This window comes from Acidisphaera sp. L21 (genome assembly GCF_009765685.1).
Taxonomy (GTDB): Bacteria; Pseudomonadota; Alphaproteobacteria; order Acetobacterales; family Acetobacteraceae; genus LMUY01.
Genome location: NZ_LMUY01000151.1, coordinates 56,835 through 111,464 on the forward strand (window position 1 = coordinate 56,835; position 54,630 = coordinate 111,464).

The following is a 54,630-nucleotide window of genomic DNA, read 5'->3' on the forward strand; positions in this document are numbered from 1 at the left end:
GCAGCAATAGGGCGACGCCGCGCGGGAAGGAGGCTGCGGCCTGTTGCAACGCCGCCGGGTCGGCGGCCAGGCGCACGCCGGCGCCGTTGCAGCCGATGTCGGGCTTCAACACCACGGGCCAGCCGAAGCCGGCTCGTTCGGCCAGCGCCGCGACGTCGTCGATCCCGGCGCGGAGGGTGACGTAGGGGGCGATCCAGCCCTGTGCATCCGGCTCGGCCATGTCCAGGATGGCGGATTTGCTTTCGCCGCACAGGCCGCCGGTTTCGATCGTGGGATTGGCGGCGGTGGGCAGGCTCATGTCGCCGTAGCGCAGGCCCAGCCAGATCCATTGTGCGACGACGGGTGCGTAGAACAGCCAGCTTGGCCAGAATTCGAAGGGGGAGACGATGCGCTCGCGCGCCTGGGCGGTGCGACCGACGGAAAGGGTGGTGTCGATCATACCGAAGGCTCCGATGATTGCAGTCGGGCAGCGATCCGGCCTGCCAGCACCACCGTCAACGCGAAGCCTGCCATGCCCGCCCAACGCCAGGCACCTAAATACGCGGTCATGTATTGGCCGAGCTGCAGCGACACGCCGAACAGCAGCGTGGTCCAAATCAGCGTGGCGCCGACAGCGGCGAGGGCGAAGCGGCGGATGTCCACATGGAAATACCCGCACGCGGTGTATGTTGGCAGCCGGGCGCCAGGCAGGAACCGGCTGACGAAGACGACGGAGACGACGTGGCCGCGCAGCCAGTCACCGCTACGGGTAAACCGGTCGGGTGGGGCCCAGCGCCGGGCCCAGGGCGTGGCGGCGGCCAGCCGGCCGAGGCCGTATAGCCCAAGATCCCCGAGCACGATGCCGAGATAGAGCGAGATCAGCGCCACCGTGGGGGACACCTGGCCGACCTGCACGTCCATGGCAGCCAGGATGGTGGCCGCGTCCTCCAGCACGAAGGTGCCGAGCAGGATCAGGATTCCCTGTAGCAGCGGACCATGCCCGTTGAGGCTCAACCAGTCGGGCAGGCTGTGAAGCAGGATCGGCTCCTACGGCAAGGCGCAGTGTGCGGCGGTTGGCACAACGCGATGTGCGTGATGTGGGTTCGCCGTCAAAGGTTTGGCAGGGCGGGCTGTCGCGCGAAACCGATTGGTTGGTGTCGAAACGTAACCGCCGGTGATTGGCCCGGTCGCTTGCCAGCCCGGGTGGATCGTGGCGGTATCACCCCAACGACGAAGTGTAGAAAAGAGGGAGCTTCCATGGATTTCGAATTCTCGGAAAAGGTGCAGGGCCTGCGCACCCGCGTGAAGGCGTTCATGGACGCGCACGTGCATCCGAACGAAGCCACCTACATCGAGCAGATGGCCAACGCGACCGATCGCTGGCAGCCGGTGCCGATCGTGGAAAAGCTGAAGAAGACGGCGAAGGCGGAGGGGCTGTGGAACCTGTTTCTGGCCCACAGCAAGAAGGGCTTCGGGCTTAGCAACCTGGAATACGCCCCGCTGTCGGAGATCATGGGCCGCACGCAATGGGCGAGCGAGGTGTTCAACTGCTCCGCCCCCGATACTGGCAACATGGAGACGCTGGAGCTGTATGGGACGGAGGAGCAGAAGAAGCAGTGGATGCTGCCGCTGCTGGAGGGCGAAATCCGCTCGGCGTTTTGTATGACCGAGCCGTCGGTGGCGTCGTCGGACGCGACGAACATCGAGACGTCGATCGTGCGCGATGGCGACGAATACGTGATCAATGGGCGGAAATGGTGGTCGTCTGGCGCCGGGGATCCGCGCTGCGCCGTGTTCATCGTGATGGGCAAGTCGGACCCGACGAATATGGACAAGTATCGCCAGCAATCGATGATCCTGGTGCCGCGTGGCACGCCGGGCATGACCATCCATCGCATGCTGCCGGTGTTCGGGTATGACGACGCGCCGCATGGGCATGCCGAGATCAGCTTCGAGAACGTGCGGGTGCCGGCGACCAATATCCTGCTGGGCGAGGGCCGCGGGTTCGAAATCGCGCAGGGGCGGCTTGGGCCGGGACGCATCCATCACTGCATGCGCACCATCGGGCTGATGGAGCGGGCGTTGGAGATGATGTGCACGCGTTCGCTGGCGCGGAGCCCGTTCGGCAAGCCGTTGGCGGACCAGGGCGTGACGATCGAGCGGATCGCGAACAGCCGCATCATGATCGACCAGGGGCGCCTGCTGGTGCTGCACGCCGCGTGGAAGATGGACACGGTGGGCAACAAGGCGGCCAAGCGGGAAATTGCGGAGATCAAGGTCTCCATTCCCAACATGGCGTGCCAGATCATGGATTGGGCGATCCAGATGCATGGCGGCGGCGGCGTGACCAGCGATTTCGGACTGGCGCGGATGTACGCGACCGCGCGCACCATGCGCATCGTGGACGGGCCGGACGAGGTGCATCGTCACCAATTGGGGCGGCTGGAGTTGGCGAAGTACAAGCCGGCCCGGCCCAATGTGGCGGCGGAGTAAGTGGCGATGAGCAACCTGTTCGATCTGACCGGCAAGGTCGCGCTGATTACCGGCAGTTCCAAAGGGATCGGCCGCGCCATTGCCGAGCGGATGGCGGAGCATGGGGCCAAGGTCGTCATCTCCAGCCGGAAGGCGCCGGCGTGCGAGGAGGTGGCGGCGGGCATCCGGGCCAAAGGGGGTGAGGCGATCGTCCTGCCGGCCAATATCGCGCACAAGGACCAGCTTCAGGGTCTGGTCAACGACACCATTGCGAAGTGGGGCGGGATCGACATCCTGGTCTGCAATGCGGCGGTGAACCCGTATTTCGGCCCGGCGATCGACTGCCCGGACGAGGCGTTCGACCGCATCATGGGGTCGAACGTGCGGTCCAATTTCTGGTTGTGCAACATGGTGTTGCCGCAGATGGCAGAGCGTGGGGGCGGGGCGGTCGTCGTCATTTCCTCGATCGCGGGCATTCGCGGCACGCCGACGCTGGGCGCGTACGGGATATCCAAGGCGGCGGACACGGCGATCGTGCGCAACATCGCGGTGGAGTGGGGACGGAAGAACATCCGAGCCAACTGCATCGCGCCGGGTCTGGTGAAGACCGATTTTGCACGGGCGCTGTGGGAGGATCCGCCGACGCTGGCCAAGCGGGTGAAGGACAGCCCCCTGCCCCGCATCGGCGAGCCGGACGAGATCGCCGGCGCCGCGATCTTCCTGGCGAGCCCGGCGGGCAGTTTCACCACCGGGCAGGTCTTCGTCATCGACGGGGGCGTTACGATCGGGGGCGCGGCGCTGGAATGAACAGTGTGAGCAACGCGCCGGGCATCATCGGCGCGCCGGTGCTGGTGCCGCCGCTGGCCAACCACATGTTCGACGAGGCGGCGTTGGCGGCGTATTTGGCGGCGGAGTTGCCGGGCTTTGCCGGGCCGATGACGGTGCGGCAGTTCCAGGGGGGGCAGTCGAACCCAACATTCCATCTGCACACGCCGGGTGCGGAATACGTGCTGCGGAAGAAGCCGCCAGGCACGCTGCTGCCGTCCGCGCATGCGGTGGACCGGGAGTATACGGTGCAGTCGGCCCTGGCCGGGTCGGCCGTGCCGGTGGCGCCGATGCGGCTGCTGTGCCGGGACGACAGCGTGATCGGCACGATGTTCTACGTGATGGACAACGTGCCCGGCCGCATCTTCGCCGACCGCACGCTGACGGGCGTGCCGGCTGCCGACCAGGCGGCGATGTATGACGACATGAACCGCGTGATGGCGGCGTTGCATGGGGTGGATTGGCAGGCAGCCGGGTTGGGCAGCTTCGGCCGCCCGCAAGCCTATGTCGCCCGGCAGATCGACCGATGGAGCAAGCAATATGTCGGCTCCAACGTCGGGGACGTGCCGGAGATGGATCGGCTGATGGCGTGGCTGCCGACGCACACGCCGAAGGAGGACGAAACCTCCATCGCACATGGGGATTTCCGGCTGGGCAACCTGATCTTTCACATGACGGAGCCACGGGTCGTCGCGGTGCTGGATTGGGAGTTGTCGACGCTGGGCCATCCGCTGGCGGATTTGGCGTATAACTGCATCCCGTGGCGGCTGCCGGTGACGATGGAGGGGCTGATTGGCGCCGACATGACCGGCATTCCGTCGGAGGCAGAGTATGTCGCCGCCTATTGCCGCCGCACCGGGCGCGCGGGCGTGCCGGAATTGGATTTCTTCATCGTGTTCTCGTTGTTCCGCTGGGCGGCCATTGCGGCGGGTGTGTATCGCCGGGCACTGGATGGCAATGCGGCGGATGCCAGGGCGCTGAACATCGGCACGAAGTTTCGCAAGCTGGCGGAGGCCGCGTGGGCGTTGGCGGAGCGAACGGGCTAGACGCCCCCGCTAGCCCGGCATGGTGAGGATCAACGGTCCGTTGCGGGTGGCGATTACGGTGTGTTCGTATTGGACGGTGAGCGCCCTGGGCTGGCTGTAGAGGGTCCAGGGATCCTCGCGGGTGTCGGCGAATTCTGCGCCGAAGGAGAGGAACGGTTCCACGGTGAACACCAGGCCGTCCTGCATGATCCGGCGATCGGAGGCGTCGGGCCAGGTGGCGATCTCGGTCGGCGCCTCGTGCAGGGAGCGGCCGACGCCGTGGCTGGCGAGGTTGCGGACCAGCGTGTAGCCGTTCTGGCGCGCGAAGGCGCCGACGGCATGGCCGATGCCCGCCAGCTTTTTGCCGCTGCCGACCTGGCGCAGGCCTGTCCACATCGCACGGCGGCCGTCCCGGCACAGACGCTCCACCGCGCTCGTTACAGGCGGGACGGCGAATGAGGCACCGGTATCGGCAAAGTAGCCGTCCATTTCGGCGGACACGTCGATGTTGACCAGGTCGCCGGGGCGGATCCGCCGGTCGCCGGGGATGCCGTGGGCGATCTGCTCGTTGACGCTGATGCAGGTGGCGCCGGGAAAGGCGTAAACCTGCTCGGGCGCGGAGCGGGCGCCGGCTCCCTCCATGAAGTCCCGCCCGATCTGGTCGAGTTCGCGGGTGGTGATGCCGGGCTCGATGGCTTGGCCCATCGCCGCCAGCGTGTTGGCGACGATGCGGCCGATCCGCTTCAACCCTGCCAACTCGTCGTCGTTCGACACCGTCATGGCGCGTCCTTTCGGTTCTAGGCCCAGGCCGCGACCGCGGCACCGACATCGGCGAGCGCGGCTTCCCGCACGGCATCGTCGGCCGAGCCCTCGGTGAGGTAGGCGGCGACGATGATCGGCGGGGCGCCGTTGGGCGGGAATAGCAGCCCGGCGTCGTTGCTGGTGCGGAAGTCGCCGGTGCCGGTCTTGTCCGCCACCTGCCAGCCGGGGGGCAAGCGGGCACGCAGGCGGGCGTCGCCGACCTGGTTGCCGCGCAGCCAGCCCAGCAGGGACGCCTTGGCCGGTGCGGGGAGCGCGTGGCCGAGTGTGAGCGCCTGGATGTCGGCGAGCATCGCGGCGGGGGTGGTGGTGTCTCTGACGTCGCCGGGTTTTGCCTCGTTCAATGCGGTTTCCCAGCGATCCAGCCGGGTCATTTCGTCGCCGAGCGTGCGGAGATACCTCGTGAGCCCGGCGGGGCCGCCGATGATGTGCAGCATGAGGTTGCCGGCGGTGTTGTCGCTCTGGCTCAGGGCGGCGGCGCAGATGGCGTCCAGCGTCATGCCGTCCGTGTCGGCATGGGGCGCGGTCAAAGGGGAGTGGACGACCAGATCGTGCTTCGGGAAATGGATGCGGCGCTGCAAGCCGGCGACGCCGACATGCGCCAGGACTGCGCCGGCCGTCGGCAGCTTGGCGGTGCTGCACATCGGGAAGCGCTCGTCCTGCCGGTAGCCAGCGGTGCGGCCGGTCGCGGTGTCCAGCACGGCGACGCCCAGGCGTCCGCCACGACGCGCCTCGATTGCGGCAAAGACCTGGGGCAACCCGTCCGGGGCGGCCGCTGCCAGCAACCCTGCCCCGGCCGCCAGGAGCGCCCGACGGCCGATCATCAGCTGCCGCGGCGGTTCAGGAAGGCCAAACGCTCGAACAGATGCACGTCCTGCTCGTTCTTTAGCAGTGCGCCGTGCAGCGGGGGGATGACCAAATGGGGGTCGTTGGAACGGAGCGCCTCGGCGGGCATGCTCTCGATCATCAGCAGCTTCAGCCAGTCGAGCAATTCGCTGGTGGCGGGCTTCTTCTTCAGGCCGGGGATCTCGCGGATCTTGAAGAAGACATTCAGCGCCTCGCGCGCCAGGTCCTGTTGCAGGCCGGGGTAATGCGCCTCGACGATGCGGTCCATCGTGTCGCGGTCGGGGAAGCGGATGTAGTGGAAGAAACAGCGGCGCAAAAAGGCGTCCGGCAGCTCCTTCTCGTTGTTGGAGGTGATGATCACCACGGGGCGATGCTTGGCCGAGATGGTCTTCTGCGTCTCGTAGACGTGGAACTGCATGCGGTCGAGTTCCAGAAGCAGGTCGTTGGGGAATTCGATGTCCGCCTTGTCGATCTCGTCGATGAGCACGACGGCCTGCTCGTCCGCGTCGAACGCGTCCCATAATTTGCCGCGCACGATGTAGTTGGAGATGTCGGCCACGCGGGCGTCGCCCAACTGGCTGTCGCGCAGGCGGGAGACGGCGTCGTATTCGTAGAGACCCTGCTGCGCCTTGGTGGTGGATTTGATGTGCCACTCGATCAGGTCGCGACCGAACGCCTTGGCGACCTCGTGCGCCAGGACGGTCTTGCCGGTGCCGGGTTCGCCCTTGATCAGCAGCGGGCGCTGCAGGGCGACGGCAGCGTTGACCGCCACCTCCAGGTCGCGGGAGGCGATGTAGCTTTCCGTGCTCTTGAAACGATCCAATACCTGCTCCCCTGCAACCCGATCGGCGCGTTCGCCGTTGCCGAAGCGAAGCAACGGATCGCGCGCATGCTGGGCAACACCTGGACTCTGATCAAGGCAAGCGTCAACGGCTACATCGAGGATAACGCGCTGAGCCGGGGCGCCTCGATCGCGTATTATACGGTGTTTTCGCTGGCGCCGGTGCTGGTCATCATCGTGGCGATCGCTGGGATGGCGTTCGGGGAGGACGCGGCGCAGGGGGCCCTGGCACGGCAGATCCAGGGGTTGATGGGCCATGATGCCGCGGTGGCGATCCAGGGGATGGTGCGCAGCGCCTGGCTGAGCGGGTCCAGCACGCAGGCCACCATCATCGGCGCGGTGACGCTGCTGGTGACGGCCAGCGGCGTGTTCGGGGAGATGCAGTCGGCCCTGAACGCGATCTGGCGGGCGGAGCCGAAGGGGACGACGGTGGGTCGGCTGGTGCGGGCGCGGGCGACGAGTTTGGGGTTGGTGGCGGCGCTGGGGTTCCTGATGATGGTGAGCCTGGTGGTGAGCACGGCGATTGCCGCCGTGCAAACCTATGTCGGCGGCTTTTTGCCGGAGGCGGCGCTGCTGATCCGGGTGCTGAACTTCGCGATCTCGTTCGCGCTGACCACGGTGCTGTTTGCGGCGATCTACAAGATCCTCCCCGACCGGCGGCTGCACTGGAAGGATGTGGGGATCGGCGCCGTCGTCACGGCGCTGCTGTTCGATATCGGCAAGACGCTGATCGGGATCTACCTGGGCACGACGGCGGTCGCCAACAGCTTCGGCGCGGCCGGGGCGCTCGCGATCGTGCTGCTGTGGGTTTATTACTCGTCGCAGATCTTCCTGCTGGGGGCGGAGTTCACGCGCGCCTATGCGGAGATGCACGGCAGCCGTAGCGAGGCCGCCGTGCCGCTATCGGCTACGCCGCCCCGGCGCTGAAGCGGGCGAAGGACACGGCCAGCACCCGGTAGATTTCGAGCTTGAACGGGACGGCTAGGGCTGGGAGTTCGACCAGATCGACCCAGCGCCAAGCGTCGAATTCGGGGTGCGGGTCGAGGTCCAGCCGGATGTCGGAATCCTGACCGTCGAAGCGTAGGGCAAACCAGCGCTGTTTTTGGCCGCGGTATTTGCCGCCGAGAGCGCGGCCGATCAGTTCCGGCGGCAGGTCGTAGGTGAGCCAGTCCGGGTGTTCGCCGATGATGGTGGCCTTGGCGGTGCCGACTTCCTCCTCCAACTCACGCAACACGGCGCCGCGTGGGTCCTCGTCCTCGTCGATGCCGCCCTGGGGCAGTTGCCAGCCGCCGGGTGCGCCCTCGGCATTCGGCAGATCGGCCCGGCGGGCGACGAAGACCTGTCCACGCGCGTTGAACAGGGCGGCGCCGACATTGGGGCGGTAGGGTAACTCGGTCATTTCGTGACGTTCCGTGCCAGCAATGCGCTGACGGGTACCAGCGCCACACCCCGCGCGTCTAGCTCGCGCGCCCAATTCAGCACTCGCTCGGTAGTCACCGGGCGGACGCGGCCGACCAGGCCGAGCACGCGGTCGCCGTCGCGGGCGCGTTTTTCCAACTCGGCGAGGCGGGCATCGATCTCCGCGGGCTCCTGCAGGTCGTCGATGACCAGCGTGGTGGTGACGATTGGGCCAGCCGGCTTGCCGGGGGCGGTGCTAGGTCGGGGGTCGACATACATCAGCCCGCGATCGGCCAATTGCTTCAGCACGGCGCCCATGGCGACGGTGGAGGCGGCAAACCGCTCCCCCCGCAGGCCGTCGGACGCACCGGTCAAGCCGACTTCGCCCTGCATGCGGGACAGTGCCCATTCCAGGTTGCGGTCGTTATCGGATTGGTCGACGCCGGTCATCAGTGCACGGACGCCGGAATTGTTCAGCGGGTAGCCCTGGCTCTCCATCGGCAGGGTGACGAAATACTCGTGCCCCTTGGCGCGGGCGTCGGCCAGCAGGGGGGCGGGGTCCTTCGTGTAGGGGGAGATGCCGAGCGAGACGGCGGGCGGCAGGCTGGCGATGGCGGCGCGGCTATCGGTGTCGGACATGCCGAAGCCCACAACGAGCAGCGCAACCCGAGGCCGCTTATCCGACGCGTCGAAGGGCCGGGCATAGACCCGCATGGAGGTCCGGCCGTCCGGGCCAAGCCGCGGCAGCTTCGCGCCCGGGAAGTCCGGCGCGGGTTCTTGCAGGGCTGGATCGGGCCCGGGAATCGTGCCGGGCGGCGTAGCGACGCGGGTGGCCGATTCGGCGTGGGGGGCGTCCGGCGCATGGGGTTCCGCGACGGGGTGCGCGGCGCGGTGTGCGGCCTCGGGCCCCGCAGCAACCGGATGCGCCTCGGCCGGGTGGGGCGCCGGGTGGCCGGTGGGCGGGCCGAGATATTGCAGCGTGCCGCCACCGGCGGCGACCACCACCAGGATGGCTGCCCAAGCGATGCCGAGCGTCCGCCAGCCTTTGCCGCCCACCATCATTCGGGGAGGCTTCACCCCGGCCACGGCGCGCCCCGAACGCTAGCGGTCGGCGTGGCGCTGCTGCTGCGTGGACATGGCGCGCACCACCGCCAGACCCTGCTGCAATTGGAAGTCCGTCTCCGGCTTGGTCGCGTCGAAAGCGGGCCAATTTTCCGGCGGCAGCTTGGGGATGGAGCTGGCGATCGGCGGCAGGTCCGCGCGCGGAGCGGCCGGGGTGTTGGGCGTGCCCCCCTCGTTGGTGAGCACATGGTTCAGATCGGCCTCCCGCTCCGGCCCGAAATGCGCGGTCTCGGTGCGGCTGGCGGCGACGGGCACATCTGGCGTGATGCCCAGGCCCTGGATCGACCGGCCCGATGGCGTGTAGTAGCGCGCCGTGGTCAGCCGCATGGCGCCATTGCCCGGCAGCGGAATGACGGTCTGGACCGAGCCCTTGCCGAAGGTCCGCTGGCCCAGGATGACCGCGCGGTGATGGTCCTGCAGCGCGCCGGCGACGATCTCGCTGGCGGAGGCGCTGCCGCCATTCGTCAGCACCACGACCGGCAGGCCGCCCGTGATGTCGCCGGGCTTGGCGTTCCAGCGCTGGCTGTCTTCCGGATGGCGGGCGCGGGTGGAAACGATCTCACCCTGCTCGATAAAGTCGTCGGAGACGCTGACCGCCTGATCCAGTAGCCCGCCGGGGTTGTTGCGCAAGTCCAGCACTATGCCGTGCAACTTGTCGCCCATCTGCTGGCGGAACTTGGCCACGGCGGCGCGAAGGCCCGAGTCGGTCTGTTCGTTGAACTGCGTCAGCCGGACGTAGCCGATATCGCCCTCCAAATGGCTCTTGACCACCTGGATGCGGATGACTTCGCGGTTCAGCGTCAGCTCGATCGGCTTGTCGACGTTCTCGCGCTTGATCACCAGATGGATCGGGCTGTTTGGCGGGCCGCGCATCTTGTCGACGGCGTCGTTCAGCGACAGGCCTTGGACCGTGGTCTTGTCGATGGTGGTGATCAGGTCGCCGGCCTTGATCCCGGCGCGGGCGGCGGGCGTGTCGTCGATTGGGGAGACGACCTTGATGATGCCGTTTTCCTGCGTCACTTCCAGGCCCAGACCGCCGAACTCACCGTGGGTTTGCACCTGCATGTCGCGGAACGACTTGGCGTTCATGTAGGAGCTGTGCGGGTCGAGCCCGGTCAGCATGCCGTTGATCGCGTTTTCGACCAGGTCGCGGTCGTTCACCGGCTCCACATACTCGGCGCGGATGCGGTCGAACACATCGCCGAACAGCCGCAGCAGGTTGTAGGTGTCGGTCTTGCCGCTGGCGTTCTGCGCCTGCGCCGTGCCAATCGCCCAGATCGGCGTGCCGGTGAGCAGGCCGCTGGCGGGGCCGACGGCGACGCCGGCGATGAATGCGGCGCCCACGAACAGCCCGGAACGGAACTTCATGCGTAAATCCCCTCGGCGCCCGCACGGCGCGGAACACAACCGTCAGCCTCGCACATAGAGTGTCTCTGTGCCACCGTCACGAGCGACCGCGTAAAAATGGCGCAGGATTAATGGGCTGACCCTTCTGGCGCAGCTCCAAATACAGCAGCGGCCGGTTCGCGGTGCTGCGTGGATCCCAGGATGGCATGACGCCGACCGGTTCGCCAGACTGAACCGGATGGCCGACGGCGACGTCCAGCCGGTCCAGCCCAGCCAGCACGAAATGGTAGCCGCCGCCGCAATCGACGATCATCAGCTGGCCGAAGGAGCGGAACGGGCCGGCGAAGACCACTTTGCCATCGCACGGGGCGGAGACGCGAGCGGCCGGGGGCACGGCGTAGGAGATGCCGCTGGTGGTACCGGCGTCGCCGGGTTCGCCGAATGCCTTGACCACGCTGCCGGCAACTGGCGCGCCGACCTGGCCTTTCGCGTCGCCGAGGCCGGGGCCTGCGGGCTGCGCCAGGGCCAGTTGCCTGCGCCGGGCATCGGCGGCAGCAGCGTCCTGGCGCTGACGCTCGGCCAGGGCGGCGTCGGCCCGGGCCTTCGCCTCATCCTGGCGGCGGGTGGTGTCGAGCTGGGTGAGCGCGGCGCGCAGCGTCTCGGCCTGGCCGGCCTGGTCGGCGGCGCGCTGGGCGGCGGCGGCCGCAGCGTCCTCGGCGTCCTTGCTGCGGGCCTTGGCTTCGGAAATCTGCTGGTCCAGCCCGGCCGCCTGGGCAAATTGGGCGGCTTGCGCGGCGGTCAGATGGCGCTCCTGCATGGCCATCGCCTCCGCCAGCCGCGTTACCTCCGCTTGTTCGGCCCGAACTGCCTCGGCATCGGCCTCCAACTGGCGGGCCATGCCTTTCAGCACCAGCAGCCCGGTCAGCGAGGATTGGGCGCTGCCGGGCACCGCCAGCAGGGTTTCCGCCGGGTAGAGCGACAAGCGCTCGATCAACGGGAGCAACGGCCCGAGTTCGGCGGAGCGGGCGGCTAATCGCGACTCCGCCTCGGCCCGGCGGCGTGCCAGGTCGCTCATGGTCGTGGCGGCGTCGGCAGTGGCCTGTTCCAGCGTGCGGAGGGAGGCGGTGGTGGTGACGCGGGCCTGGGCCAGGCGCTTTGCGTCGATCTCCGCCTGATGCTGGCGGGCGGCAGCGGCGCGGCTGGCGGCGAGTTCGGCCGCGCGCTTCTGTTCTATCAGGGTCAGCTGGGCCGGCGTCGGCTGGGAAGCCGCCATCAGCCACAGTGCCAGCGGTGCGCCGAGGGCGCGCCCGTACGAAAAGAGCCGGGGGGGTGCCCCGGCCGCCGTTACATCACCCGGATCGGCGACCCGTCCATCCAAGCGACCAAATTCTCCACAGTGTCCTTGAAGAATATCGCATAAGTCTTTGACGTAACGAAGCCTACATGTGGCGAGGCCACCACATTTCCAAGCGTGCGTAGCACGTTATCCACAGGCAGCGGTTCGACGTCGTATACGTCCAGCGCGGCGCCGGCGATCGCCTTGCGTTCCAGCACGTCGATCAGCGCCGCTTCATCGACCAGCGGCCCGCGGGACGTGTTGACCAGCCATGCCGTCGGCTTCATCAGCGCCAGGTCCGGCGCACCGATGATACCGCGGCTCCGATCCGACAGCACCAGATGCACGGTCAGGAAATCCGCCTCTTTCAGCAAGGTTTCCTTGTCGACCAGGCGCACGCCAACGGCCGCGGCCGCCTCGGCGGTCAGGTTCTGGCTCCAGGCGATGGCGTTCATGCCGAAGGCCAAGCCGACCTTGGCCACGGCCTTGCCGATACTGCCCAATCCCATCAGGCCCAGCGTGCTGCCGCGTAGATCGGCGCCGACCGCGACCTGCCAGCCGCCATTGCGGAAGGAGGCGATCTCTTCCGGGATGTGCCGGGCAGCGGCGTGCAGCAGCGCCCACGTCATCTCGATCGCACCCGACGCGTTGTAGCCGGTGGCGCTGACGGCGATGCCGCGGTCCTTCGCCGCCGCCATGTCGATCGAGGCGTTGCGGGCGCCAGTGGAGCTGATGAACTTGAGGTTCGGCAAACGCTCGAGAATGGCACGGGGCAGCGGCGTACGTTCCCGCATGACGGCGATGGCGTCGAATGGCAGCAGGCGCTGAACCAGGGCATCCGGGTCGGCGAGGTTGTCGCGGAAAATCGAGATGTCCGCGCGGGTTTTTACGGGCGCCCAATCGGCGTAGTCGAACGCGACGCCCTGGTAGTCGTCGAGAACAGCGATCTTCGTCATGGGACGTCCTTGGCTGACTGTGGTCAGTGCATTCGGGGAGATTTCAGCAGCGTCCGGCGGTCCACCGTAGCGATGCTGACGGGGAGTTGGCGTTCGTCGCGGCGTACCATCAGCGTCACCTTGGAGCCGGCCGGCCCGCAGGCCCAAACGCCGCGCCACAGGCCGGCCAAATCGGTCACTTCCTCGTCCTCGACCGACAGCACGTGGTCGCCAGTGCGCAGACCGGCGCGATCGGCCGGGCCACCATCGGCAAGGCCGCCGATCACCACTGTTTCGTCATCTTCCATGGCGTAGACGCCCAACCAAGGGCGTGCCGGGCGGTTCACCTGGCCGAAGCGGCGGAGATCGCCCAGGATCGGCGCCAGCATGTCGATCGGGACGATCATGTTCATGTCGTGCCGGCGGCCCTTGCCGTCGCCCTGCTGCAGGATCAGCGAGCCGACGCCCAGCAGTTTGCCGTCCTGGCCGATCAGCGCGCCGCCGCCCCAGAAGGGATGGGCCGGGGCGGTGAAGATCGCCTCGTCCAGCAGGTATTCCCAATAGCCGGCGAATTCCTGCCGGCCGACGACCTTGGTCTCGATCGCGCGGCGGCGACCGCCGGAGGAGGCGAACAGCACCGAATCGCCCAGCTTGACCCCGGCGCTCTCACCGAATTCCAGCTTCGGCAGGTTCAGCTTGCCCAGCGGCTGCACCAGGCCGAACCCGGTCTCACCATCGAAGGCGAGCGCGTGGCCCGGCGTCGCCTTGCCGTCGGCGGAAGTGATCCAGACCGTCTCCGCCTCGGTGATCAGGTAGCCCATGGTGAGCAGGAGCCCATCATCCCCGATCACCACGCCCGAACCCTCCCGCTCCGTCCCGAGGGCGGAGGCGGTGAAGGCGTCGGACGGTGCGGTGGCGCGCAGGCCCACGACGGCGCTGAGCACCTTGTCGAGGTCGAAGCTGTAATCAGCCGAGTCGGGCTGAAGCTCCGACGGGATGTCCCACTCTTTGGCCATGTCAGGCGTAATTCACCATGATGGTCTTCTTATGCATGAAATGCTCCAACATGGCTTCTAGGCTGGCTTCCTTGCCGAGGCCGCTGCTTTTGACGCCGCCATAGGACAGGTTGGCCTGCACGACCAGGTTCTGGTTCAGCTGTACGAGGCCGGCCTCCAGCCGATGCGCCAGTTCCATCCCGACCTTGAGGTTGTTGGTCCAGACGGAGGCGGCGAGGCCGTATTCGGTGCCGTTCGCCTTGGCCAGCACTTCCTCCACCTCGTCGAACGGGAAGATGCAGGTGACGGGGCCGAAGATTTCTTCCTGCACCAGCGGGCTGTCGTCCGGCAGATTGGTGAAGATATGGGGGCGGATGAACAGGCCCTTCTTCAACGCCGGGTCGCTGGGCATGGCGGAACAGGCGCGGCCGTCGGCACCCGCGGTGGCCTTGCCCTGGTCGATGTATTTCTGGACCTTGCCGAATTGTTCCTTGCTGATGATCGTGCCGATATCGGTCTTCTCATCCAGCGGGTCGCCCATGACCATGGCGTCCACACGCTCCGCCATCGCATCGACGAAGCGCTGGAAGATCGGGCGTTCCACGTAGATGCGGCTGGCGGCGGTGCAGCTTTGCCCCTGGCGGGTGAAGCGCATCGAGGTGAGTGCGCCGGCGACCGTCTTCTCGAAATCGCAATCGGCGAAGACCAGCATGGGGGATTTGCCGCCCAGTTCCAGCGTAACCGGGATCAGCTTTTCCGCAGCGGCCTTGGAGACGATGCGGCCGACTTCGACGCTGCCGGTGAAGGTGACTTTGCGCACCTTCGGGTGGGCCACCAGGGGGGCGCCGCATTCCGGGCCGAAGCCGGACAGCATGTTGTAGATTCCGGGGGGCAGAATGCGGTTCACCAGCTCGCAGACGCGGAGCACGGTCAGCGGTGCTTCCTCGGCCGACTTCACCACCACCGCGTTGCCGGCGACGAGGGCTGGGGCGACCTTCAGCGCCATCAGCAGCATCGGCACGTTCCAGGGGATGATGGCGCCGACGACGCCCAGTGGCTCGCGGATGGTCACGGAAAGCACGTTCGGGGCGAAAGGCACGGTTTCGCCCTTCAACTCGCCGCCCAGGCCGCCGAAAAACTCGAAGATGTCGGCGATCGTGTTCGCCTCGACCCGGCTTTCGGTGCGCAGGGCCTTGCCGGTTTCGAGCGCGATGAGGCGGGCGAGTTCTTCCACATGCTCGCGCAGGAGGGCGGCGCATTGGCTGACCAGGGCGCCGCGCTTGCGGGAGGCCATCTTGGCCCATTCCTTCTGCGCGGCGTCGGCGACCTGCACGGCGGCGTCCACGTCGGCGGCATCTCCCTCGGCAGCGCGACCGATCTCCTCCCCGGTGGCGGGGTTGACCACGGCGAAGGTCTTGCCGGATTTCGGCGGCACGAAGCGGCCGCCGATCAAATGGTGGCCGGACATTGCCTGGGCCAGGCGGCGCTCGTCGAGGATCGGGGCCTCGGCAGTGGATTGCGGACGGTCCAGCATCGGTTTGCCTCCCAAGGCGGTCTGCTTGTAAGCCGAATGATGACAATGGCCCCGTGATGCGGGCCGGGCAAGCGGGAGCGCGTGAATGGAGCAGCCTCAGGGTCCACTGCATGGTGTGACGGTGTTCGATCTGACGCGGGTGTTGGCCGGGCCGACCTGCGTGCAGATGCTGGGCGATTTGGGTGCGGACGTGATCAAGGTGGAGAAGCCCGGCAGCGGCGACGACACGCGTGGGTTCGCCCCGCCGGTGATGCCGGGCACGCAGGAGAGCGCGTATTTCGTCGGCGTGAACCGGAACAAGCGGTCGGTCACGTTGGACATCGCCACGCCGGAGGGCCAGGCGTTGGCGCTGCGGCTGATCGAGCAATCCGATATTCTGGTGGAAAACTTCAAGGTCGGCGCGCTGGCGAAATACGGCCTGGGCTACGAGCAATTGCACGCGAAATTCCCGCGGCTGGTCTATTGCTCGATCACCGGGTTTGGGCAGACGGGGCCGTATGCGCCGCGCCCCGGCTATGACAGCCTGATCCAGGCGATGGGTGGCGTGATGAGCCTGACGGGTGAGCCGGACGGGCTGCCGCAGAAGGTCGGCGTGCCGGTGGCGGATTTGTTCGCCGGGCTATACGGCTGCATCGGCGTGATGGCTGCCCTGCGTCACCGCGATGCGACGGGCGCCGGCCAGCAGGTCGATATCGGCATGTTGGACACGCATGTGGCCTGGTTGGCGAACCAGGGAATGAACTACCTGGCCACCGGGGAGAACCCGGCGCGGCTGGGCAATCAGCATCCGAACATCGTGCCCTATCAGGTAGTGCCGACCGAGGATGGCTTCATGGTGCTGTCGATCGGCAACGACCCGACATTCAAGCGGTTCTGCGATGCGTTCGAGCTGTCGCATCTGCTGGAAGATCCGCGGTTTGCCACCAACGCCGCCCGCGTGGCGAACCGCGCTTTCGTGACCGAGACGTTGAACCCGGTGATGAAGCAGCATCCGACGGCCTGGTGGATGGAGAAGCTGGAGGCGCTGAAGGTGGGCTGCGGCCCGATCAACACGCTGGAGCAGGTCTTCGCCGACCCGCAGGCGGTGGCGCGCGGCGTGGTGGTGCAGATGCCGCACGCCGCGACTCCGGACGGGGTCAAAGTCATCGCAAACCCGGTGCGGCTGAGCGAGACGCCGGTCGGCTATCGCCTGCCGCCGCCGATGCTCGGCGAGCACACGGATTCGGTGCTGACGGAGCGGCTGGGGCTGTCGGAGGCGGAGATTGGGGCGCTTAGGAACAAACGCGTGATCTGAGGCGAATCTCACCCACAGAGACTTGTTGCTTACATGAAGCATTGATACAAATTTAAGGAGTGAACGTCTTTTAGGCAGAAGCATGATGCAGCGCGTGACTATTCCGGGGATGTTGGCGGTAGCGCTGGTGGTGGGTATGTCGCTTCAGCCGGCCGCCGCATCGTCTAATCCTTGCGCTGAGCGCATGGTGGTCGATGCGCTGGTGACCAATTTCAATGCCACGGAGGCTGCACAGTCACGGGCATTGAAGATGGTGGCAGTGTCGCAGATGGCGACGCTGGGAAGGATCGACGGCAAGCTGTTTTGCCACGGCGTGGTGCTGGACAGTGAAGGTGCCGTCACCCCGATGACGATCACCATGGCGCATAACCCAACTGGCAAGATTGCCTGGATTCTGCGGCTGGATGACGCGGCTTAGCCGCTCAGCGGGTTAGTTCGCGGGCCATGTCGTCCAGGCCGGCGACGGTCAGCGGGAACATCCGCTTTTCCATCAGCGCGTGGATCATGCCGATCGACTGGGTGTAGCCCCAATCCGGCTTCGGCGTCGGGTTCAGCCAGGCGCTGCGGCGCCAGTGCGCGGTCATGCGGTTGAGCCAGGCGCTGCCGGGTTCCTCGTTCCAATGCTCGACACTGCCGCCCTTCATGGCGACTTCGTACGGGCTCATCGTGGCATCGCCGACGAAGATGGCGCGGTAATCGGCGCCGTAGGTGCGCAGCAATTCCGTGGTGGCGATGGAGCTTTCGGCACGGCGGCGATTGTCGGTCCACACCCGCTCGTAGGGGCAGTTGTGGAAGTAGAAGAACGACAGGTGCTTGAACTCGCTGCGGGCGGCGGAAAATAGCTCGGCCGAGGTCTTCACGTGATCGTCCATCGAGCCGCCGATGTCCAGGAACAGCAACACACGCACGGTGTTGCGTCGCTCCGCCTGCATGCGCAGGTCCAGCGTGCCGGCGTTGGAGGCGGTGGCGTGGATGGTGCCGGGCAGGTCGAGTTCGGTCGGCACACCGGTGCGGGCGAAGCGGCGCAGGCGGCGCAGTGCGACCTTGAGGTTGCGGGTGCCAAGTTCGACGGAATCGTCCAGGTCGCGAAATTCGCGCTTGTCCCACACCTTCACCGCCCGGCGGTTGCGGCTGGTGTCCTGGCCGATGCGGACGCCCTCGGGGTTGTAGCCATAGGCGCCGAAGGGCGAGGTGCCGGCCGTACCGACCCATTTGGAGCCGCCTTGGTGGCGTCCCTTCTGCTCGGCCAGGCGCTCACGCAGGGTTTGCATCAGCTTTTCGAAGCCGCCAATGGCCTGGATTTGGGCTTGTTCTTCCTTGGTCAGCAGTTTTTCGGCCAGGCGGCGCAGCCATTCTTCCGGGATCTCGGCGGAGACGCCTTCGGCACCTGGTTCGCTGGTGGCTTCCAGGCCCTTGAAGCAGGTGGCGAACACGCGGTCGAACCGATCCAGGTGCCGCTCGTCCTTCACCAAGGCGGCGCGGCTGAGGAAGTAGAAATCGTCCACGCTGTAATCGGCCACACCGGTCTGCATCGCGCCCAGCAGGGCGAGATACTCCATGATGGAGGCGGGCACGCCGGCCTGGCGCAGCGAGAGGACGAAGTTGGTGAACATGACGAGCTCAGCTTAGGCAGGGGCAGCGGGGCTTGTCACATTCCAGAGGCGAGCAGGCGATGGGCTAGCCGGCCGAGCGGAGGCGGCGGAGGGTGTGGCCCTCGGCCCAATCCAGCTCCTCCTCCAGATGCTGGAACGTGCTGTCGCCGATGACCAGGCTGCGGCGTAGTTCCAGCAAGCGATGCCGTTTGGCCGCGATCACCTGCAGGGTAAGGTTGTGGCGGTCGGCCTGGGAGGTGCCAGCGTCCTCGAATTCCGCCAAGAGGGCGGCAGCGTGCTGGCCGGGTGCGGCGTGCAGCACCAGCAGGGCGGCGGAGGAGACTTCGTGCCGGGCCAGCGACAACTCACGGGTGATGGCGCCGTCATCGTCCAGGCGCATCCAGCGGAGCAGTGGGGCCAGCGTGACGCCCTGGATGACCAGCGTGCCCAAAACCACGGCGAACGCGGCGGCGACCAGCAGATCGCGATAGGGAAAGGCCGGCGTGTCGCCGACTGCGACGGGCAATGCCAGGGCGGTTGCCAGCGTGACGATGCCGCGCATGCCGCACCAGGAAACGACGAAGGCGCCATTAGCCGGCGCCCGCATCGTGCCGTTGCGGCTGAATTTCCGCATGAGGGTGGTGAAACCCATCACCCAGGCCATGCGCGCCAGCACGCAGGTCAGCAGGATAGACCCCGCAAAGATAGCGAACTCCGCGGCGTGACCGTGCAGCCGTTCCAGCACACCGCGGAGTTGTAGGCCGATCAAAATGAAGGCCAGCGCGTTCAGCACGAACACCGCGACCTCCCACACCGCGTAGGAGGCCCGGCGGTGTTCGGCGCCCAATCGGCCGGGGGCCAGGCGGGCGATGGTGATGGCGTAGAACACGGTGGTGATGACGGGGGAGACGCCCAGCCGCTCGGCCAGGATCCAGACGGCGAAGGTGCCAACGAATTGGGTGACGACGGACACGGCAATATCGTGCGCCGGGCGGACCAGCAGGAGGTAGAGGCGTGCCGTGACGAAGCCAAGCACGGCGCCGCCCAGGCAGGTGACCAGCAACAGCCACCCGGCCATCCAGATGGAGAACGCGCCGCCCGCGACGGCCGACAGCGCGACCCGGTAGATCAGCAGCGCGCTGGCGTCGTTCAGCAGGCTCTCGCCCTCCAGGATCACCATGACCCGGTGCGGTGGCGATAATTGGCGCAGCACGGCGGTGGCGGCGGAGGCATCTGGCGGGGCGACGATGGCGCCGAGGGCGATCGCGACCGCCCAGGGCATGTCCGGCACCAGCAGCCGCGCCACGATCGCGACCGCGATCACCGTGACGCCGACTGCGATCAGCACCAGGCTGGTGACGGGGCGCCAGTTCGCCTTCAGGTCCCGGGGCGAGGCGTCGAAGGCCGCATCCATCAGGGTGGGGGCGACGAACAGGGCCAAGGCCAGTTCCGGGTCCAGCCCAGGGTCGGCGCCGGTGGGCAGCAGCGCCAGCGCGGCGCCGGCGACCGCCAGCAGCGCCGGGTAGGGCGTGCCGATGCGCTGGGCGATCACGGTCAGGACCGCCCCGGTCAGCAGCAACACCAGGACGAGTTCGAATAGCTGCATCGCGCTACGCCCGGCGCGGCGGCCGGGTCGCCGCCCGGCTCAACGCACGCTGGAGAACGCGGTCGGCACCATCAATTCGCTGACGATATTGGCCACGATGGGGCCATCCTTTTCAGATTCGGCTCGCTTGGTGTTCCATTCCGGGTCGGCTTGGAAGGCGGTCCACTTCTGCTCCCGCTCGGCAAGGCTCTCCCAGGCGAGCATGTACGTCAGCGTCATGTTGGAACTGCCGATCAAGGTGGTCCAGAAACCGGCCTGCCTTATGCCATGGCGCTCCCAGATACCGAGGGTCGTGCTCTCGAAGCGCTTCAGGAGCGCGGGCAGGCGGCCTGGTAGGCAGTGATAGATGCGAAGTTCGTAAATCATGGCCGGGCTCCCGATACAGTTGACGGTAACATGCGCGGGCGCGCGACTGCCTGCAACCGGCTGCGGTGGGGGGCGTTCGCGTCCCATGCCCAGCGACACCATGCCAGCCCCACCCCGCCGCAGCCGCCATATCTGGGCCTATGTGCTCGGCACGGTCGTGGTGGCGACCGTCGCGGCTGTGGCGCTGTGGGATTGGGACTGGTTCCTGCCGATCGTCGATGCGCAGGCCAGCTCGGCGCTAGGTCGCAAGGTGACGGCGCAGCATCTCCATGTGCAGCTTGGCCGCACCACGGTCGTCGTCCTGGACGGCGTAAAGATTGCCAGCGCGGACGGTTACCAGACGGACAAGCCCTTCGCCACTGCGGATCGTCTAACGGTGCAAGCGGACGTCATGGCGTATATTCACACGCGCCAAATCGTCATTCCGCAGATTGTCGTCGACAAGCCGGTGATCGATGCGGAGCAGAATGCCAAGGGCGAAGCGAATTGGCCGGCGCCTGCCAGTTCGTCCACGCCAACCGACAAGCCGGCCGACCCGGATGCCGGGCCGAAGATCGGCCAGTTGGTGATCAAAGATGGCTCTGCCCATGTGGAGATCGCCAAAGTGAAGGCGAATTTCGACCTGGACATCGCGACCCGGGCAGGTGCGGCGGCGGGCGATGGCGGGTCTAATGCCGGGCAGATCGTGGTAAAGGCGAAGGGGCGATACGCGAACCAGCCGATTACAGGTGAACTGGTCGGCGGCGCGTTGCTGTCGTTGCGCGACACGTCGCAGCCCTACCCTATCGATCTGCACATCGCGAACGGCCCGACGCGGGTGGTGCTGACAGGCTCGGTGAAGAACCCGCTGAACTTCGCCGGCGCGGATTTGAAGCTGCAATTCAGCGGGCCGGACATGGCGCTGCTGACGCCGCTGACCGGCGTGCCGATTCCGGAGACGCCGGCCTACTCGATCGCCGGCAAGCTGGATTATGCCGATAAGAAGGTGCGCTTCACCGGGTTTACCGGGCGGTTGGGCAATAGCGACCTCAACGGCGACATCCTGGTCGATCCGACGCGGGAGCGGCCGTTCGTGGACGCGAATTTGTTCTCCCGCCGGGTAGAGTTGGCCGATCTGGGCGGATTCATCGGCGAAACGCCCGGGCGCAAGGGCGAGGCGAACCAGAGCGCGCAGCAGAAGACCGAATTGGCGAAAAAGGAATCGAGCGACCGCATCCTGCCGGACACGCCGATCAACCTGCCGAAGCTGAACATGGCCGACGTCAAGCTGCGGTACAAGGGTGCGCATATCGAGGGGCGGTCGGTTCCGTTGGATAATATCGTCGCCAATCTGGACATCACAAACGGTCGCGTGGTGCTGAACCCGCTGTCGTTCGGCGTGGGCACCGGGCAGATCGCGATCGCCACCGACCTGCAGCCGGTCGGCAAGAACGTGAAGGCGAATGCGAGCGTCGAGTTCAAGCGCGTCGACCTGGCGCGGCTGCTGTCGGCTACGCACCTGGTCGAGGGTGCAGGGGCGATGAGCGGGAGTGCGCGGCTGGATTCGACCGGTGATTCCCTGGCATCTCTGCTGGGACATGGCGATGGCGGGCTGAAGCTGGGAATGTCCGGCGGCAATCTGAGCGCATTGCTGGTCGACATCGCCGGGTTGGCATTTGGCAATGCCATTCTGTCGGCGCTGGGCATTCCGCAGCGGGCGGATCTGCAGTGCTTCGCGGCGGATTTCGTGCTGAACAAGGGCCAGATGAGCACGCGGACGATGATCCTGGACACGAGCGAGGCGCGGGTGCAGGGCACGGGTGGTGTCAACCTGGCCGACGAGACGATCGACTACACTCTGTCCACGGCGACGAAGCATTTCTCGGTTGGCTCGCTGCCGACGCCGATCGACATCAAGGGCAAGCTGAGCAGTCCCGGGATCCGGCCGCATATTGGTCCGTTGGCGCTCCGTGGCGGGGCTGCGATCGGGCTCGGCGTGCTGTTCCCGCCGGCGGCGCTGCTGCCCACGATCCAATTCGGCACTGGCGACGATGACGTGTGCAAGACGGCAGAGGCGCCGATAGCTCGCAGCACGCCGGCGTCCATCCCGTCCCCGGGTGCGGCCGTGCGCCGGGGCCGGCCTGCCCCACGTCGCGTGGCGCGCCGCTAGGCTTACAGGCGGATACGTCCGGCGGCCGAAAGCGCCAGGAGAACGCCAGACACCTGCATGGATTGGGGCAGGATGCCGCTGCCGAGGCCCGCGAGGATCTCGGCCACCGGGCGGCACTGCACCGTCATTCCGACCTCGCCGTGGTCCAACCGAGGCGCGGCGACCCGGCGCGCATCGGATGCCAGGACGGTGTGCACGCGGTTGGTCTGGTTGGCGGGGGCGAAAAGATCGGCTACGCCTGGGATATGCCAGACATCGACCCGCCCCACTCGATCGTTCTCGAAGGCGCCTCCAATGTGAGGGATATTGGCGGCTATCGAACATCGGATGGCAGGCGAGTGCGGCGCGGGCTGGTGTTTCGCTCGGCGGCGCTGGCCAAGCTGACCGAGGCGGACCTGGCCACCATCCAGGCATTGGGCCTGCGCACGATCTGCGATTTCCGCGGGGCGGAGGAAAGTGGGCGGGCGCCGACGGTAATCCGGGACGTGCCGATCGTGGCGCTGCCGATCGAACCGACCGTGGGCGCCGGGCTGCGCGATATCCTGGCGACCAAGGAAGCCACTGGCGAGGCGCTGTTCGCAGTGCTGGAACGCGCCTACGCCGCCTACGCGCTGTCCAGCAACTTGCAATATCAGCGGCTGTTCGGCCTGTTGCTGGAGGGTGGGATGCCGCTGTTGTTCCACTGCTCAGCCGGGAAGGACCGCACCGGGTTCGGCGCGGCGATGCTGCTGACCATGCTGGGCGTGCCGTGGGACATCGTGGTTGCGGATTTCGAGGCGACGAACACCCTGTGGCGGCGCGACACGGTGCCGAATGACGACCTGCCCGCATCCGTGCGCGAATCGCTGTTGCGGGCCAATCCGTTATTGCTGACCGCGGCGTTCGATGCTGCGCGCCGGCAATATGGCTCGATCGACACCTATTTGGCCGAGGCGCTCGACCTTGGCCCAACGCGGCAAGCCCGGTTACGGGAGCTGCTTCTGGAGGCCTGAGAATGTCCGACTTGCTTGAGACCATCGACGGCGGCGTTGCTGTGTTGACGTTGAACCGCCCCGATCGGCTGAACGCGCTGAGCGACGACATGGTGCGCGGGCTGATTGCGGCGCTGACCCGGCTGGGTGCCGACCCGGCGGTCGGCTGCATCGTGCTGACGGGCGCGGGGCGCGGCTTCTGCGCCGGCGGCGACGTCAAGCGCATGGCCGGCGCGGTCGAGACGACCATGGAGGAACGGCAGGAGGGCCTACGCGGCAAGCACGAATCGGTGCGGCTGCTGCGGACCATCGGAAAGGTGGTGATCGCCGCAGTGAACGGCCCGGCGGCTGGTGCCGGCATGGGGCTGGCGCTGGCCTGTGATCTTCGCATTGCCGCCCGCAGCGCCAAATTCCGTACCGCCTTCGCAGCCGTAGGATTCTCCGGCGATTTCGGCGGCTCCTGGTCACTGACCCGGCTGGTCGGGACGGCGAAAGCACGGGAAATGTACTACCTGAACACGCCGGTGGACGCGGCCGAGGCCGAGCGCCTGGGCATGGTCACGCGCGTGGTGGATGACGCCGTGCTGATGGAAGAGACCATGACCATGGCCCGGCAGATCGCCAGCGGGCCAACGGTCGCGTTCTCGTACATGAAGCGAAACCTGCATGCGGCCGAGACCGAGCCGATGCAGACGGTGCTGGACATGGAGGCACTTGGCCAGGCCCGGAATTACCTGACCGAGGACCACAGGGAAGCCGCCAAGGCCTTTGTGGACAAGCGCCCGCCCGTGTTCAAAGGCCGTTGACGCCGGGCGGCGCGCTGCCGTCGCTGATCTTGACCGCGCTGCTGGACCCCGTCTCACAAGACCGATTCCAGGTGGCGCGGCAGCATCTATTCCCGCCGGAGCGCAACCAGGTGCCGGCGCACGTCACCCTATTCCACCAGTTGCCGGGCGCGGAGGAGGCATCCATCAGCCGCCTTGTGGCGACGGTGTGTGAGGGGCGGGCGCCCTGCCCTTTCGCCACAACCAGGTTGCGCTTTCTGGGATTTGGCACTGCTTATCTGTTGGATATGAGTGCGGTCTCGGACATCCGAGAGCACCTCGCAGCGGCGTGGGAGCCCTGGTTGACGCCGCAGGATCGCCGGGTCTGGTCCCCGCACATCACCGTGCAAAATAAGGCAGCGCCGGATGAGGCAAAGCGCGTTTTTGCCAAATTGCAGGCGACATTCCAAGTCGAGCGCGGCGCCGTCATCGGGCTGGCGCTGTGGCGCTATCTTGGTGGGCCATGGGACTTGTTGGTGCGCTGTCTATTTACTGCAACAGAGTGTTGAGTCTTGTCAGCGTCCGCGGTAATCACCTAGATTTGAAGTTATAGCAATGCTATCACGTGCTGTGCGGGCCGAGCGGAGGACCTCAACGTGATGAGCCGGGCTGCCGAACCACGGTCCGTGGCAGAGATCGAGCTGACGGTCCGGTTACAACAACAGGAACTCGTCGCATCATTCGGCATGTTTGCCTTCCGTGGCGCCGAATTGGACAGCGTGTTGGACCAGGCCTGCGAGGTCGCGGCGAAGGGTTTGAACACCGCGTATTCCAAGGTGCTGGAATATCGCCCCACCACACAGGATTTCTTGCTGCGCAACGGCGTTGGCTGGCGCGAGGGCGTCGTCGGTCGCGTGGCGCTGGGTGCGGATCTGGCCAGCCCGGCAGGGTTCGCGTTGCGCACCAAGATGCCCGTCGTGTCCAATCATCTGACGCAGGAGGCGCGGTTTCGCACGCCGGCGGTGCTGGCCGAGCACGGCATCCATCGCGCGATCAACGTCATCATCGAGGTGGAGGGCAGCCTGCCCTTCGGCGTGCTGGAGGCCGATAGCTCCGACCGGTATCAATTCACCGTCCACGATCTGTCGTTCATGCAGGCGCTGGCAAATATTTTGTCCGCCGCCATTACCCGGCAACGCCAGAGCGTCGTCCAGCAGGAGTTGCTGCAGCAGAAGGACATGCTGATGCAGGAGGTTCATCACCGGGTGAAGAACAATCTGCAACTGGTCCATACGATGCTGCATCTGCAAGCCCGCGGCATTCCGGATGGCAGCGAGAAATCCCGCCTGCAGGAAGCTGCCAGCCGAATCATGTCGATCGCCGCCGTGCATCGTCGCCTGCACGAGGAGGGGGCGGTCGAACGGGTGGAACTTGCCTCCTACCTCGAGGGGCTCATGGCCGATATGAGCGAGTCGCTTGGCGCTGCGATGGCGGAACGGCCGATCGCGCTGGACGTCGATCCGATGAAGCTGCCGTCGGAACACGTGACGCCAGTCGGGCTGATCACGGTGGAGATGATCACGAACGCCCTGAAATACGGCGCAGGCGCCATTGCCGTGCGGGTGCGCAAGACCGATCTCGGCGTCGACATCAGTGTGCAGGATGACGGCGCTGGCTTTCCCGACGACTACAAGCCGGGGAGCGGCGCCAGCCTGGGCATGCGGTTGATCGCGGCGTTGGCCCGGTCCCGCGACGCCATCAGCGTCGGCAGGACCGAGGGCGGGACCATCGTTACCGTTCGGGTGTCGTTTTCGCAGGCAAAGAGCCCCTAACCGGCTGGCCGGCCCGCAGCCGCATCAGGCTGGCCAAGGCCCCGCAGGCGGCGAAACCGGCGGCGACCAGCAGCGTGATCGTCACCCCGCGCTGCACCAGGCTGAACACCAGCGCCACCAGCGCCGCGCCGAAGGTCTGTCCCAGTAGCCGGGCCGTGCCCAGCATACCACTGGCCCCGCCAGAGCGGTGCAAGGGCGCCGAGGTGACGATCGCCCGGTTGTTGGGCGATTGGAAGAAGCCGAAGCCGAGGCCGCATATCGCCATGCGCAGCCCGATGCCGACGGGCCCCGCATCCACCGGCATGGTGGCCAGCAACAGCAATCCCACGGCGAAAGTCGACATGCCGATGCCGCCCAATATGCCGGCGGAATAGCGATCGGCCAGGCGCCCGGCGATCGGCGCCATGATCGCGGTCGCGACCGGCCAGGGCGTCATCAGCAACCCGGTTTGCGTCGCGGTCCAGCCAAGCGTGCCTTGGAGATGAAAAGGCAGCGACACGAAGGCTAGCGTTGCCGAGGCGAAGGAGAGGATGGACGTCATGATCGACATGCGGAACAGCGGGATCCGCAGCAGATCCACCGGCAGCAACGGAGCCGAGCGATCCAGTTGCCGCCGCACCAGCAACACGCCGAGCACGATGGCGACGGCCACTTCGATCAACGTCCCGACGATGCCCTCGCCATGGGCGTAGCCATCCACCCCCAGCACGAGCAGCCCGAGGGTGAGCGCATTCAACACCGCGCTGGCGACGTCGAACCGGCTGTTGCCGCGCGGGGTCAATGGCAGGGTGCGATTGGCGATGGCAAAGGCGATGAGGCCGAAGGGCACATTGATCGCGAACAGCCACTGCCAGGTGGATACGGCGAGGATGCCGGAGGCGACGGTCGGGCCGAGAGCCGAGCAGGTGGCGGCGATGAGCGCGTTGATGCCCATGCCGCGACCCAGCATCGAACGCGGATAGACGTATCGGGTGAGCGCAGAGTTCACCGACATGATCCCGGCGGCGCCCAGCCCCTGTAACACGCGCGCCGCCGTCAGCATCGCCAGCGAGTTGGACATCGCACAGGCCAGCGAGGCGATGGTGAACACCGCAAGCCCGGTTTGATACACCCGGCGGTAGCCGTGGATTTCGCCCAGCGAGGCCAGCGGCAGCAACGAGACGGTGACGGCGAGTTGGTACGCGTTGATCACCCAGATGGAGGCGGCGGGCGTGGCGTGCATATCGATGGCGATGGTCGGCAACGCGATGTTGGCGATCGCCCCATCGATCACCGCCATCGCGACAGCCAGCCCGATGGTCAACACGGCCCAATATCGCTGCGGCAGGGGTACGCCGTCTTGCAGGGTGGATGCGCTCATCCCCCCGGTTTACGAGCGCAGTCCGGCAGACGGAAGTAGGCACGGCAACATAAGGACGGTGAGCGATTGACCTATGATAGGCTTTCCATGCCGCCATCGATGCTCAGTGCCTGTCCGCTGATCGTGGCGCCGAATGGGCTGGCAAGATATAGCGCCATATTTGCGATATCCTGCTGCGTGACGAAGCATCGCAGACTGACGGGCAGCAGCGCACGTTCGGTCTGTTCATTGTCACCGACGCCGAGCGCCAGCGCCTTGTTGCGGATGACGCTTCGGATGCGCGGCCCCTCCACCAGGCCGGGGAGCAAAGCGTTTACGCGAATGCCGTCCTGCCCCAATTCGATCGCCAGGCTGCGGGTGAATCCGACCACGCCCCATTTCGCCGCGGCGTAGGGCGAGCGTAAGGCGAATCCAAACTTCCCGGCGGCGGAACTGAGGTTGATGATCGAGCCGCCGCCCGCTGCACGCAGCGCCGGCACCGCACGCCGGGCACAATGGAACTGGCTGGCAAGGCAGATCTGCAACGTCGCGTCCAACTCCGCCGGGTCAAGCTGTTCGACCGGTTTGGTTGGGCCGGCGATGCCGACATTGTTGACCAGCACATCCAGCCCGCCCAGTTCGGCCAGGGCGGCATCCATGAAGCGATCGAGGTCGCCGGACTTGGCCGCATCGGCAATCATACATGGGTATGGACACGTGGCGAGTGCAGCCTCATCGATGTCGGAGACATAGGGACGGGCGCCGGCTGCGGCAAAGCTGTCGGCGATGACCCGGCCGATTCCACCGGCTCCGGCGGTGATCGCCACCCGCAGACCATCCAGCCGCACCGGCAATGGTGTCGTGGCACCTTCCGTCATGGTCGCTCGCTTTTCTATCTTCGTTGCACATGATTTCGGCGCCGTAAAAGCATAGGTCAAGTCTCGCCTCATCGAGACCTGCATGACATAATAGGCAAAACTTAACTTCTGGAACCTTCACTCAATGGCTGTCAGCGTCGTAACAGGTGCCACCGGGGGCCTTGGCCGCTGGATTGGGTTGGGGTTGGCGCGGGCCGGGCATACGGTCATCTTGGTCGGGCGCAGCCGCCCCGCCGGGGAAGCCGCGATGCAGTGGATTGCGCAACAGGTGCCGACGGCGCGGCTGGAATTGCTGATCGCCGATTTGTCGCTGATTGCCGCCACTCGCCAGGCTGCAATGCTGATCGATGCGCGGTTTCCCGAAATCGACCTGCTGGTCAACAATGTCGGGACGTTCTGCACGACGCGCGAAGTGACGGAGGAAGGGCACGAGCGCGTGCTGGCCACCAACCACCTATCCGCCTTCGTGATGACCCGCGCCTTGGTCCCGGCCTTGCGCGCCGCGGCCAAGACCGCTGGGAGCGCCCGCATCGTCAACATCGGCTCGTCCGCCTCGGATCGTGCTGGCATTGAGCCGGACGATCTGGAGGGCAAGCGTCGCTGGGGCATGGTGCGGTCGTACAGCCAGTCCAAACTGGCGATGATGATGACCAGTTTCGGCTGGGCCGCGCGGCTGGAGGGCACGGGCGTCGTGTCCAACGTGGTGCACCCCGGTGCGGTCGCGACCAAGCTGGTGCGGGCGTCGGGCGCGGTTGGGCTCGCCTGGCGGGCGATGTCACCGTTTCTGCTGTCGGAGGAACAGGGGGCCGACTCGCCACTGCATGCCTGCCTGGCACCGGAGTTCGCCACGCTGAATGGCGTCTACGTGAAGCACCGCCGGCCGGTGCGGGCCAATCGCCGGACCGAGAACAAGACGCTGACCGACCGGGTTTGGAACGCTACGGAGACGCTGGCCGGCGGATAGTCCGCAACGCCAGCGCTCCGGCGGCGCGGGATTGGTGGGTGAACCACTGATACAGACTGCGCCGCCGCGCCCGCCCGCCAAACGCGCCATGCACCGGGGAGGCGTGGTCGGCCGGTTCGAACAAGGTCGGCTGTTCCAGCGACGCGTGACCGGGGTCTCGGGTGAGTTGCCCGTCGAACCCCAGCCGGGACATCAGGTAGGCGACCAGACGGGGTGACACCCTTGTCGCCAGCGAGAATGCGAGCGCCGTGCCGCTGACGATCACTTCCGGGCAGCCCGTCATCGCGGCCTGGTAGATACCGGCAGCGATGATTTCCGGTTGGTAGACCGGGGGCGCCGGGCGGGCGGGCCAGCCCATATGGGATGTCGCATGCGAGAAGAACGGCGTGTTGACCGCGGGCGGGAATACCGTGCTCACCCGGATCGGGCTGCGCGCCATCGTCAGTTCCGCCTGCAGCGCCTGAGCGAACCCGCGGACCGCCGCTTTGGCGCCGGCGTATGACGACATCAGCGGCAGGCCATGGAAGGCGGAGGCGGAGCATACGTTGACGATGGTGCCGGCATTGCCGGGCTGCATCAGCGCCAGTGCGATCCGGCAGCCATTCACCGTGCCGCCGTAGGTGACGGCCGTCACCCGATCATACTCATGCGCCGGTACGGCCGTGAACCGGCCGTAGACGCCATTCCCGGCGCAGTTGATCCACAGATCCGGCACGCCCAGTTGGGCCACGATCGCGTCGGCGGCGAGGCGGAGCGCCTTGCTGTCGCTGACATCGGCAGATGCGGTGGCGGAGTCAGCGCCCGCCTGTTCGATATCCGCGGCGGAGGCAGCCAGCCCGGCGGTGCCGCGCGCGATGATGCCGACCTTCCAACCGTGCCGCGCAAACAAGGCCGCCGTGCAGCGGCCGATGCCGGATGACCCGCCGGTGATGATTACAACTCTGGCCCGGCGGGTCAGGTTCGGTACTCCTGCATCGAATCGTGATTGTCGCCGCTCGTTAAAGGCGTCTGGCGGCGTAGGGTTTCCCGCGGGGTCACTCGACAATGACCGCCACCGGCTTGGACACGCCCGCCGCCAAGGGCAGGCGGATCTGGAAGTGATGGCGGCCCGGGGTCATCGGCCAAAACAGCGGCGCGTCCGGGGCGGTGGTTGCGACGGGCTTGCCATCCACCAGCCACACGATCTGCGGCACTGGCGGGTCGGCGGTGGCGCGCAGTACTAGGCGGTTCAGCGCGGGCGGCGCCTCCGGATTGCGCCAGACATGGGTGTCCGGGTCCGGCTGCGTGATCGATAGGTGTGGAGTGGGCGGCGCGGCGGGGTGGGTGGCGCCGGGGCGCACCCACTCGGCCAGCTTTTCGTCGCAGCCCGGGCCGGCGCGCTGGCCGGTGCCGGTGCAGAGTTCGGTTTCCTCGCGGCCCGGCGGGGCGGCGAAATCGCCAGCCAGCAGGTCGCTGCGGCCGACGCCGTGCAGGCGCAGCATGATGGATTGGGCCAGCAACGCCGCCGCTCGGCCACCGCTCAGCTGGCTCATCGGCCCGGCATCGGCGCGGCCGATCCACACGCCGACCAGATAATCACGCGACCATTCCAGCGTCCAGGCGTCACGGTAGCCCTGCGAGGTGCCGGTCTTCAGCGCCACGGCGAAGGGGAATTCGGACGAGCCATAGCGCGGGAAGGAGGGCAGCCGGGCCAGCGGGTCGCTGAGGAAGCGGCCGACGAGGCGGGCGGAGTCGATGGAGATGACGCGGTGCGGCTCGGGCGCCGGGCCGGCGAACCAGCGGAGGTCGGCGGCCATGCCGTCCTCGGCCAGGGTTGCGTAGGCGCGCATCAGGCGGTCCAGCGAGGTGGGGAGTGCGCCGATCGCCATGGCAAGGCCATAGCGTTCCGCCGGGCTGGTCAGGGCGTGCAGCCCGATGGTGCGGAGAAAGGCGAAGCTGTCCGTCAGGCCGATGTGGCGCAGCAGGTTGGTCGCCGGGACGTTGCGGGAGTTTGCCAGCGCCTGGCGGGGCAGGAGCGGGCCGAGGAAATCGTGATCGGCGTTGCTGATGCCGGCCGCACCCTCCGGCAGGTCGGCCATGACGTCCTGCGGTGCGATCACCTGGCGATCCAGGCCCAGCGCGTAGAGGAACGGCTTCAGCGTGCTGCCGGGGGAGCGGAGGATGGCGGAGTAGTCGATCGCACCGCCGGGCTGGCTGGCGAACCCGGCGGAGGCGACATCGGCCAGCACCTCGCGCGTGTGGCGGCGGACCACCATGACGGCGACCTGCTGCGCGCCATCCTGCTGCCAGGCGCGGAGTTGGCGGGTGGCGGTGGCGGTGACCCAGCGCTGCATCGGCGCATCCAGCGTGGCGCGGACCATGCCGCCTGCGGGGGCGAGCGTTTGCAGCCGGAGAGCCAGTTGGAGGAAGGGTGGACGACGCCGGGTTGGGACGGTGGCGAGCGTGGCGAGGTCGGCCAGCGCGGCATCCCGGTCCTTTGGCGACAGGTCCATGCCGGCGATGGCCAGCCGGGCGCGGGCGGCGGCGCGCGAGCGATGACGGTGCAGCGCCATGCGGCCCGGCGCCTGTGGGATGGCTGACAGGATCGCCGCCTGCGCGACGGTGAGGTCCTCGGCCGGCTCGTCGAAATACCAGCGGGCAGCGTGGGCGATGCCATGGCTGTTCTCGCCGTACGGGGCCAGGCGGAGATATTGCGCCAGCACGGCGGCGCGGCCGTATTCGGCAGTCAGCGCCAGGGCGGTCCCCGCCTCCACCGCCTTGGCCCATAATGTGCGTGGGCGGGGGTGCTGCATGCGGGCGACCTGCATCGCCACGGTGGACGCGCCGGAGCCGTGGCCGCCGGTTATGTGCTGCCAGGTGGCCCGCAGCACGGCGGCCGGGTCGATCCCGGGATGGGACCAGAAGCGCCGATCCTCCAACGCCAGGGTGGCGGCGACCACGCGCGGCGGCGGGTCGACCGGCCAGTAGCCGTAATCCACCTGGCGGCCGCCATCCGGGCGCAACGATTCGTGCCCGGCCTGGGTGAGAAATCCACCGTCGCGGTCCGTGATGAAGGCCGTGGGCGGGGGCGCGACGAGGCGAACATCACCTCCGACTGCCACGCCCCATACGGCGACCAGCCCCACTGCCCCGGTGAGCAGCAGCCGAACCACTCCATCCCGCAGCAGCAGCCAGCCCGTGCGCAAACCCCGAATCCTCAATCCTGCGATGACGCTAGCCGCAGCACGGGGAAAAGCGTAGCACCCGGTATAGCCTCAGGCTGTCCCACCGCTTGCGGCGATGGGAGTGTTGATCGTGCCGAATGCGTTCTCACCCGGATTTTCGCCGGATTCCGACCGCCCGATCCCGTATATGGACCGCACGCGCGACTTCTACCGCGCCATCGGGTTCACGGTGCCATATCGCTGGGCCTCGTTTGCGGAGGTGCCGTTCACGCCTCTGCACAAGACGCTGGCCGAATCCTGCGTCGCACTGATCACGACCGCCGCGCCGTTCGACCCGGCAAAGGGCGACCAGGGGCCGGGCGCGCCGTATAACAGTGCGGCGAAGTTCTTCACGGTCTATTCCGGCGATACGGCGGCCGAGCACGATCTGCGCATCTCCCACGTCACGTATGACCGCACCCATACCAGCGCCGTGGACCAGGCGAGCTATTTCCCGCTGCGCGCCCTGCGCGATGCGGTGGTGGCCGGGCGGATCGGGCGGGTCGCGGCGCGGTTTCACGGCGCACCCACCAATCGCAGCCATCGCGCCACGATCACCACCGACGCGCCAGAGATCGTGCGCCGCAGCCAGGAGGATGGGGTGGATATCGCGGTGCTGGTGCCGAACTGTCCGGTTTGCCACCAGACCCTCTCCCTCGTGGCGCGGCAGTTGGAGGCGGCGGGCATCCCGACGGTCATCATGGGGTGCGCCAAGGACATCGTGGAGCATTGCGGCGTTCCGCGGTTCCTGTTCAGCGACTTTCCGCTGGGCAATGGCGCCGGCAAACCGGGGGACCGCTCGACACAGGACTTCACGCTGGGGTTGGCGTTGCGGGTGCTGGAAACCGCGCCGGGTTCGCGCACGACTGTGCAGTCCCCGTTGCGCTGGGCGGACGATGCGGCGTGGAAACTGGATTTCTCAAACGTCGACCGCATCGCGCCCGAGGAATTGGAGCGCCAGCGGGCCGAGTTTTTGGCGCAGAAGGCGGTCGCGCACGCCGTCCGCGCAGCCAGTTGAGACGCGTCTGCCGCAGTAACACCTTAGTTCTCGGGGCGTGATATCCGGGGTCCCGTAACATCGGCGGCTGTGCGGTCGACGCATGATGGGAGAGATCCGACAACTCACCGGCCTACGCGGCGTCTGCGCGTTAATAGTCGTGATTGGACATTACGCCAGCGGTGAAAATTCGTTTCTAATTTACTTTACGTTTCAGAACGTGGTGGTCGACGTCTTCTTCTGCCTCAGCGCCTTCACCTTGTGCCTGGTGTATGGCGCGGGGGGTCGGGGGACGCTGCGGCTGGGGGCATTCGCGGGTGCGCGGGTGGCGCGGATCTATCCGGTGTATTTGGTGACGCTACTGATCACCATCGTCGTGCAGCGTTCGTGCGACCCGGCACCCTTGGCGACCTCGCACCTGTTGGGCCAGGCGTTGCTGCTGAACGCCCTGCCAGTGCCCGGTTTGGCGGGGGCGTGGAACAACCCGGCCTGGTCCGTCTCGGTGGAGGCGTTTTGCTATGCGCTGGTCTTCCCGTTGGCGTTTCGCGCCAGTCGTCGCCTGGCCGCGAGGCCACGGTTGGTGGCGGTGCTGCTGGCGGTCGCCGTGGCGGCTGACTACATCGCGTTCCGCTACTATTTCGACATCCGGGCGCTGCTGATCGGGGCGGGGCCGCCGGAGCGTGCAGTCGCCTATTGGATGCCGCTACTGCGTGGGGTGTCGATGTTCGCGGGCGGGTGGCTGGCCTACCTGCTGTGGCTGCGCGGGCCGGCATGGGCGGCGATCATGGGCATGGCGACCGATGCGGTGGCGGTGCTGATCGTCATTCTCGCCATCTGGGCGGCGCCGCAGCAGATGGAGTTGCAGATGCTCGTGCTGCTGGCCCCATTGCTGGTCGCCGGGTTGATGGACGGCACATCCGTGACGGCCCGGTTGCTGGCGACGGCCCCGGCGGTGTGGCTCGGACGGGTGTCGTTTTCGCTCTATCTGATCCATCAGCCGGTGCTGCTGGCGTATGGGGCATTCGATTCTTCACATGAGGGGATGCGGCGGTTCGTCGTGCCGCTGGCCGCGACTGCGGTGATCGCGCTGGCACTGTTCTACGGCGTGGAGATGCCGATGCGCCGGGTGCTGAGGCGGGTGCTGGTGGCGCCGGGGCTCGCCCACTCTGGCCTAACCCAGATAGGCGGTCCGCACCGCCTCGCTATCGATCAGCTCCGGCCCGGGGCCGGCTAGGACGATCTCGCCGGACTGCAGCACGTAGGCCATCTGGGCGATTTCCAGCGCCATGTAGGCGTTCTGCTCCACCAGCAGGATCGTGACACCGAGTTTGTTAATCGCGACGATGGTTTCGAACACCTGGTCCACGAAGCGGGGGGCCAGGCCCATGCTGGGCTCGTCCATCAGCAGGGTGCGGGGCTTGGACATCAGGGCGCGGCCCATGGCGAGCATCTGCTGCTCGCCGCCGGAGAGCGTGCCGGCGAGTTGGGTCATGCGTTCGCGCAGGCGGGGGAATAGGCCCAGCACTCGGTCCAGATCTTCGGCCAACTCACCCCGGGGGCTGCGGCGGCGGAAGGCACCCATGCTGAGGTTCTCGCGCACCGTCAGGCGGCTGAAGACGCGGCGGCCCTCGGGCACCTGCACGAGGCCGAGCGGTACTAGATCGTGCGGGGGGATGGTGGTGACGTCGCGGCCGTCCAGGGTGATGCGGCCCTGGGTAAGCGTGCGCAGGCCGCAGATCGCGTTCAGCGTGGTGGTTTTGCCGGCACCGTTGGCACCGACGACGGCGCAGATCGTGCCCTCGGCGACTGAAAGGGAGACGCCGCGGAGGGCGCGGATGTTGCCGTAGGCGACGTGCAGGTCATCGGCGGCGAGTGCGCTCAACCCTGGCGCTCCAGCGCGTCCATGCCGTGCTTGGCGGCGCGGGCGCCCAGGTAGGCGGCGATGACCGCCGAGTTCTCGCGGATTTCGGCGGGCGTGCCCTCGGCGATGCAGGCGCCGTGGTCGAGCACGGTGATGCGCTCGGAAATGCCCATGACGACGCGCATCTGGTGCTCGATGAGGATAATGGTGAGGCCGAACTCGTCGCGCAGGCGGCGGATGAGTTCGAGCATGGCGTGGCTTTCCACGGGGTTCATGCCGGCGGCTGGCTCGTCCAGCAGGAGGAGGACCGGGTCGATGGACATGGCACGGGCGATTTCCAGGCGGCGTTGGTCGCCGTAGGGCAGATGCCGGGCCAGGCGGTCGCCGCGGCCGACCAGGCCCACGGCGGCCAGCAGGGCGGTGGCGCGGGCGATGGTGTCGCGGACCTTGCGGTGGTGGGCGGGGGTGGCGAACAGGGCGCCGAGCAGGGATTCAGGGGATTTCGCGTCCAGGCCGACCATGATGTTCTCGATGGCCGTCAAATCCGGGAACAAGCGAATATTCTGGTAGGTGCGGGCGATGCCGTGGCTGGCGACCAAGTCGGGGCGCAGGCCGTCGATGCGGGCGCCGTTGAGGTAGATCTCCCCAGCGCTGGGCTTCACGAAGGAGGTGAGGCAGTTGAAGAGCGTGGTCTTCCCTGCCCCGTTCGGGCCGATGATGGCGTGGATGGCGGCCTTCGGCACGGCGAGGTTGACGTTGTCGATCGCCAGCAGGCCGCCGAAGCGTTTGCTGATACCGGTAGCGGAGAGCAGCAGCGTCATAGCGCCTCCCGCTGGCGGATGGCCTTGGGGCTGAGGCCGTCCGGCTTCAGGCGGACCACAGCGATGACGACGATGCCGTAGATGAGGTAGCGGTATTCGCCGAGGTCGCGGAGGACTTCGGGGGCGCCGATGAGGGCGGCGGCGCCGATGATGACGCCGGGCAGGCTGCCGATGCCGCCGACGACCAGGATCGCCAGCACGTTCACCGAGACGAGCAATTGGAAGCTTTGCGGGAAGACGGAGCCGACCATCCCGGCGAAGATGCCGCCTGCGAGGCCAGCGAACCCGGCGCCCATCGTGTAGGCAGAGAGTTTGACGCCGACGAGGTTGATGCCGAGGGCTTGGGCGACATCCTCGTCCTCCCGCACCGCCAGCCAGCGGCGGCCGAGGCCGGAATGCTGCAGGCGCCAGGCGATGTAGCCGGCGGCGGCGGCCATGATCGCCGTCATGTAGAACAGCCGTGTGGGGGAGCTGAGGACGAAGCCGAACAATGCGGGTTTGGGGATGTTGACGATGCCCTGGGCGCCGCCGAGTTCTGGCTTCAGCATGTCGGAGAGGACCAGCACGCGGATGATCTCGCCCAGGCCGAGCGTGGCGATGGCGAGGTAGTCGCCGCGGACTTTCAGTACGGGGAGGCCGAACAGGAACCCGGCCAGGGCGGCGAAGGCGATGGAGAATGGGAGGGCGGCGAAGAAGGTCAGGTGGCCGCCTGCCCCGGTTGCATCCGCCGTCAGCAGGCCCACGGTGTAGGCGCCGACCGCGAAGAAGGCGACGAAGCCGAGGTCGACCAGGCCGGCCAGGCCCAGCTCGATATTCAGGCCCAAGCCCATGAGGGTGTAGAGGCAGACCAGCATCATCACCTGGGCGACGAAATCGTTGGTCAGCGCTGGGAGGGCGAGCAAGACGAGGAGGCAGAGCAGGCGGGCGCCGAGTTTTACCCGGGGGGGAAGCTGGGCGTATCGGGCGGCGCCGGGACGTATTGTGACGAGCGCCCCGATCGCGGCGGAGACGGCGGCGCCGGCGGGGAGCAGGCCGTCATAGGTGAAACCCCAATCGTCCACACCGCCGAGGCCGCCGAGAATGCCACGGATCAGTTCGCGCAGCAGGCCGGCGCAGACGACGCCGCCGAGCGCGCCGAGCACGATGCGGCGGGGGATGGGCCCGCAGAGGACGAGGCCGGCGCCGACCAGCGCAGCGCAGGCGCCGGATGCGGCCAGGACCAAGGCAGCCTGGTCGTCGGGCAGCAGGAAGCCGACCCGGTTCAGCGTGACCGGGGTGAGCGAGACCAGCATCCAGCGCAGATTGGCCCAGCGCGCGACGACCACCAGGGCCTGCACCAGGCCGCCCGCCACGGCCCCGGAGATGAGGGCGACGATTAGCACCGACGCCATTCGCTGCCGCCGGGCCAGCACCGCGCCGCCGGCCAGGGCAGCGGCGAGCATCAGGGAGTGGCCGATATCCAGCACGCCGACCACCATCGCCCGATCGCTGAACTGGCCGAACAGCCCGACGAGGACGGTGAAGGCGCAGACGACTGCGACGGAGATGGTCACGTTCACCGCCGGGCGCAGGCCGCCGGGGAGTGCGATGGGTCGCCGGGCGACGCCCTGGGCCAGGTCGCTCGCCACCTTGTTACGCCCGTGCCGTGGACAGACGCTCACCCAGCAGGCCGCGGGGGCGGAAGATCAGCACCATCACCAGCATGGTGTAGGCAATGGCGTCGCGCAGTTGGTAGGGCGCGGTGACGCCAAGGCCCTCGAGGAAGGCGGCGGGGCCGAGGCTTTCCACGAGGCCGAGCGCGTAGCCGCCGAGCATGGCGCCGGGGATGTTGCCGATGCCGCCGAGGACGGCGGCGCCGAAGCCCTTCACGCCCAGGAAGAAGCCCATGAAGAAGGAGATCTGCTTGAACACCAGCCCGTAGAGCAGCCCGGCGATGCCCGCCAGCGCGCCGCCGAGCGCGAAGGTGAAGACGATCACCCGGTCGACGTTGATGCCCATGAGGGTGGCGGCGTCCTTGTCCTCCGCCACGGCGCGCATGGCGGTGCCGATACGGGTGCGCATGACGATGAGGGTGAGCACGATCATGGTGAGCACCGCGGCGGCCACCACGACCAGTTGGACGCGGGGGACGGAGAAGCCGGCGAAGGCGACGATGCCGTCGATGCCGGGCATGGTGGGGAAGGATTTGTTCTGCGCGCCGAACATGCCGCGCGCCGAGTATTCCAGCACGAAGGACAGGCCCAGCGTGCTGATGAGTGGCGCCAGGGAGCGGCCGCGGCGAAAGGGGCGGTAGGCAATCCGCTCCCCCAAGATGGCGATCCCGGCGGAGACGGCGATGCAGACGATGACGGCGATGGTGAAGCTGATCACCGGGTAGGCATTGAGGATGCCGGCGCGGTTACAGGCGATGAGCGAGAAGCAGGCGGCGTAGGCGCCGAACATGAAGACGTCGCCATGGGCGAAGTTCACCATGCGCAGGATGCCGTAGACCATGGTGTAGCCGAGCGCGATCAGGGCGTAGATCGCCCCGATCGTCAGCCCGAAGGCGAGGAAGGAGAACCATTCCTCCCGCCCGTAGCGGGGGTGGAGCAGGCCGGCGACGAAGCCGGTGCCCACCACCGCCAGAACCACGATCCGCAACGCCAGCAGAAACCAATCGACGGCGGTGGCGCGGCGGAGCCAGTCCTGTAGAAACCCGGCCTGCGGCATCCCGGCTACGGGTAGACGTGCTTGGGGTTCACGCCGATCTTGAAGCTGCTGGGGTCCCCGCTGGTGTATTCGAAGACGGCGAAGTGGGAGGCGCCGCAGTCGCCGAACTTGTCGCAGCTCAGCTTGCCGGTGATGCCATCGAGGTCGGTGGTCGCCATCAGCGCGTCGCGTAGCGCCTTGCGACCGATATAGGTGTCGCCGGCCGCGTCGGTCTTCGCCACCTTCTCGATCGCGGTCATCATCGCCAGGGCAGCGTCGTAGCCGTTGCCGTGGAAGCCGCCGATCGGGTCCTCGCCGAACTTCGTCTTGTACTTGGCCAGGAAGTCGCCGTAGCGCGAGCCCATCAGCTTGGGGTCGTTGTCGATGCCGGTGAGGCGGTAGCCGATGGCGCTATCGCCCGCGGCCTCGAGAAACGAGGGGGAGAGCACGGCGTCGGTGCCCAGGACTGGCACCTTGGCCATGCCGGGCACTTCCTTTTCCTGCCGGGTGAGGTAGGCGGAGGCGCCGGTGAAGATCGGGGCGAACAGCAATTCGGGCTGCGAGGTGCCGATGCGCGTCAGCACCGGGCGCAGGTCGGTGTCGGAGGGGGAAATCGCCTCGGCCGCGACGATGGTGCCGCCGGCGGCCTTGAATTGCTTGGCGAAGGCGGTGGCCAATTCCTCGGCGTACAGGCTGCCGTCGTGCAGGGTGGCGGCCTTGGTCACCTTCAGGGACTGGGCATATTTCACGGCGGCAGCAGCGGCGTTCAGATCGTTGTAGACGAAGCGGACGATGCCCTGCAGGCCCATCGGTCGATCGGCCGCGGTCAATGCCGGGGCGGTGGCGCTGGTGACGGCCTGTGGCATGCCGGCATTCCAAAGGATGGGCGAGCCACCGCGGGATTCGGACGAGCAGGCGGTGCCGATGACGCCGACGACCTGCTTGTTGGCGGCAATGCGGGTGGCGCCGGTCTGGCCGCCTTCCACGCTGCACTGGCCGTCCTCTGGCAGGTATTTGATCGGGTGGCCGACCAGCATGTTCTTGTGGTCGTCGAACGCGATCTCCGCCCCGCGAGAGGCGTCGACGCCGAGCGACAGGTCGGGGCCGGAGAGGACCAGGAGGGCGGCGATGAGAATCGGTTGGCCCTTGGGGATTTTCACCACGCCGACATCGTCGGTGACGGGGCCTACGGTCTCTGCCCGGGGATGCCCGGCGAGGATCGTGGTGGCCAGGCAGGTCACGGCGAATCCGCGCAGGACGGCGCGGCGCAGACGGGTGGTCATTCTGGCCATTCTCCCTCGGGCAAACCCGGAGCGGGTTCGGAACGAGCGGGACGAAGCAAGGCTTGTGCCAGGACGTTATTCTTCCGCCAAATTCTCGCGCAGGGTGCGACCCTTGTATTCGGTGCGGAAGCGGCCGCGGCGCTGCAGTTCGGGCACCAGCAGGTCCACGATCGCGATCAGGTCACCCGGCATCGACACGATGTGGCCCAGCATGAAGCCGCCGCGGCTGCCGGTGGCCTCGAAGGCTTCCTCCATGCGGTCGGCCAGTTGGGTGGGGGTGCCGGCGAAGGTCGTGTCCCACGAGGTGGCGAAGCGGCGGCCGTGGTCGAAGAACTCCTCCCGCGTGATTTCCACATCGGGGCCGATCTGCTGCGATAGCTCGTGCACCAGGCCCATGGGGGAGGCGTTGGCGGCGATGATGTCGTGGTGCAGTTGCCGCAGGGAGAAGCGTTGCGGCAGGGTCGAGAAGTCGTAGGCGGCGTTGTACGATAGGTAGGCCCCCACGGCATCCGCCGGGACGGCATCGAGGAGGAGGTCACGTCTGGCGTGGGCCTCGCGCTCGGTTTCGGCGACGACGATGGGGGTTTGCCAGAGGATACCGACGGTTTGGGGGTCGCGGCCTTGCTCGGTGAGCGCCTGGTCCAGGGCGATGCGCTGCTTCACCTGGAGCGGCAGCGCCATGTCGGCGCCGAACACGTGGTCGGCGACGTAAGCGGAGGCGCGAATGCCGCGGGGGGAGCCGCCGGCCTGGATCAGCACCGGGCGGCCCTGGGGCGAGGGCGGGGTGTTCAGCGGGCCTTGCACCTTGAAGAACCGGCCGGCGTGGCGGACGTCGTGGATTTTCGCCGGGTCGCCGACGCGGCCGGTGGCGCGGTCCCATAGCATGGCGTCGGGCTCGGCACTGTCCCAGAGCAGGCGGCATACGTCGACGAATTCCTCCATGCGTTCGTAGCGGCTGCCGTGCTCCATCAATTCGTCGAAGCCGAAATTGGCGGCGTCGGCCGGGCGGGTGGAAGTGACGAGGTTCATGGCGATGCGGCCGCCTGTCACGTGGTCCAGCGAGTTCATCAGCCGTGCGGTGTAATACGGGTGCATGAAGGTGGAGGAGTAGGTGAGGCCGTAGCCGATATGCTTGGTGACCCGGGACATGGCGACCATGATCGGGTTCAGATCCTGACGTGGCCAGTTCATGCCCCACTCGATGGCGGCGTCGCGCGAGCCGCGCCAGGTGTCGGGCACGCCGGTGCCATCGCCGGAGAAAATCATGTCGAGACAGCCGCGCTCGGCAATGCGGGCGACATCTTCATACATCGTGACATCTGGGAAGGTTCGACCCTCCCACGAACCCGGCATCCGCCAGCGGCCGCCCATATGCGTGTAGGAGAAATCGAACCCGAGATGCATGCGCGGCTTCGCCAAGGGCGGTTTTTCCCTTTAAATTGGTCATGTCTGGCCGAAAGCTGGTGCCGACACTCTGGCCGGGCGGGACTCAGCAAGATCGATGCCGCTGGTTTTAGGCGTCAGTCAGGTTAAGTGTTCGAAATCTACTTGATTGGTTTTCCGCTTCAGCCAACATAGGCACGGAGAGGGGGCATCTCGCCCCGTCACGAGGAAACCCATAGGCCATGGCCTACACTCCTGATTTTCGGTCGTATGCGCCGGCCAGTGCTGCGAGCACCGCGGCGCTAGACGCCGGGCTGCGCGCCTACATGCTGCGCGTCTACAACTGGATGACGTCCGGCCTACTGCTGACCGGCATCGTCGCCTACGGGGTGGCGCATACCCAGGCGATCAATCTGTTCTACCCGATGGTGCAGACACCGTTCGGCATGCATCGCACGCAGGGGCCGCTCGCGATCGTCGCGATGCTGGCGCCGCTGGCCTTCGTGCTGGTGCTGTCGTTCGGCGTGAACCGCCTGTCGCGCACCGCCGTGCAGGGCATCTTCTGGGCATTCTGCGCCGCGATGGGCGCGAGCCTGACGTCGATCTTCCTCGCCTATAGCGGCGAATCGATCGTGCGGACCTTCTTCATCACGGCGGCGACCTTCGGTGCGATGAGCCTGTTCGGCTACTCCACCAAGAAGGACCTGACGGGCATGGGCTCGTTCCTGATGATGGGCCTGTTCGGGATGATCCTGGCCAGCGTGGTCAACATCTTCATCGGCAGCAGCGGCCTGCAGTTCATGATCAGCATCGTTGGCGTGCTGGTGTTTACGGGCCTCACCGCCTACGACACGCAACGGATCAAAGCAACCTACGCGCAGTTCGCCTATTCCGAGGGCACGGATGAGGCTGGCAAGCGCAGCGTGTATGACGCGCTGAGCCTCTACTTGAACTTCATCAACCTGTTCATGCTTCTGCTTCAGCTCACGGGCAATCGCAGCAGCAACAACTAAGCCGGTATCGGTAAGGAAGGCTCCGGGGCGCAGGCTCCGGGGCCTTTTTCATGCCCGGCGGATGAAGCCGGGTTCGATGGGCGGTTCGGCCCAGTCTTCCTCGATCTTGGTGACGGAGGCCATGCGGGGGCCGCGGCGGCAGGCGCGCAGCAATTCCTCCACCGCGTCCAATTCGCCGTAGACCAGCGCCTCCACCGCGCCGTCGGCACGGTTGCGGACCCAGCCGACGACGCCGAGGGAACGGGCCTGCACCACCATCCAGTCGCGGTAGCCGACGCCCTGCACCCGGCCGGCAATGACCACCCGCTTGGCCCTCATCGCACCAACTCCATGAAGCGCGCGGCATCGGCAATATCGGTGGCGACCTGGCCCTGCCGAAGCTCCGCCGCATCGTCGGTGCCCCATTGCTCGATCTGGAACAGTTCATCCACGCGGGCGGTGACGTGGGCGTTTGCGGGCGTGATCTCCCCGCGGGCCAGGGCCAAACCGAGCACGAGGCTGCCCAAGGCCGGCACGGCGATGCCCAGGCCGGCGAGCACCCAGCCGCTTTCCGCCGCAACGGCGCGGCGCAGCGCTGCGAGGGCCGCCGGGTGTTGCTTCACGTGGATGATGCCCGTGGTGACGGTGAGCACTGCCCCTACTTCACGACGCGACCAGTCGAGCCAGGGGCGCCACGCGGTTTCCTGCCGTTCGACGAGCGCGGGCGGGGTGTCGGCCCAGTAACAGATGAGATCGGTTTCGCCATAGGCCGCGATGGCCGTCACGACGGCGCTGGTGTCTGGCACGATGCGAAGCTGGGCGGTGCCGGCAAGCCGGGTCAGCGGTACGTCGGTGTAGTCCATCACGCCGGTGGCTTGCCCGGCCGCTTGCCACTCGGCCGCGACGGCCTCGGCCAATCCATGTTGCGGCACCAGTAACGCCGGGCCGTCCGGAAGGCGCAGCGGTTTGCCATCCAGTTGTACGCCCCAGCCTTCGGGCGAGGCGATTGCGCGTGCCTCGGTCCAGACGCGCTTCATCGCAGCAGGCTCCGCAGCAGATCGGCGGGCTTGGGCGGCTTACCGGCGGCGGCCTCGGCCGGCAGTGGGCCGGCGCGGCCGTCGCGGGCGGCGGTGAGCTCGGCGGTGCAGTTCTCCGCCGAGCCGGCCAGGCCGCCGATCACCACGCCAACGCGGCCCGTGCCGTTGGCGGCGTCTAGCGCCGCGGTGGGGTGGCGTATGGACCCGTCCAGCCGCACGGGCGCGGACACGCCTGCCCCGCCCAGCCGCAGCAGGGGGCGTAGACGCAGCGCCATCGTCTCGTCGGACAGGTTCACCGTGCCCCCACCCTCCAACAGCAGGCGCGACGTGTCGAGCTTCAACGCGGGCAAGCTGATTTGCCCAGCCCTTGCATCCGCCTGGATCGCAAGGCAGCGCACGTGGCTGCGACCGTTCGTGTCGAGCCTGGCGCCGGCCATACGCATGATGTCGCCCAGGGCAGCCGATAGGGCGGCGTTCGATACATCGCCATCGACCAGAGCGATCCCGACATGCCCGTCCAGAGTCGCCGCCAGCGCGTGCGGCGTGGCGCCGGTGGCGTGCAAGGCGACATCCAACTCCGCCGTGGCGTCCGATCCGGTGGGGAGGCCGAATGCCTGCATCAGCGGATCCAGCGCGAAGGCGGCGGAGCGTAGAGCGAGTGCCACGGGCGGCGCCGGGGCATTGGCGTCGGCGCTGGCGGAGAAATCGACCCGCCCCTCCGGCGCTTGGACCGAGGCCGGATCGACCCGCAAGGCGCCGTTCTGCAGCACGATATGGCCGGTGGCGTTGTGGTACTCCGCGCCACCCAGCCGCAGCGTGGCGATGGAGAGCTGCAAATCCGCATCTGCCGCGTTCAAACGGGCCCATGGCAGCGGCGTGTCGGAGAACACCCGGGCTGGCGCGAGCGCAGCGGGCGGGGCGTTCGGCGCGGGGGCGGTTGGCGCTGGTGCCGCTGCGGGCGCGGGGCGTGCGAAGACCGTGCGGATCGCATCGAGGTCGAGCCGGTTGGACACCAATGTTCCGCGCAAGGCAGGCCGCGGGGCGGACAGGACGGCCAAATCGCCTGCTGCATCACCGAACGCCGACGACACGCTGAGCCCGCGCAGCCCAGCGCCGGTCGTGCCGGCCGGGACCAGGCCGCTGCCGATCTTCCAGGGCGCGCCGGCCATGCTGCCATCCGCATCCAACCGCGCGGGCTGGCCGGCGGGCCAGGTGAGCGACAGATGGCCCAGCGTGGCGCCCGGCATGTATCGGCCCAGATCGGACGCGCCCAGATGCAGCGACACATCCTGCGGCAACCCGCCGGCTGCGGGCAGCGTGGCAGCAAACTGGATATCGTGCAGCGCTGGCCAATCCTGGCGCTGCAGCAACCCGCCCAGTTGCGCCAGGTCTGGGACCGCGCCCTCCACCCGGCCAGACAGCGTGCGGGCGACGGGGTCGGCCGTGCCCGTTACGGCGAGCGTTGCGTTGCCGATCGCGGCCACGAGCTTCACCGGCCATGGACCGGCGACTGCCCCGGTCAATTGCGGGATGGTGCCGAGCGTCGCATCCAGCGTGACCGCCGTTCCGGATGATTGCGCCTGGGCCACCAGGTGCACCGGGCCGTCGCCGCCCTGCAGGGTGGCGCTGGGTAGATCGGCGACGATCGTCCGGCCAGTGACGCCGTCATGCCAAGTGACCCGGCCGGCATCCACGACCAGCCGGTCCAATATCGTCTGCGTCCGCGTGCCCGGCGTGGATGGCGATTGGGTGGCGCTGGGCGCCGGGGCCGCGCGTTCGAACTGCCAATTGCCGCGGCCATTCGCATCCGTCTCGATCAGGATATCGGGCCGCACCAGCGTTACCTGGGCCAGTTCTACCCGGTGCGACAGGAGCGGCAGCAGCTTCACCTGGAACTCGACCCGGCCCGCCGTCGCCATCGCGGGGCGGGAGCCACTCGGCATATTGGCGAAGGACACGTCCTCCGCCTCCAGCGTGGGGGTGAGCGACCAGCCGAGCCGCACGGGGCCGGCCAAGGTCAGGTCCCGGCCGGTGGCGCGGCGGACGGCTTCGACGATGCGGTCCTTCTGCCCGTTGGGGTCGAAGGACAATGCGACGCCCGCCACGGCTGCGATCACCACAACGGGCACCGCCGCGATCGCCACAACCCAGCCCTTCTTCATGCGCGCTCCCTGGCGTAACCGCCCCTATCTAGGATCGCGCAGCAGCCGCGTCACCGCCGGGGCGGACGGGGCTTGGAATCCCAGGGTGTTGAAGCTGTCGCGCATGTGGGGCGGCAGGTCCGCCGCGACCTCCAACGTGCCGCCCGCCGGGTGCGGCAGCAGGATCGAGCGGGCGTGCAGATGCAGCCGGTCGGCCAATCCCTCCACGAAGCTGCCGCCGCTGCCGTTGTCCCGCGGTTCCGAGTATTTCTCGTCGCCGACGATGACGGTGCCGAGGCTGACGCAGTGCACGCGGAGCTGGTGCGTGCGGCCGGTGAGCGGTTGCAGTTCCAGCCAGGATAGCTTGCGACCGGCGGCGTCCAGCAGGCGGTAATTGGTGTAGGCGCGCTGGCCTTCCTTGTCCTTGCGGTCGGTCGCCACCGTGCGGTCGCCGAAAAGGCCGGTCACGCGCTTCAGCGGCTGGTCGATCTGGCCGGATTCCGGGTTCGGATTGCCGACGACCACGGCCCAGTAGGTCTTCTCCACCTCCCGCGTGCGGAAGGAGGCCGCGAGTTTGGCGGCCATGCCGGGCGTGCGGGCGAGCACGATGACGCCAGAGGTGTCCCGGTCCAAGCGGTGCACCAGGCGGGGGCGGTCGCCGCCATCGCGCAGGGCGTCCAGCATGCCGTCCAGATGGCGGGTAATGCCAGGGCCGCCCTGGGTTGCCAGGCCGGAGGGCTTGTTCAGCACGATCAACTGGTCATCGCGATGGAGCACCATGCGCTCCATCTCCTTCACGTCGGCGGCGGTGACGCTGGGGGGGCGCTCGTCGGGGGCGGCGGGCATGCCGGGGGGGACGCGCACGGCCTGGCCGGGCACCAGACGCGCCGATGCCTCCACCCGGCGGCCATCGACGCGGATCTGGCCGGTGCGGCACAGCTTCTGCAACGCGCCCTGCGTCAACGCCGGGTAGTGCCGGCGCAGGAAGCGGTCGAGCCGGATGTCGGCATCGTCGTCGGAAACGGTTTGGATGGTCACGCCCATGGCAGTCCTACCTAGCCTTCATCTTGAGGGTCAGGTTTGACGCTCGCCACACGCTCGCGCCGCAAATTGGCCCAGTGTGCCATCCGCTTACCCAATTCCCGTTCGAACCCACGGTCGACGGGACGGTAGAAATTCTGTCGCTCGATACCCGGCGGGAAGTAGTCCTGGCCGGAGAACGAGTCTTCCGCATCGTGGTCGTAATCGTACCCGGCGCCGTAGCCGAGGTCCTTCATTAGCCGGGTCGGGGCGTTCAGGATGTGGCTGGGGGGCGCCAGGCTCCCCGTTTCCTGCGCGGCGCGCATCGCTTGGCCGAGGCCGACGTAGAGCGCGTTCGATTTCGGGGCTGAGCCCAAATACACCACGGCCTGCGCAATCGCCAATTCGCCCTCCGGGCTGCCGAGCCGCTCGTAGATCTCCCACGCCGTCAGGGCCTGCACCACGGCCTGGGGGTCGGCCAGGCCGATATCCTCGGAGGCGAAGCGGACCAGGCGGCGGGCGATGTAGCGCGGGTCCTCGCCGCCGGTGATCATGCGGCCATACCAATACAGCGCCGCATCCGGGTCCGATCCACGCAGGGATTTATGCAGGGCGGAGATGAGGTTGTAATGCTCCTCCCGGTCCTTGTCGTACAGCGCGGCGCGTTTGGCCAGCAGGCTGGAAAGAGCAGCCGGGTCGAGGGCCGGGCTGTCGGCCGGCAGGGCCTGCAATTGCTCCGCCATGTTCAGCAGATACCGGCCGTCGCCATCGGCCATGGCGCGGAGGGTCATGCGGGCGTCTTGCAGCAGCGGCAGGGCATGGTCGGCCTCGGCGCGGGCCAACAGCAATTCCAGCGCGTCGTCATCCAGCCGGCGCAGCACCAGCACCTGGCAGCGCGACAGCAATGCGCCGTTCAAGGCGAAGGAGGGGTTTTCGGTCGTCGCGCCAACCAGCACGACGGTGCCGTCTTCCACCACGGGCAGGAAGCCGTCCTGCTGGGCGCGGTTGAAGCGGTGGATCTCGTCTACGAACAGCAGGGTCGATTGGCCGGTGGCGCGGCGGCGCTTGGCTTCCTCAAACACTCGTTTCAGGTCGGCAACGCCGGAGAAGACGGCGGAGAGTTGGACGAAATGCAGGCCGGCTGCGGTCGCCAACAGACGGGCGATCGTCGTCTTGCCGACGCCGGGTGGGCCCCAAAAGATCAGCGACGCCAGCGAACCACGGGCGAGCATCCGGGTGATGGTGCCCTCCGGGCCGAGCAGGTGGTCCTGCCCGACAACATCGGCCAGCGTCTGCGGCCGCAGCCGGTCGGCCAGGGGGCCGTCGGGCGAGGGGGCGAACGGGGCTGCGTCGTCCTCCGGCGTGCCGAACAGGTCTTGGGGCGGCCGCCGGGCCATTAGGAAATGGCGGCGGTGCAGGCCGGACCCTGTTGCACATCGTTCGTGCCGGTGCCGGTTTCGTCCTGCAGGGTGAATAGGACGTCGCCCAAGGTCAGCGCCGCCAGGATCGAGCTGTCATAACCCGCGAGCGTGCCGCCATTGTCGATTGGATGAGTGGAAAGGCCGCCATTCGCCTCCCGCGTGACCAGCTTGCCGCACAGGGTGAAGCCCAGCTTCGGCATCAGCGGCACCGCTACCGTGAAGCTGTCCTCCGGATGCGCCGCATCCACGTGCAATGTGCCGGCGAGAACGCCCGAAAAGTAGACGGCGATCGTCTCTTCCTGCTGGGTGGTGCCCAGCCGGTCGACGACGGTGAGTGTCGTTTGGCGTGGACCCGCCTTGAGCGCCGGGTCCGGAGCCGTCGTCTGAGCCATGGCAACGCCGCCGGCCAGAAGACATCCGGCCGCGGCGACGAGCGCTGCGCGGCCGGTCAGCCTCATCGAATTACGCAGCCTCGTCCGCGACAGCTTCCGGACGGGGGCCGCTATCCTTGCCCTTGGCCGTCGGGTCACGCTCGACCAGTTCGATCACGGCCATGTCGGCCGCGTCGCCATAGCGCATGCCAGCCTTCAGCACGCGGGTGTAGCCACCCGGCCGCGCCTTGTACCGGGTCGCGAGCGAATCGAACAGCTTGGCGACGATCTTTTCGTCGCGAAGCTGCGCGTAGGCCTGGCGCCGGGCATGCAACCCGCCACGCTTGCCGAGGGTAATCAGCTTCTCCGCCACTGGCCGAAGCTCCTTGGCTTTCGGCAGAGTGGTGGTGATCTGTTCATGCTTCAGCAGCGCGACGGCCATGTTGCGGAACATGGCGAAGCGATGGCTGGTCGTGACGCTGAGCTTGCGGCCGCTCACACCGTGACGCATCTTCTTATATCCTCAAAAAGGCTCATCTAGCCGTTTGGCTAGGTCTTCGATGTTCTCCGGCGGCCAGCCGGGGACAGTGATCCCGAGAGTGAGGCCCATATTGGTCAGGACCTCCTTGATCTCGTTCAGCGACTTGCGGCCGAAGTTCGGGGTGCGAAGCATCTCTTGCTCCGACTTCTGCACCAGATCGCCAATATAAACGATATTGTCGTTCTTGAGGCAGTTGGCCGAACGGACCGACAACTCCAACTCGTCCACCTTGCGGAGCAGGTTGCGGTTGAAGGGCAGATCGTCGTGGTGCTCTTCGGCGCGCAACTGCTGCGGCTCGTCGAAGTTGATGAACAGCTGCAACTGGTCCTGCAGAATGCGGGCAGCGAGCGCCACCGCGTCTTCAGGCGTCACGGCGCCATTCGTTTCGACCGACAGCAACAGCTTGTCGTAGTTGGTGAGGTTGCCAACACGCGTCGGCTCAACGCGGTAGGACACGCGGCGCACCGGCGAGTAGATGCTATCGACCGGGATCAGCCCGATCGGGGCATCTTCCGGGCGGTTGCTGCTAGCGGGCTCGTAGCCCTTGCCCAAGTTGACCGTGAACTCCATGCCCAGCTTCACGCCCTCGTCCAACGTGCAGAGCACGAGGTCGGGGTTCATGATGTCGATGTCGTGCCCGGCCTGGATCTGGCCGGCCCGCACTTCACCGGGGCCTGTCGCGGTCAACACCATGCGCTTCGGACCTTCACCGTGCATGCGGAGCGCCAATTGCTTGACGTTCAGCACGATGTCGGTGACGTCTTCACGCACGCCTGGGATGCTGCTGAACTCGTGCAGCACGCCATCAATCTGGACGGCCGTCACCGCGGCGCCCTGCAGGGACGACAGCAGGATGCGGCGGATAGCATTGCCCAGCGTCATCCCGAAGCCGCGCTCCAGCGGCTCCGCTACGACCAGCGCAGTGCGCGACGGGTCGGAGCCGGGCTCGAACTCCAGCTTCTCCGGCTTGATCAGCGACTGCCAATTGCGCTGCATAACCGATGTGTCGTTTCTCATGTCAATTCGGGCCCCGCGTCATAGGACGCGAAGCCCGCCTTTCATCGAATGCGGTCCGGAATCAGACGCGGCGGCGCTTGCGCGGGCGACACCCGTTATGCGGGATCGGCGTCAGGTCACGGATCTGGGTGATGGAGAAACCGACCGCCTGAAGCGCGCGCAACGCGCTCTCACGGCCGGAACCCGGGCCATTCACCTCAATCTCCAAGGTCTCCATCCCGTGCTCGCGCGCCTTGCGGCCCGCGTCTTCGGCGGCGACCTGGGCGGCATACGGGGTAGACTTGCGGCTACCCTTGAACCCGCCCATGCCGGCGGACGACCAGGCGATGGTGTTGCCCTGGGCGTCGGTAATGGTGACCATGGTGTTGTTGAACGTAGCGTTCACGTGCGCCACGCCGGAGATGATATTCTTGCGCTCCTTGCGACGGGGACGCGCGGGGGCTTTCGCCATGAGGTGATCCTGTCTTCGTACGAGTGTTCGGCGCGGCGCCGGATGCTTACTTGGTGACTTTCTTCTTGCCGGCGATCGCCACCGCCTTGCCCTTGCGGGTGCGGGCGTTGGTGTGGGTGCGCTGGCCGCGCACCGGCAGGCCACGGCGATGGCGCAGGCCGCGATAGCAGCCCAGATCCATCAACCGCTTGATGTTCATCGCCACTTCGCGGCGCAGGTCGCCCTCGACCCGGAACTCACGGTCGATCAGCTCGCGGATCTTCAGCACTTCTTCGTCGGAAAGCTGATTGACCCGGCGATCGTCTGGAATTCCCAGCTTCTCGCAGATCCCGGCGGCCTTGGTTGGGCCGATGCCGTAAATGTAGCGAAGGCTGATCGTCACCCGCTTGTTAGTCGGGATATTCACACCGGCAATACGCGCCACGCTCGTCTCCTGGTCAAACCCGGGCTGCACGCCATCGCAGCGTGCAGCCGGGCTGGTGGTCGGGGCGGCCTGCTCGCCTCAGCGCTGGGCCACCAATAATAATATGCGGGCGCAAACGTTGCCGTTGCGCCGGAGAGGGTGCTTATAAGGCGACCCGATACAGAGTCAACGAACTTCAGTCACATCTAGGTGAACATGGTCGGTGGGCAGCGTTGCAAGCACCGATTCGATCGCTGCCGCAACCTCATCCATCGAGGCCATGCCGTCCAGCGTGTGCAGCCGGCCCGTTGCCTCGTAATGCGGCAGGATCGGCTTGGTCTGACGGTTGTAGACGTCCAGACGCTCCCGCACGGTTTCCCGGTTGTCATCGGGGCGGCGGATGAAGTCGGTGGAACCACACACGTCGCACACGCCAGCCTTGGCCGTCGGCTTGAAGGTGTCGTGGTAGCTGGTGCCGCATTTGGCGCAGGTGAACCGGCCAGCGATACGCTCCACTAACGCGGCATCGTCGACCTTCAGTTCGATGACGGCATCAAGTTCGAGCTTCAGCTCCGCCAACATATGGTCCAGCGCCTCGGCCTGGGCGACGGTTCGGGGGAAGCCATCGAGGATGAAGCCGTTCGCACAATCCGGCTGGCGCACGCGGTTGGCCAGCATGTCGATGATGATGTCGTCCGAGACGAGGGCGCCAGACGCCATCACCGCGGAGGCACGCTTGCCGACGTCGCTGCCGGCTGCGACTTCGCTACGCAGCATGTCGCCCGTCGAGATCTGCGCGACGCCATGCCGCTCCTGCAGCCGCTTCGCCTGGGTGCCTTTTCCCGCGCCGGGCGGGCCGAGCAGGATGAGTTTCATCGAGCCCTCCCGCGCACCTTCGACTTACGGATCAGCCCCTCATACTGGTGCGCCAGCAAATGCGACTGCACCTGCGTCACCGTGTCCATGGTGACCGATACGATGATCATCAGGCTGGTGCCACCGAAATAGAACGGGACGTTGTAGTTGGCGATCAGAACCTCCGGCAGCAGACAGACCACGCAGAGGTAGAGCGCGCCGATAGTCGTGAGCCGGGTGAGGATGCGGTCGAAATAGTCGGCGGTGTTGCTGCCGGGGCGAATGCCGGGGATGAAGCCGCCGTACTTCTTCAGGTTATCCGCGGTCTCCTGCGGGTTGAACACCACGGCGGTGTAGAAATACGAGAAGAAGATGATCATGCCCGCGTAGAGCGCGAGGTATAGCGGCTGGCCATGGGCCAACTCCGTCGACAGCCAGCCAAGGATGGAGTTGGGGTTGCTCTGCCCGAAGCCGGCGATCGTCGCGGGGATCAGCAGGATCGAAGAGGCGAAGATCGGCGGGATGACGCCGGCGGTGTTCACCTTCAGCGGCATGTGGGTCGAATCACCGCCGAACATGCGTTGGCCGACCTGGCGTTTGGGGTATTGCACCACGATCCGCCGCTGCGCCCGCTCCATGAACACGATGAAGGCGATGACGGCGACGGCGATCACCACGAAGGCGAGGATGAACACCGGCGACAGCGCGCCGGTGCGGCCCAGATCCAGCAGGGTGACGAGCGCGTGCGGCAGATTGGCCACGATGCCGGCGAAGATGATGAGGCTGGTGCCGTTGCCCACGCCACGGGCGGTGATCTGCTCGCCGAGCCACATCAGGAACATCGTCCCGCCGGTCAGCGTCACGACGCAGGAGAGGCGGAAGAACAGGCCGGGGTCCAGCACCGCGCCTAGGCCTGCCCGGTCGTGGAATGCCTCCAACCCGACGGCGATCCCGTAGGACTGGAAGATCGCGATCAGCACCGTCAGGTAGCGAGTGTATTGGTTCAGCTTCTTGCGGCCGCTCTCGCCTTCCTTCTTCAGGGATTCGAGCGAGGGGATCGCCGCCGACATCAGCTGCACGATGATCGAGGCACTGATATACGGCATGATGGTGAGCGCGAAGACCGTCATGCGGCTGAGATTGCCGCCGCTGAACATGTCGAACATGCCCAGCACGCCGCCGCCCTGCTCCGTCATGGCGTGGCTCATCACGGAGCCGTCGATGCCGGGCACCGGCACGTAGCTGCCGACGCGATAGACAATAAGAGCACCAAGGGTGAACCAGATCCGGTTCTTCAACTCGGTGGCCTTGCTGAAGGCACCGAGGTTCATGCTGCCAGCCATCTGCTCGGCGGCCGAAGCCATACGTCTATCCCCCAAGAACCCTCGGCATATAGTGTGCCGTGCGGATCGTTCTACGTGCAAGTCTCTGGGGGACACGCCCCCACGCCACAACCGAAGGGTACTACCCTTCGGAAGCCTGGAATAAGGGGTGCCGGGGACTTACGCCCCCGGCCGGGATCAGGGGCGCCGCCCCTGCCCTCATGCTGCGACTGGCGCAGCCTTTTCGGCGACCGTCGTGGTCACTTTGCCGCCCGCCGCCTCGACCGCCGCCTTCGCGGAGGCTGACGCACCGGAAACAGTGACGGTGATCGCGCGACCGATGACGCCGCGCGCAAGCAGCCGAACGCCGGCGACCCGTGCCAGGCGAACCAGCCCAGCCTTCTCCAGCGACTTCTCGTCGATCGACCCGGCGTCCAGCTTGCCGGCCTCTATCGCCTTGTCGATGGTGCCGAGGTTGATCGGCGCATATTCCGTGCGGAAGATGTTCTTGAAGCCGCGCTTCGGCAGACGCCGATAGATCGGGAGCTGACCGCCCTCGAACCCATTCAGCGATACGCCCTCACGCGCCTTCTGACCCTTGACGCCCTTGCCGGACGTCTTGCCCTTGCCGGACCCGATGCCGCGGCCAACGCGCTTGAACTTCAGGCGTGAGCCGGGGTTGTCCCGTAGTTCGTTGAGCTTCACGACAGCTCCTCCACCCGCACCAGGTGATGCACCTTGCGGATCATGCCGCGCACCGCCGGGGTATCTTCCAACGTGCTGACCTTGCGAATCTTGTTCAAGCCAAGCCCGATCAGCGTGCCGATCTGCCCAGGCTTACGGCCCAGTCCGGAGGCGACTTGCACCACCCGAACCTGCTTCTTCATCGTATCAGACATCGGCTGCGGCCTCCGACTCCGGCGCATCGCGCTTGCCGAGGATATCGCTCACCTTCTTGCCGCGGCGGGCCGCGACCGAACGCGGGCTGGCGCAGCGGGCGAGCCCGGCGAACGTGGCCTTGACCATGTTGTGCGGGTTGCGGCTGCCAAGCGACTTGGCGACCACGTCATTGATGCCCAGCGCTTCGAAAACAGCGCGCATCGGGCCGCCGGCGATGATGCCGGTGCCGGCCTCAGCCGCCCGTAGCACGACCATGCCGGCGCCATACTCGCCATGCACGTCGTGGTGCAGCGTGCGGCCTTCCTTCATCGGAACGCGGATCATGGTGCGCTTGGCCCGGTCGGTCGCCTTGCGGATCGCCTCCGGAACTTCACGCGCCTTGCCGGCGCCGTAGCCAACGCGGCCTTTCTGATCGCCTACCACCACCAGCGCGGCGAAGGCAAAGCGACGGCCACCCTTCACCACTTTGGCGACGCGGTTGATCGTGACCAGCTTGTCGATGAGGTCGTCGCCGCCGTCACGATCGCGCTCGCGACTGCCGCGGTTACCGTCCCGGGATTCCCGTGCCATTGCCATTAGCCCCTTAGAACGCCAACCCGCCTTCGCGGGCGGCATCGGCCAGCGCTTTCACGCGGCCATGGTACATATACATGCCGCGGTCGAACACCACGGCAGTGACGCCAGCGGCCACGGC

Annotated in this window: 57 protein-coding genes (2 of these 57 running past the window's edge); 15 read left to right on the forward strand and 42 right to left on the reverse strand. The window is 67.1% G+C overall.

Annotation, left to right across the window (positions count from 1 at the left end; genetic code table 11):
- A protein-coding gene (locus tag GSQ76_RS28680; protein WP_158747493.1) for a D-alanine--D-alanine ligase crosses the window boundary here: on the reverse strand, positions 1 to 439 show its 5' end (the start). Its footprint begins 641 nt before the window's first position; only the first 439 of its 1,080 coding nucleotides appear in the window; the start codon lies at positions 437 to 439; its stop codon lies beyond the left edge, outside the window.
- Complete coding sequence (locus GSQ76_RS28685) at positions 436 to 993, reverse strand: VTT domain-containing protein (RefSeq protein WP_254070697.1); 558 nt, start codon at positions 991 to 993, stop codon at positions 436 to 438. Before GSQ76_RS28685 ends, GSQ76_RS28680 begins: the two co-directional genes overlap by 4 nt.
- A 243-nt stretch (positions 994 to 1,236) precedes the next feature.
- Here GSQ76_RS28685 and GSQ76_RS28690 point away from each other — a divergent pair, with 243 nt between their 5' ends.
- From GSQ76_RS28690 to GSQ76_RS28700, 3 genes are read left to right on the forward strand one after another with little or no spacing between them, the layout of a single operon-like run.
- Positions 1,237 to 2,472, forward strand: coding sequence for an acyl-CoA dehydrogenase family protein (locus GSQ76_RS28690; protein ID WP_158747494.1), 1,236 nt, complete (start codon positions 1,237 to 1,239; stop codon positions 2,470 to 2,472).
- 6 nt (positions 2,473 to 2,478) lie between these two features.
- On the forward strand, positions 2,479 to 3,258 hold the full coding sequence (locus GSQ76_RS28695; RefSeq protein ID WP_158747495.1) for an SDR family NAD(P)-dependent oxidoreductase: 780 nt from the start codon (positions 2,479 to 2,481) through the stop codon (positions 3,256 to 3,258).
- Between the two features lie 5 nt (positions 3,259 to 3,263).
- Complete coding sequence (locus GSQ76_RS28700; protein WP_254070698.1) at positions 3,264 to 4,322, forward strand: phosphotransferase family protein; 1,059 nt, start codon at positions 3,264 to 3,266, stop codon at positions 4,320 to 4,322.
- Positions 4,323 to 4,331: 9 nt separating this feature from the next.
- Here GSQ76_RS28700 and map read toward each other — a convergent pair whose 3' ends face one another.
- From map to GSQ76_RS28715, 3 genes are read right to left on the reverse strand one after another with little or no spacing between them, the layout of a single operon-like run.
- Complete coding sequence (map, locus tag GSQ76_RS28705; RefSeq protein WP_158747497.1) at positions 4,332 to 5,081, reverse strand: type I methionyl aminopeptidase; 750 nt, start codon at positions 5,079 to 5,081, stop codon at positions 4,332 to 4,334.
- 17 nt (positions 5,082 to 5,098) lie between these two features.
- Positions 5,099 to 5,944, reverse strand: a complete 846-nt coding sequence (gene bla / locus GSQ76_RS28710; protein ID WP_158747498.1) for a class A beta-lactamase — start codon at positions 5,942 to 5,944, stop codon at positions 5,099 to 5,101.
- Positions 5,944 to 6,789, reverse strand: a complete 846-nt coding sequence (locus GSQ76_RS28715) for a MoxR family ATPase (RefSeq protein ID WP_158747499.1) — start codon at positions 6,787 to 6,789, stop codon at positions 5,944 to 5,946. The genes bla and GSQ76_RS28715 overlap by 1 nt, the downstream gene beginning before the upstream one ends.
- A gap of 66 nt (positions 6,790 to 6,855) precedes the next feature.
- Here GSQ76_RS28715 and GSQ76_RS28720 point away from each other — a divergent pair, with 66 nt between their 5' ends.
- Positions 6,856 to 7,734, forward strand: a complete 879-nt coding sequence (locus GSQ76_RS28720) for a YihY/virulence factor BrkB family protein (protein ID WP_158747500.1) — start codon at positions 6,856 to 6,858, stop codon at positions 7,732 to 7,734.
- Here the strand turns inward: GSQ76_RS28720 and GSQ76_RS28725 are convergent.
- The 7 genes from GSQ76_RS28725 to GSQ76_RS28755 all read right to left on the reverse strand — a co-directional run bounded on the left by GSQ76_RS28725 (position 7,715) and on the right by GSQ76_RS28755 (position 15,474).
- A complete protein-coding gene (locus GSQ76_RS28725; protein WP_158747501.1) occupies positions 7,715 to 8,206 on the reverse strand; it encodes an RNA pyrophosphohydrolase in 492 nt (163 codons plus the stop codon). The genes GSQ76_RS28720 and GSQ76_RS28725 overlap by 20 nt on opposite strands.
- Positions 8,203 to 9,291 carry a divergent polysaccharide deacetylase family protein gene (locus GSQ76_RS28730; protein ID WP_158747502.1) on the reverse strand — a complete coding sequence of 363 codons (1,089 nt, stop codon included), beginning with the start codon at positions 9,289 to 9,291 and terminating at the stop codon, positions 8,203 to 8,205. Before GSQ76_RS28730 ends, GSQ76_RS28725 begins: the two co-directional genes overlap by 4 nt.
- A 15-nt stretch (positions 9,292 to 9,306) precedes the next feature.
- Positions 9,307 to 10,695 carry a S41 family peptidase gene (locus tag GSQ76_RS28735; RefSeq protein WP_158747503.1) on the reverse strand — a complete coding sequence of 463 codons (1,389 nt, stop codon included), beginning with the start codon at positions 10,693 to 10,695 and terminating at the stop codon, positions 9,307 to 9,309.
- A gap of 76 nt (positions 10,696 to 10,771) precedes the next feature.
- Positions 10,772 to 12,052, reverse strand: a complete 1,281-nt coding sequence (locus GSQ76_RS28740; protein WP_158747504.1) for a murein hydrolase activator EnvC — start codon at positions 12,050 to 12,052, stop codon at positions 10,772 to 10,774.
- Positions 12,019 to 12,966: a D-2-hydroxyacid dehydrogenase family protein gene (locus GSQ76_RS28745; RefSeq protein WP_158747505.1), complete on the reverse strand. Its 948-nt coding sequence runs from the start codon at positions 12,964 to 12,966 to the stop codon at positions 12,019 to 12,021. The genes GSQ76_RS28740 and GSQ76_RS28745 overlap by 34 nt, the downstream gene beginning before the upstream one ends.
- A gap of 23 nt (positions 12,967 to 12,989) precedes the next feature.
- Positions 12,990 to 13,961, reverse strand: a complete 972-nt coding sequence (locus GSQ76_RS28750) for a S1C family serine protease (protein WP_158747506.1) — start codon at positions 13,959 to 13,961, stop codon at positions 12,990 to 12,992.
- A gap of 1 nt (position 13,962) precedes the next feature.
- Positions 13,963 to 15,474, reverse strand: a complete 1,512-nt coding sequence (locus tag GSQ76_RS28755; protein ID WP_158747507.1) for an aldehyde dehydrogenase family protein — start codon at positions 15,472 to 15,474, stop codon at positions 13,963 to 13,965.
- An 85-nt stretch (positions 15,475 to 15,559) separates the two neighbouring features.
- Between GSQ76_RS28755 and GSQ76_RS28760 the strand changes: the two genes are divergently transcribed.
- Positions 15,560 to 16,768: a CaiB/BaiF CoA-transferase family protein gene (locus GSQ76_RS28760; RefSeq protein ID WP_158747508.1), complete on the forward strand. Its 1,209-nt coding sequence runs from the start codon at positions 15,560 to 15,562 to the stop codon at positions 16,766 to 16,768.
- 82 nt (positions 16,769 to 16,850) lie between these two features.
- Positions 16,851 to 17,186, forward strand: a complete 336-nt coding sequence (locus tag GSQ76_RS28765; protein ID WP_158747509.1) for a hypothetical protein — start codon at positions 16,851 to 16,853, stop codon at positions 17,184 to 17,186.
- A gap of 4 nt (positions 17,187 to 17,190) precedes the next feature.
- On the opposite strand, the gene GSQ76_RS28770 is transcribed toward GSQ76_RS28765, so the two are convergent.
- The 3 genes from GSQ76_RS28770 to GSQ76_RS28780 all read right to left on the reverse strand — a co-directional run bounded on the left by GSQ76_RS28770 (position 17,191) and on the right by GSQ76_RS28780 (position 20,332).
- A complete protein-coding gene (locus GSQ76_RS28770) occupies positions 17,191 to 18,381 on the reverse strand; it encodes a VWA domain-containing protein (RefSeq protein ID WP_158747510.1) in 1,191 nt (396 codons plus the stop codon).
- Between the two features lie 64 nt (positions 18,382 to 18,445).
- The gene (locus GSQ76_RS28775; protein ID WP_158747511.1) at positions 18,446 to 19,966 is read right to left on the reverse strand and encodes a sodium:proton antiporter; all 1,521 of its coding nucleotides are present in this window, start codon (positions 19,964 to 19,966) and stop codon (positions 18,446 to 18,448) included.
- A gap of 39 nt (positions 19,967 to 20,005) precedes the next feature.
- Entirely contained in the window at positions 20,006 to 20,332 is a 327-nt protein-coding gene (locus GSQ76_RS28780; protein WP_158747512.1) for an NIPSNAP family protein, read from the reverse strand.
- A gap of 85 nt (positions 20,333 to 20,417) precedes the next feature.
- Between GSQ76_RS28780 and GSQ76_RS28785 the strand changes: the two genes are divergently transcribed.
- Positions 20,418 to 22,481, forward strand: a complete 2,064-nt coding sequence (locus GSQ76_RS28785) for an AsmA family protein (protein WP_158747513.1) — start codon at positions 20,418 to 20,420, stop codon at positions 22,479 to 22,481.
- A 2-nt stretch (positions 22,482 to 22,483) separates the two neighbouring features.
- Here GSQ76_RS28785 and GSQ76_RS28790 read toward each other — a convergent pair whose 3' ends face one another.
- Positions 22,484 to 22,750, reverse strand: a complete 267-nt coding sequence (locus GSQ76_RS28790) for a hypothetical protein (RefSeq protein WP_158747514.1) — start codon at positions 22,748 to 22,750, stop codon at positions 22,484 to 22,486.
- On the opposite strand from GSQ76_RS28790, the gene GSQ76_RS28795 reads away from it, so the two are divergent.
- From GSQ76_RS28795 to GSQ76_RS28810, 4 genes are all read left to right on the forward strand, one after another.
- Positions 22,727 to 23,473 carry a tyrosine-protein phosphatase gene (locus tag GSQ76_RS28795; protein WP_254070699.1) on the forward strand — a complete coding sequence of 249 codons (747 nt, stop codon included), beginning with the start codon at positions 22,727 to 22,729 and terminating at the stop codon, positions 23,471 to 23,473. The genes GSQ76_RS28790 and GSQ76_RS28795 overlap by 24 nt on opposite strands.
- Before the next feature lie 2 nt (positions 23,474 to 23,475).
- Positions 23,476 to 24,258 (forward strand): enoyl-CoA hydratase, encoded by a 783-nt coding sequence (locus GSQ76_RS28800; RefSeq protein ID WP_158747516.1) that lies wholly within the window; start codon positions 23,476 to 23,478, stop codon positions 24,256 to 24,258.
- Entirely contained in the window at positions 24,255 to 24,785 is a 531-nt protein-coding gene (locus GSQ76_RS28805) for a 2'-5' RNA ligase family protein (RefSeq protein ID WP_158747517.1), read from the forward strand. Before GSQ76_RS28800 ends, GSQ76_RS28805 begins: the two co-directional genes overlap by 4 nt.
- A gap of 90 nt (positions 24,786 to 24,875) precedes the next feature.
- On the forward strand, positions 24,876 to 26,048 hold the full coding sequence (locus tag GSQ76_RS28810; protein WP_158747518.1) for a sensor histidine kinase: 1,173 nt from the start codon (positions 24,876 to 24,878) through the stop codon (positions 26,046 to 26,048).
- On the opposite strand, the gene GSQ76_RS28815 is transcribed toward GSQ76_RS28810, so the two are convergent.
- Positions 26,008 to 27,408: an MFS transporter gene (locus tag GSQ76_RS28815; protein ID WP_158747519.1), complete on the reverse strand. Its 1,401-nt coding sequence runs from the start codon at positions 27,406 to 27,408 to the stop codon at positions 26,008 to 26,010. The two genes, GSQ76_RS28810 and GSQ76_RS28815, sit on opposite strands and share 41 nt — an antisense overlap.
- A 71-nt stretch (positions 27,409 to 27,479) precedes the next feature.
- Entirely contained in the window at positions 27,480 to 28,265 is a 786-nt protein-coding gene (locus GSQ76_RS28820) for an SDR family oxidoreductase (RefSeq protein WP_174247420.1), read from the reverse strand.
- Positions 28,266 to 28,389: 124 nt separating this feature from the next.
- On the opposite strand from GSQ76_RS28820, the gene GSQ76_RS28825 reads away from it, so the two are divergent.
- Positions 28,390 to 29,229, forward strand: coding sequence for an SDR family NAD(P)-dependent oxidoreductase (locus tag GSQ76_RS28825; RefSeq protein WP_158747520.1), 840 nt, complete (start codon positions 28,390 to 28,392; stop codon positions 29,227 to 29,229).
- On the opposite strand, the gene GSQ76_RS28830 is transcribed toward GSQ76_RS28825, so the two are convergent.
- Complete coding sequence (locus tag GSQ76_RS28830; protein ID WP_158747521.1) at positions 29,204 to 30,274, reverse strand: SDR family oxidoreductase; 1,071 nt, start codon at positions 30,272 to 30,274, stop codon at positions 29,204 to 29,206. The genes GSQ76_RS28825 and GSQ76_RS28830 overlap by 26 nt on opposite strands.
- A complete protein-coding gene (locus GSQ76_RS28835) occupies positions 30,264 to 32,414 on the reverse strand; it encodes a transglycosylase domain-containing protein (RefSeq protein ID WP_216851346.1) in 2,151 nt (716 codons plus the stop codon). The genes GSQ76_RS28830 and GSQ76_RS28835 overlap by 11 nt, the downstream gene beginning before the upstream one ends.
- Before the next feature lie 109 nt (positions 32,415 to 32,523).
- Here GSQ76_RS28835 and GSQ76_RS28840 point away from each other — a divergent pair, with 109 nt between their 5' ends.
- Positions 32,524 to 33,450: a glycine/sarcosine/betaine reductase selenoprotein B family protein gene (locus GSQ76_RS28840; RefSeq protein WP_216851347.1), complete on the forward strand. Its 927-nt coding sequence runs from the start codon at positions 32,524 to 32,526 to the stop codon at positions 33,448 to 33,450.
- Between the two features lie 82 nt (positions 33,451 to 33,532).
- The gene (locus tag GSQ76_RS28845) at positions 33,533 to 34,663 is read left to right on the forward strand and encodes an acyltransferase (RefSeq protein WP_158747523.1); all 1,131 of its coding nucleotides are present in this window, start codon (positions 33,533 to 33,535) and stop codon (positions 34,661 to 34,663) included.
- Here the strand turns inward: GSQ76_RS28845 and GSQ76_RS28850 are convergent.
- From GSQ76_RS28850 to GSQ76_RS28875, 6 genes are all read right to left on the reverse strand, one after another.
- On the reverse strand, positions 34,601 to 35,311 hold the full coding sequence (locus tag GSQ76_RS28850; protein WP_158747524.1) for an ABC transporter ATP-binding protein: 711 nt from the start codon (positions 35,309 to 35,311) through the stop codon (positions 34,601 to 34,603). The two genes, GSQ76_RS28845 and GSQ76_RS28850, sit on opposite strands and share 63 nt — an antisense overlap.
- Positions 35,308 to 36,111 (reverse strand): ABC transporter ATP-binding protein, encoded by an 804-nt coding sequence (locus GSQ76_RS28855; RefSeq protein ID WP_158747525.1) that lies wholly within the window; start codon positions 36,109 to 36,111, stop codon positions 35,308 to 35,310. The genes GSQ76_RS28850 and GSQ76_RS28855 overlap by 4 nt, the downstream gene beginning before the upstream one ends.
- Positions 36,108 to 37,739 carry a branched-chain amino acid ABC transporter permease gene (locus GSQ76_RS28860; protein WP_158747526.1) on the reverse strand — a complete coding sequence of 544 codons (1,632 nt, stop codon included), beginning with the start codon at positions 37,737 to 37,739 and terminating at the stop codon, positions 36,108 to 36,110. Before GSQ76_RS28860 ends, GSQ76_RS28855 begins: the two co-directional genes overlap by 4 nt.
- Before the next feature lie 4 nt (positions 37,740 to 37,743).
- Positions 37,744 to 38,820: a branched-chain amino acid ABC transporter permease gene (locus GSQ76_RS28865; protein ID WP_158747527.1), complete on the reverse strand. Its 1,077-nt coding sequence runs from the start codon at positions 38,818 to 38,820 to the stop codon at positions 37,744 to 37,746.
- Positions 38,821 to 38,825: 5 nt separating this feature from the next.
- Complete coding sequence (locus GSQ76_RS28870; protein WP_158747528.1) at positions 38,826 to 40,082, reverse strand: branched-chain amino acid ABC transporter substrate-binding protein; 1,257 nt, start codon at positions 40,080 to 40,082, stop codon at positions 38,826 to 38,828.
- 75 nt (positions 40,083 to 40,157) lie between these two features.
- Positions 40,158 to 41,501, reverse strand: a complete 1,344-nt coding sequence (locus GSQ76_RS28875) for an NtaA/DmoA family FMN-dependent monooxygenase (protein WP_216851348.1) — start codon at positions 41,499 to 41,501, stop codon at positions 40,158 to 40,160.
- 206 nt (positions 41,502 to 41,707) lie between these two features.
- Here GSQ76_RS28875 and GSQ76_RS28880 point away from each other — a divergent pair, with 206 nt between their 5' ends.
- Positions 41,708 to 42,478 (forward strand): Bax inhibitor-1/YccA family protein, encoded by a 771-nt coding sequence (locus GSQ76_RS28880; protein ID WP_158747529.1) that lies wholly within the window; start codon positions 41,708 to 41,710, stop codon positions 42,476 to 42,478.
- 48 nt (positions 42,479 to 42,526) lie between these two features.
- Here the strand turns inward: GSQ76_RS28880 and GSQ76_RS28885 are convergent, their stop codons facing one another.
- The 16 genes from GSQ76_RS28885 to rplR all read right to left on the reverse strand — a co-directional run.
- A complete protein-coding gene (locus GSQ76_RS28885) occupies positions 42,527 to 42,796 on the reverse strand; it encodes an acylphosphatase (protein WP_158747530.1) in 270 nt (89 codons plus the stop codon).
- Entirely contained in the window at positions 42,793 to 43,494 is a 702-nt protein-coding gene (locus tag GSQ76_RS28890; protein ID WP_158747531.1) for an ATP12 family chaperone protein, read from the reverse strand. Before GSQ76_RS28890 ends, GSQ76_RS28885 begins: the two co-directional genes overlap by 4 nt.
- On the reverse strand, positions 43,491 to 45,656 hold the full coding sequence (locus GSQ76_RS28895; protein WP_158747532.1) for an AsmA family protein: 2,166 nt from the start codon (positions 45,654 to 45,656) through the stop codon (positions 43,491 to 43,493). Before GSQ76_RS28895 ends, GSQ76_RS28890 begins: the two co-directional genes overlap by 4 nt.
- Positions 45,657 to 45,680: 24 nt before the next feature.
- Positions 45,681 to 46,679: an RluA family pseudouridine synthase gene (locus GSQ76_RS28900; protein ID WP_158747533.1), complete on the reverse strand. Its 999-nt coding sequence runs from the start codon at positions 46,677 to 46,679 to the stop codon at positions 45,681 to 45,683.
- 11 nt (positions 46,680 to 46,690) lie between these two features.
- Positions 46,691 to 48,052, reverse strand: a complete 1,362-nt coding sequence (locus GSQ76_RS28905) for a replication-associated recombination protein A (protein ID WP_158747534.1) — start codon at positions 48,050 to 48,052, stop codon at positions 46,691 to 46,693.
- Positions 48,052 to 48,534 carry a hypothetical protein gene (locus tag GSQ76_RS28910; protein WP_158747535.1) on the reverse strand — a complete coding sequence of 161 codons (483 nt, stop codon included), beginning with the start codon at positions 48,532 to 48,534 and terminating at the stop codon, positions 48,052 to 48,054. The genes GSQ76_RS28905 and GSQ76_RS28910 overlap by 1 nt, the downstream gene beginning before the upstream one ends.
- 4 nt (positions 48,535 to 48,538) lie before the next feature.
- Positions 48,539 to 48,958, reverse strand: a complete 420-nt coding sequence (gene rplQ, locus GSQ76_RS28915) for a 50S ribosomal protein L17 (protein ID WP_158747536.1) — start codon at positions 48,956 to 48,958, stop codon at positions 48,539 to 48,541.
- Positions 48,959 to 48,970: 12 nt separating this feature from the next.
- Positions 48,971 to 50,005, reverse strand: coding sequence for a DNA-directed RNA polymerase subunit alpha (locus GSQ76_RS28920; protein ID WP_158747537.1), 1,035 nt, complete (start codon positions 50,003 to 50,005; stop codon positions 48,971 to 48,973).
- A 61-nt stretch (positions 50,006 to 50,066) separates the two neighbouring features.
- On the reverse strand, positions 50,067 to 50,456 hold the full coding sequence (rpsK, locus tag GSQ76_RS28925; RefSeq protein ID WP_158747538.1) for a 30S ribosomal protein S11: 390 nt from the start codon (positions 50,454 to 50,456) through the stop codon (positions 50,067 to 50,069).
- Positions 50,457 to 50,502: 46 nt separating this feature from the next.
- The gene (gene rpsM / locus GSQ76_RS28930; RefSeq protein ID WP_158747539.1) at positions 50,503 to 50,880 is read right to left on the reverse strand and encodes a 30S ribosomal protein S13; all 378 of its coding nucleotides are present in this window, start codon (positions 50,878 to 50,880) and stop codon (positions 50,503 to 50,505) included.
- A gap of 165 nt (positions 50,881 to 51,045) precedes the next feature.
- Complete coding sequence (locus GSQ76_RS28935; protein ID WP_158747540.1) at positions 51,046 to 51,735, reverse strand: adenylate kinase; 690 nt, start codon at positions 51,733 to 51,735, stop codon at positions 51,046 to 51,048.
- Positions 51,732 to 53,078, reverse strand: coding sequence for a preprotein translocase subunit SecY (gene secY / locus GSQ76_RS28940; protein ID WP_158747541.1), 1,347 nt, complete (start codon positions 53,076 to 53,078; stop codon positions 51,732 to 51,734). Before secY ends, GSQ76_RS28935 begins: the two co-directional genes overlap by 4 nt.
- A gap of 177 nt (positions 53,079 to 53,255) precedes the next feature.
- Positions 53,256 to 53,741, reverse strand: a complete 486-nt coding sequence (rplO, locus tag GSQ76_RS28945) for a 50S ribosomal protein L15 (RefSeq protein ID WP_158747542.1) — start codon at positions 53,739 to 53,741, stop codon at positions 53,256 to 53,258.
- Positions 53,738 to 53,935 carry a 50S ribosomal protein L30 gene (gene rpmD / locus GSQ76_RS28950; protein ID WP_158747543.1) on the reverse strand — a complete coding sequence of 66 codons (198 nt, stop codon included), beginning with the start codon at positions 53,933 to 53,935 and terminating at the stop codon, positions 53,738 to 53,740. The genes rplO and rpmD overlap by 4 nt, the downstream gene beginning before the upstream one ends.
- The gene (gene rpsE / locus GSQ76_RS28955; RefSeq protein ID WP_158747544.1) at positions 53,928 to 54,506 is read right to left on the reverse strand and encodes a 30S ribosomal protein S5; all 579 of its coding nucleotides are present in this window, start codon (positions 54,504 to 54,506) and stop codon (positions 53,928 to 53,930) included. Before rpsE ends, rpmD begins: the two co-directional genes overlap by 8 nt.
- Positions 54,507 to 54,519: 13 nt before the next feature.
- Positions 54,520 to 54,630, reverse strand: partial view of a 50S ribosomal protein L18 gene (rplR, locus tag GSQ76_RS28960; RefSeq protein ID WP_158747545.1) — the final stretch only. Its footprint extends 252 nt past the window's final position; the window shows 111 of its 363 coding nt (coding positions 253-363); the start codon falls outside the window, past its right edge — the gene reads right to left on this strand; it ends in the stop codon at positions 54,520 to 54,522.

Bases quoted from the DNA above. Each gene is read 5' to 3' on its own strand.
- GSQ76_RS28725 (WP_158747501.1), bottom strand. From the start codon at position 8,206: ATGACCGAGTTACCCTACCGCCCCAATGTCGGCGCCGCCCTGTTCAAC.
- GSQ76_RS28800 (WP_158747516.1), top strand. From the start codon at position 23,476: ATGTCCGACTTGCTTGAGACCATCGACGGCGGCGTTGCTGTGTTGACG.
- GSQ76_RS28865 (WP_158747527.1), bottom strand. From the start codon at position 38,820: ATGCCGCAGGCCGGGTTTCTACAGGACTGGCTCCGCCGCGCCACCGCC.
- rplQ (WP_158747536.1), bottom strand. From the start codon at position 48,958: ATGCGTCACGGTGTGAGCGGCCGCAAGCTCAGCGTCACGACCAGCCAT.
- rpmD (WP_158747543.1), bottom strand. From the start codon at position 53,935: ATGTCTGATACGATGAAGAAGCAGGTTCGGGTGGTGCAAGTCGCCTCC.
- GSQ76_RS28890 (WP_158747531.1), bottom strand. From the start codon at position 43,494: ATGAAGCGCGTCTGGACCGAGGCACGCGCAATCGCCTCGCCCGAAGGC.
- GSQ76_RS28770 (WP_158747510.1), bottom strand. From the start codon at position 18,381: ATGTTCACCAACTTCGTCCTCTCGCTGCGCCAGGCCGGCGTGCCCGCC.
- GSQ76_RS28815 (WP_158747519.1), bottom strand. From the start codon at position 27,408: ATGAGCGCATCCACCCTGCAAGACGGCGTACCCCTGCCGCAGCGATAT.
- GSQ76_RS28920 (WP_158747537.1), bottom strand. From the start codon at position 50,005: ATGAGAAACGACACATCGGTTATGCAGCGCAATTGGCAGTCGCTGATC.
- GSQ76_RS28905 (WP_158747534.1), bottom strand. From the start codon at position 48,052: ATGGCCCGGCGGCCGCCCCAAGACCTGTTCGGCACGCCGGAGGACGAC.
- GSQ76_RS28775 (WP_158747511.1), bottom strand. From the start codon at position 19,966: ATGCAGCTATTCGAACTCGTCCTGGTGTTGCTGCTGACCGGGGCGGTC.
- GSQ76_RS28760 (WP_158747508.1), top strand. From the start codon at position 15,560: ATGGAGCAGCCTCAGGGTCCACTGCATGGTGTGACGGTGTTCGATCTG.
- GSQ76_RS28825 (WP_158747520.1), top strand. From the start codon at position 28,390: ATGGCTGTCAGCGTCGTAACAGGTGCCACCGGGGGCCTTGGCCGCTGG.
- GSQ76_RS28895 (WP_158747532.1), bottom strand. From the start codon at position 45,656: ATGAAGAAGGGCTGGGTTGTGGCGATCGCGGCGGTGCCCGTTGTGGTG.
- GSQ76_RS28785 (WP_158747513.1), top strand. From the start codon at position 20,418: ATGCCCAGCGACACCATGCCAGCCCCACCCCGCCGCAGCCGCCATATC.
- GSQ76_RS28695 (WP_158747495.1), top strand. From the start codon at position 2,479: ATGAGCAACCTGTTCGATCTGACCGGCAAGGTCGCGCTGATTACCGGC.
- rpsK (WP_158747538.1), bottom strand. From the start codon at position 50,456: ATGGCGAAAGCCCCCGCGCGTCCCCGTCGCAAGGAGCGCAAGAATATC.
- GSQ76_RS28765 (WP_158747509.1), top strand. From the start codon at position 16,851: ATGATGCAGCGCGTGACTATTCCGGGGATGTTGGCGGTAGCGCTGGTG.
- GSQ76_RS28755 (WP_158747507.1), bottom strand. From the start codon at position 15,474: ATGCTGGACCGTCCGCAATCCACTGCCGAGGCCCCGATCCTCGACGAG.
- map (WP_158747497.1), bottom strand. From the start codon at position 5,081: ATGACGGTGTCGAACGACGACGAGTTGGCAGGGTTGAAGCGGATCGGC.
- rpsE (WP_158747544.1), bottom strand. From the start codon at position 54,506: ATGGCACGGGAATCCCGGGACGGTAACCGCGGCAGTCGCGAGCGCGAT.
- GSQ76_RS28810 (WP_158747518.1), top strand. From the start codon at position 24,876: ATGAGCCGGGCTGCCGAACCACGGTCCGTGGCAGAGATCGAGCTGACG.
- GSQ76_RS28820 (WP_174247420.1), bottom strand. From the start codon at position 28,265: ATGACGGAAGGTGCCACGACACCATTGCCGGTGCGGCTGGATGGTCTG.
- GSQ76_RS28870 (WP_158747528.1), bottom strand. From the start codon at position 40,082: ATGACCACCCGTCTGCGCCGCGCCGTCCTGCGCGGATTCGCCGTGACC.
- GSQ76_RS28855 (WP_158747525.1), bottom strand. From the start codon at position 36,111: ATGACGCTGCTGCTCTCCGCTACCGGTATCAGCAAACGCTTCGGCGGC.
- secY (WP_158747541.1), bottom strand. From the start codon at position 53,078: ATGGCTTCGGCCGCCGAGCAGATGGCTGGCAGCATGAACCTCGGTGCC.
- GSQ76_RS28885 (WP_158747530.1), bottom strand. From the start codon at position 42,796: ATGAGGGCCAAGCGGGTGGTCATTGCCGGCCGGGTGCAGGGCGTCGGC.
- GSQ76_RS28780 (WP_158747512.1), bottom strand. From the start codon at position 20,332: ATGATTTACGAACTTCGCATCTATCACTGCCTACCAGGCCGCCTGCCC.
- GSQ76_RS28910 (WP_158747535.1), bottom strand. From the start codon at position 48,534: ATGAGGCTGACCGGCCGCGCAGCGCTCGTCGCCGCGGCCGGATGTCTT.
- GSQ76_RS28935 (WP_158747540.1), bottom strand. From the start codon at position 51,735: ATGAAACTCATCCTGCTCGGCCCGCCCGGCGCGGGAAAAGGCACCCAG.
- GSQ76_RS28690 (WP_158747494.1), top strand. From the start codon at position 1,237: ATGGATTTCGAATTCTCGGAAAAGGTGCAGGGCCTGCGCACCCGCGTG.
- bla (WP_158747498.1), bottom strand. From the start codon at position 5,944: ATGATCGGCCGTCGGGCGCTCCTGGCGGCCGGGGCAGGGTTGCTGGCA.
- GSQ76_RS28745 (WP_158747505.1), bottom strand. From the start codon at position 12,966: ATGACGAAGATCGCTGTTCTCGACGACTACCAGGGCGTCGCGTTCGAC.
- GSQ76_RS28845 (WP_158747523.1), top strand. From the start codon at position 33,533: ATGATGGGAGAGATCCGACAACTCACCGGCCTACGCGGCGTCTGCGCG.
- GSQ76_RS28735 (WP_158747503.1), bottom strand. From the start codon at position 10,695: ATGAAGTTCCGTTCCGGGCTGTTCGTGGGCGCCGCATTCATCGCCGGC.
- GSQ76_RS28750 (WP_158747506.1), bottom strand. From the start codon at position 13,961: ATGGCCAAAGAGTGGGACATCCCGTCGGAGCTTCAGCCCGACTCGGCT.
- GSQ76_RS28880 (WP_158747529.1), top strand. From the start codon at position 41,708: ATGGCCTACACTCCTGATTTTCGGTCGTATGCGCCGGCCAGTGCTGCG.
- GSQ76_RS28900 (WP_158747533.1), bottom strand. From the start codon at position 46,679: ATGGGCGTGACCATCCAAACCGTTTCCGACGACGATGCCGACATCCGG.
- GSQ76_RS28795 (WP_254070699.1), top strand. From the start codon at position 22,727: ATGCCAGACATCGACCCGCCCCACTCGATCGTTCTCGAAGGCGCCTCC.
- GSQ76_RS28720 (WP_158747500.1), top strand. From the start codon at position 6,856: ATGCTGGGCAACACCTGGACTCTGATCAAGGCAAGCGTCAACGGCTAC.